This window comes from Bradyrhizobium sp. SZCCHNRI3052 (genome assembly GCF_032484895.1).
Classification (GTDB): domain Bacteria; phylum Pseudomonadota; class Alphaproteobacteria; order Rhizobiales; family Xanthobacteraceae; genus Bradyrhizobium.
In genome coordinates this window covers 114,934-169,347 of sequence record NZ_JAUETW010000016.1, presented here as the reverse complement: position 1 = coordinate 169,347, position 54,414 = coordinate 114,934, and the positions used below count along the sequence as shown (strand labels likewise).

Genomic DNA, 54,414 nt, shown 5'->3' with positions numbered 1-54,414 from the left:
TCGGTCGGCCTTGGCCTGATGACCTGGCTGATGCTCGCATTGGCGCGCTCCTTCGCCGGCAGCTCGGTGGCAGCGGCAGGGTAGGCACGTGCGCGATAGAACCATCTTCATCCTTCAACTGCTGTTCACACTGCTGGTCGCCGCCTTCCTGGCCGTGCCGGCCGGCCTTTCGATCGCCGCGGGCGTGACCGTCAACTACTTCCGCGGCATTCAATCCGGCGTGACGCTGCAGTGGGTGGCCCAGGTCTGGGAGCTCTACGCGGGCACGATCATGGCATCGATCCTGATCGCGCTGGGCACGCTGGCGGTCACGCTCGTGGTCGGTGTTCCCGCTGCCTATGCGCTGTACGTTCGCGGCGGACGGCTGGCGCGGCTGGTCGAGGAAATCATCACCTTGCCGCTCGCGATTCCCGGGCTCGCCATCGCGCTCGCGCTGTTGCTCACCTATGGCGGGGCGGGAAGCTTCCGCCGCTCATGGCTGTTCATCCTCGCCGGCCATGTGATCTTTACGATGCCATTCATGGTGCGGTCCGTCATGGCGGTGTTCTCGACGATCGACGTGAAGTCGCTCGACGAAGGTGCCGCATCGGTCGGAGCCGCGCCATGGCGCCGCTTCATCGACGTCATCGTTCCCAACGCCGCGCCCGGCATCCTGGCGGGCAGCCTCATGGTGGTGACACTATCTCTCGGAGAGTTCAACCTGACCTGGATGTTGCATACGCCGCTGACCAAGACACTGCCGGTCGGCCTCGCCGACAGCTACGCATCGATGCGGCTCGAGGTCGCGTCCGCCTACACGCTGATCTTCTTCGTCATGATCATCCCGCTGCTGGTGGCCATGCAATGGATCGGCGAGAGAGGAAGCCTGAGGTGAGCACGATGACCCGGCATGGAGCCGCCCTCAAGGTGGAGAATTGCGGCAAGACCTTTGCCGACGGGACCTGCGCGCTTGCGCGCGCCACGCTCGACATCGCGCAGAGCGAGACGCTGGTGCTGTTGGGGCCGTCTGGCTGCGGCAAGACCACGCTGCTGCGGATCGTGGCCGGGCTCGAAACACCCGATGCGGGCGGGCGCGTGCTGTTCGGCGGCAAGGATCTGACGAGGCAGCCGATCGAGAAGCGCAATGTCGGCATGGTGTTTCAATCCTACGCGCTGTTCCCCAACATGACCGTCGCGGACAATATCGGCTACGGGCTCAAGATCCGCGGCGTGCCCAAGCCGGAGCGCGCCGCGCGGGTCGCAGAGCTGGTCACGTTGACCAACCTCGCCGGCCTCGAAGATCGGCGAATCGATCAGCTCTCGGGCGGCCAGCGCCAGCGCGTCGCGCTGGCGCGCGCGGTCGCGATACGGCCGAGCGTGCTGCTGCTCGACGAGCCGCTCACCGCGCTCGATGCGGCCTTGCGAGAGCGCCTGCGCGGCGAGCTCAACGGCTTGTTGCGCACGCTCGGCATCACCGCGATCTACGTCACGCATGACCAGGCCGAAGCCATGGAGCTCGGCGACCGCATCGTCGTGATGCGCAAGGGCGCCATCGCCCAGATCGGGACGCCGCGCGAGATCTATTTCTCGCCCGCCGATCGATTCGTCGCGGAGTTCGTCGGCGCGGCCAACATCATCGAGGCGCCGATCGACGGAGCCCAGCTCGTTCTGCCGGGAGGTCGGCAGCCGATCGCCGATCCCGGTCCACGTAACCTGGCGGTGGCGATGGTTCGGCCGGAAACGATCGGGATCGTCGATGCCGCGGCATCGAGTCTGACTGGCGTCGTCGACAGCGTCCGCTTTGTCGGCGACCGGCAGCGGATCATCGTCCGCGACGCCGCCTCAATTGCACTGACCGTGGACGCGCCGAATTCGATCAGGGTCGCTGCGGGAGAGCGGATCGGCCTGCGGATTGCACCGGACTCCATTCGGCTGTTGCCGGAGAAAGGCTGATCTGCTGATGACCAAGAGCCCCGTCGTCATCGCCCAGATATCCGACCTGCACATCAAGGCGCCCGGCCGGCTCGCCTACCGCCGCGTCGATACGGCGCGCGCGTTGACCCGTTGCATCACGGAGCTCAACCGGTTCGAGCCGAAGCTCGATCTGGTGGTGATCTCGGGCGATCTCGTCGATACGCCGTCGTCGGCCGAGTACGATCATCTCAAGGATATTCTCGTCGAGCTTGGAACTCCATTCGTCGCCGTGCCCGGCAATCACGATTCACGCGAGCTGATGCGCGCGGCGTTTCCGGACGCTCTGCATGGTCACCCCACCGGTCCGCTGAACCGGTGCGTGGAGTTGGCCGATCTCGATCTGCTTCTGCTCGATTCCAGCGTGCCCGGCCATCCGCATGGCGAGCTCGATGAAGCGAGTCTGCAATGGCTCGACGCCGCGCTGTCCGGATCCAGCGAAAGGCCGGCCCTGCTGTTTCTGCACCACCCGCCGTTCGCCACTGGCATCTGGCACATGGACCGGCAGAACCTGCGCAACGCCGACGATCTCGCGGCCGTCCTCACGCGCCATCCGCGGGTGCAACTGATCGGGTGCGGTCACGTTCATCGCGCGACGCTGACCCGGTTTGCGGGCATCCCCTGCACGATCTGCCCGGCACCGAACCATGCCGTCGCGCTCGACCTGGCCGAGCTTCGTCCGCCATCCTTCCGGATCGAGCCACCGGCCTTTCACCTTCATGCCTGGTTTCCAGGACCGGGATTTGGAACGGTCGTCACGCATCAGGTGCCGATCGGGGATTTCGACGGGCCGCATCCGTTCTTCAATCAGGACGGCACGCTCATCGACTGAGGGCGCAAGAACGAAGCGAGGCGGCGGGGTCTGGTCTAGCTCTCGACCTCGAACGTCACGCGCTCCGCCGCGAAGCGCGAGCGCTTGCTGACCAGCGGCGTCCCATCGGCATCGATGTCGGTGCTGTCGACCACCAGCACCGGACGGCCCAGCGCGAGGTCGAGCCGTGCGGCGTCGCTCGCGTCGGCGATGGCCGCCGTGATCCTGGTCGCGCCGCGGCGATAGTCGCGAATGCCGTAATGCGCAAGCAGCGCCGTCATCGAGCGGAGCGATGCGAAGATGTGGCCGGCCTCGGGAAATCGCTCGGACGACAGCCAGGACGTGCTGACGCAGATGGGGGTCTTGTCGGCAAGACGCAGTGCCTCGATTCGGACCAGCGGCGCCCCCGTCTTCAGTCGGAGCGCGTGCGCGAGTTCGCGCGTCGCCGACTCTTCGGACGCTGCGATCAACTGTCCGCGCGGCTCGCGCCCGCCGGCGCCCACGATCTCGGAGAACCTGGTTCGCGATCTCAGGGGATATGACAGACGAGGCGCTTCGACATAAGTGCCGCTGCCGCGCTCGGCGCGCACGAGGCCGCGCTCGGCCAAGGTCGCGAGCGCGCGACGCACCGTATGACGGTTGACGCGGTAGGTTTCGGCGATCTCGGTCTCGCCGGGCAGGCGGGTGCCGGCCGCGAAGCGGCCGTCGGCGATGTCGCGCTCGATGCCGTCGGCCACCCGGCGCCACAGTGCCACGCCCGAGTCGGCGCCCTGCATGCTCATCTGCGGTTCTCCGCTGCGCGACCTGAAAATCACGCCCATGTCATCAAACAGTCATGGCGCTTCGTTACGAAGTTGTCTATTAACATAGACAACTTCGCGATAGCAAGTTCGAGGTGAAGATGGAGGGCGAGACCGCGATGCAGGACCGGCGCAGGACGGCGATGCGGGTATTGGCGCATGCCTCGCATGCGGACATCCGCGCCAGGCTCGACGGACTGGCGCTGCCTGAGTATCGCGACCTGCGTCCGGCGGAGAATGGTCTCGTGATGCTGCGGGGCCGGATCGGCGGTGATGGTGCGCCGTTCAATGTCGGCGAAGCGACGGTGTCGCGCGCCGCGGTACGGCTGGAGAGCGGCGAGGTCGGGTTCGGCTATGTGCTCGGACGAGACGCCGGCAAGGCGCGTCTGATGGCGCTGTGTGACGCGATGATCCAGTCGTCGAGCCATGCGCGATCGATCGAGACTCAGGTGGTCGCGCCGCTGCAGGAGCAGATGCGCGCATCGCGGGAGCATCGAGCGGAGGAGGCTGCGGCCACGCGTGTCGATTTCTACACCATGGTGCGAGGAGAGGGCTGATGGGTCTCGCGGCTTCCGATCTGCAACACGGTTTCGCCGACAATGTTCTGTCCGCGCAATCCACCTTCCGTACCGTCATGGAGGCCATGGCGCGTCCGGGCAATGTGCGGCAGGTCGAGGGCGATGTCGGCCGGCCGTCGTCGTTGATGCCTGGTGCTGCCGCGATCGCGTTGACCTTGTTCGATCACGATACGCCGATCTGGCTCGATGCGCCGCTCGCCGGCACGCCCGAGGTCGGCGCCTGGCTCAAGTTTCACACCGGGGCGCCGATCGTCGCCGATGCCGCGCTCGCCTGCTTTGCGGTGGCGGCGGACCCCGAAGCGCTGCCTGATCTGAATTCATTCGCGCTCGGCAGTGCTGAATACCCTGATCGCTCGACGACGCTGATCCTGCAGGTGCCGAGCTTGTCCGAGGGGCCGGCGTTCAAGCTGCGCGGTCCAGGCATCGACGGGGCGACATCGTTCCGTGCAACGGTCGCGCCCGCCGATCTGTTCGAGCGGCTGTCGATCAATGAGAAGCTGTTTCCGCGTGGTGTCGATGTGGTGCTGGTCGATGGCTCGTCCATCGTCGCCATCCCGCGAACGACCCGACTCGTTTCCGCAGGAGAGTGAGGCATGTATGTTGCCGTCAAGGGTGGCGAGCGCGCCATCGAGAACGCGCACCGGCTGCTGGCGCATGAACGCCGGGGTGATCGCGATGTGCCCGAACTTTCGCTGGCGCAGATCTCCGAGCAGTTGGGGCTTGCCGTCGATCGCGTGATGACCGAGGGCTCGCTGTACGACCGCGAGCTCGCGTCGCTCGCAATCAAGCAGGCACGCGGTGATCTGATCGAGGCGATCTTCCTGGTGCGTGCCTTCCGCGCGACCCTGCCGCGCTTCGGTGCAACCGAGCCGGTCGACACCGGTGCGATGCGGGTGCAGCGGCGCGTCTCGTCGACCTTCAAGGACATTCCGGGCGGCCAGGTGCTCGGGCCGACCTTCGACTATACGCATCGGCTGCTCGATCCGCAGTTGGCGGCCGGCGCCGAGCCGGAGCCGCCGGCCCGTGCCGAGGCGCCGAATGCGCCGACGCCGCGTGTCACCGACATTCTCGGCCAGGACGGGCTGATCGAGCCGTCGCCGCAAGCCGATGTTGGCGCGCCGGTCGGCGATCTCACCCGCGATCCTCTGAGCTTTCCCGCGGATCGTGATCTGCGGTTGCAGAATCTCGCACGCGGTGATGAGGGCTTTCTGCTCGCGCTCGGCTACTCGACCCAGCGCGGCTACGGCCGCAACCATCCCTTCGCCGGCGAAATCCGCTTCGGCGAAGTCGAGGTCGAGTTCTTGGCCGAGGAGATCGGCTTTGCGGTGCCGCTCGGATCGATCGAGCTGACCGAATGCCAGATGGTGAACCAGTTCAAGGGGTCGGCCACCGAGCCGCCGTGCTTCACGCGCGGTTACGGTCTCGCCTTCGGGCAGAGCGAGCGCAAGACGATGTCGATGGCGCTGGTCGACCGCGCCTTGCGCGCGCGTGAGCTGGGTGAGGATGTGATTGCGCCGGCGCAGGATGAGGAGTTCGTGATGTCGCACTCCGACAACGTGCAAGCGACCGGGTTCGTCGAGCATCTGAAGCTGCCGCACTATGTCGACTTCCAGTCCGAGCTCGGCCTGCTGCGCAAGCTGCGCCAGGAATTCGCCGAGGCCAATGCCGTTCCCGAATTGAAGGAAGCTGCGGAATGAACGCGCCGACCTACAATTTCGCCTATCTCGACGAGCAGACCAAGCGGATGATCCGTCGCGCCATCCTGAAGGCGATCGCGATTCCCGGCTATCAGGTGCCGTTCGCGAGCCGCGAGATGCCGATGCCCTATGGCTGGGGCACCGGCGGTGTGCAGGTCACCGCCGCCATTCTCGGTCCCGACGACGTGCTCAAGGTCATCGATCAGGGATCGGACGATACGACAAATGCGATCTCGATTCGGAAGTTCTTCGCCAAGACCGCGGGCGTCGCGACCACGACGTCGACGGAAGAGGCGAGCGTGATCCAGACCCGGCATCGCATTCCCGAGGCGCCGCTTCACGAGGGGCAGGTGCTGGTCTATCAGGTGCCGATCCCGGAGCCGCTGCGCTTTCTCGAGCCGCGCGAGACCGAGACCCGCCGCATGCATGCGCTGGCCGAATATGGCCTGATGCACGTCAAGCTCTATGAGGACATCGCACGCTTCGGCCACATCGCGACGTCCTACGCCTATCCGGTCAAGGTCAACGCGCGCTACGTGATGGATCCGTCGCCGACGCCGAAGTTCGACAATCCCAAGATGGACAATTGCCCGGCGCTGCAATTGTTCGGCGCGGGACGCGAGAAGCGAATCTACGCCATTCCGCCCTATACGTCGGTCGTCTCGCTGGACTTCGAGGACCATCCGTTTACGCGCTACAAGTTCGATGCACCCTGCGCGCTGTGCGGCGCGGAGGATTCCTACCTGGACGAGATCGTGACCGACGACAAGGGCAGCCGCATGTTCGTCTGCTCCGACACCGATTACTGCGAGGGCCGCCAGGCGTCCGGACATCGTGGCGAGCAGAGCGCCGCCCCGCACAAGGAGAGCGCCCATGGCTGAGATGATCAGCGCATCCGATCAGCCGCTGCTCGTCGCGGAAGGGCTTGCGAAGAGCTACGGCCGGTTGGCAGCCTGCCGCGACGTCTCCTTCGTGCTCTATCCCGGCGAGGTGCTCGCCATCGTCGGCGAGTCCGGCTCGGGTAAATCGACACTCCTGCAGATGCTGTCGGCGCAACTGGCGCCGACGTTGGGCCGCGTGTCCTATCGGATGCGGGACGGGGTGCTGCGCGATCTTGCCGGCCTTGGCGAGGCGGAGCGCCGTTTTCTGTTCCGCACCGATTGGGGCTATGTCCATCAGGACCCGACGCAAGGCCTGCGCATGGCGGTCTCCGCCGGCGCCAATGTCGGCGAGCGGCTGATGGCGGTCGGCTGGAATCACTACGGTCAGATCAGGCAGACCGCCTCGTCCTGGCTCGCGCGCGTGGAGATCGACGTTGCCCGCATCGACGATGCGCCGCGGACCTATTCCGGCGGCATGCGGCAGCGGCTGCAGATCGCGCGCAATCTGGTGACCGAGCCCAGGCTGGTGTTCATGGACGAGCCGACCGGAGGCCTCGATGTCTCCGTGCAGGCGCGCCTGCTCGATCTGATGCGCAGCCTCGTCAACGAACTCGGCCTCGCCGCCATCGTCGTGACCCACGATCTGGCCGTGGCGCGGTTGCTGTCTCATCGTGTGATGGTCATGAAGGAGGGGCGGGTGATCGAGACCGGCCTCACCGACCAGGTGCTCGACGATCCGCGCGAGCCGTACACACAGCTCCTCGTGTCCTCGATCCTGCCGCCATGATGCAATTGGGCCCAATGCGATGACCGTGATGATCGATGTCGAGAATGCAGAGAAGACCTTCACCATGCATCTGCAGGGCGGCATATCGCTGCCCGTGGTGCGCGGCGTGTCGTTCCAAGTCAAGGCCGGCGAATGCGTCGTGTTGTCGGGACCGTCGGGTGCTGGCAAGTCGTCGATCCTGAAGATGATCTTCGGCAACTACCGTTGCGATGGCGGACGCATCGGCGTCCGGCACCTCGGCGAGATGACCGATCTCGCCGGCGCCGAGCCGCGCCTTGTCCTCCATGCGAGGCGGCAGACCATCGGTTATGTCAGTCAGTTCCTGCGCGCGGTGCCGCGCGTCCCTGCGCTCGATGTCGTTGCCGAGCCGCTGCTCGCGGCCGGCCTGCCGCGCGACGATGCGAGGGTGCGAGCGGGGGGACTGCTGCGGCGGCTGAACATTCCCGAGCGGCTGTGGTCGCTGCCGCCATCGACCTTCTCGGGCGGCGAGCAGCAGCGGGTCAACATCGCACGCGGCTTCATCTCCGATGTCCCGGTGCTGCTGCTCGATGAGCCGACCGCGTCGCTCGATGCGGCGAACCGTGCGGTCGTGGTCGACCTGATTGCGGCGAAGAAGAAGGACGGGGTGGCGATGCTCGCGATCGTGCATGATGACGATATCCGTGCGCAGATTGCGGATCGTACGGTCGACGTCACGACATTCGCTGCGGCGGCATGAGGTACACATTGCAGATGAGCGCGAACATGTCCGATCTCGTGATAGGCAATGCCAGGCTGGTCCTCGCCGACCGGGTCGTCGAGCAGGGCTGGGTGGCGATCGCCGGAGGCCTGATCGCGGAACTGGGCGAGGGGGCGGCGCCGGCCGGCAGCCTGGATGCCGGCGGCGACCTGCTGATGCCCGGGCTGGTCGAACTGCACACCGATCACCTCGAGGCGCATTTCGTGCCCCGCCCCAAGGTCTATTGGGATCCCGTTGCTGCGGTCATTTCCTATGACGGGCAACTTGCGACCGCGGGCATCACGACGGTGCTGGATTCGCTGCGGGTGTGGAGCGAGGAGGGCGCCGAGGGCGTCGACGGCCAGGCCAATGTGCTCGCGGAAGCGATCGCGACGGCGCGCGACGGCGGGCTGCTGCGGTCCGATCACTTCCTGCATCTGCGCTGCGAGGTGCCGATGCCGACCGTGGTCGAGGAGGCGCGGCAACTGGCGGGGCGTCCGGATGTGCGGCTGATGTCGCTGATGGATCATACGCCCGGGCAGCGCCAGTTTCGCGACGAAGGCAAGCTGCGCGACTACTATCGCGGCAAGAGCGGCGGCAAGACCGATGCGGAGCTCGACGTGATGTTCGCACGCCGCTTCGCCTATCAGCAGGCCTATGCGGCGCCGAACATGCGCGACATCGTTGCACTGGCGAAGACCCATGACGTGCCCCTGGCCAGTCACGATGACACGACGGAGGAGAACGTCGCCGATGCAATCAAGGACGGCATCGCAGTCGCGGAGTTTCCAACCACGATGGAAGCCGCGCGGGGCCTTCACCAGGCGGGCATCAGCATTCTGATGGGCGCTCCGAACGTGGTGCGCGGCGGGTCTCACTCCGGCAATATCGCCGCCGTGGACCTGGCGCACGAGGGCCTGCTCGACATTCTGTCGTCGGACTACGTCCCGTCGAGCCTGCTGATGGGCGCGCTGCAATTGCCGCAGCGGGTGCCGTCCATCGGTCTTGCGGCGGCCGTCCGCACCGTCACCAAGGCCCCTGCGGACGCCGTCGGCCTGCATGATCGCGGCGAGATCGCGGTGGGCAAGCGTGCGGACCTGATCCGCGTCCATGTCGCGGGCCAGTTGTCGGTCGTGCGCAGCGTCTGGCGGGAAGGACAGCGGGTGGCATGAGCGAAACCGAGGTTGCATCGGCGAAGACGCCCGCGAAGCTCGGTCCCGGCCGCCTGATCCTGGTGGTCGGGCCGAGCGGCGCGGGCAAGGACACCTTGCTCAATGTGGCGCGCCGCGAATGCGCTGGCGACGACCGGATCGTTTTTCCGCGGCGGATCGTCACGCGCGAGGCCTCGGCTTTCGAGGATAATCTCGAGATGAGCGCGTCCGCTTTTCGTGAGGCGCTCAGCGCCGGTGAGTTCGCGCTGCATTGGGAGGCCCACGGACACGACTACGGCGTGCCGCGCGCGATCAAGAATGACATCCTGGCCGGCCGCATCGTGGTCGTGAACGTCTCGCGAACGATCATTCCCGCCGCGCGGCGGGACTATGCCGACGTCGTCGTCATCGCCATCACTGCGCCGGCGGATGTTCTCGCCGAACGGCTCGGCAAGCGGCACCGCCCGAGTGACGGCGATATCGGTGAGCGTCTTCACCGGGCGGTGAGCGAGGACACCGCGGCGGACGTCACGATCGTCAATGTCGGCGATCCCGAGCCGCACGGTCACAGGCTGGCGAACATCATCAAGCGACCGATCGACGCAGAACCGATCGGATCCGAGGGAGGAAGCGGCCATGTCGATCATCACCACGATTGAGCAGCTCGAGGCGATCTATGGCGAGACGGGGCTGGCATCGACGGCGAAGGTGGCTGATCGCGTGACGCCGCACTACCGGATCATGATCGAGAAGTCGCCTTTCGTGGCGCTGGCGACGTGTGGTCCCGAAGGTCTCGACTGTTCGCCGCGCGGCGATCTTCCCGGCTTCATCCGCATCCATGACGACAAGACGCTGATGATGCCGGATCGCCGCGGCAACAATCGCGTGGATTCCTTGCGCAACGTCGTGCGCGATCCGCGGATCGCACTGCTGTTCCTGATTCCGGGATCGGGCAACACGCTGCGTGTGAACGGGCACGGTCACCTGTCGACCGCTCCCGATCTGTTGGAGTCGTTCCGGATGGAAGGCAAGCTGCCGCGCTCCGTCCTGGTCATGACGGTGGGAGAGATCTACTTCCAATGTGCGCGCGCGATCGTTCGTGCCGATCTCTGGAACCCGGACAAGCGGGTCGACCCGCAGCAACTGCCTACGCCGGGACAGATCCTTGCGGCGATGACGGCCAACGACATCGACGGCGCGGCGTACGATCGCGAGTGGCCCGAGCGTGCGCGGAAATCGATGTGGTGAATTCGGAGCGCGGCTCTTCAAAAAAGGGGAGGCCGCGCTCCTAAAGATCAGGCTGCGACATCGAGCAGGCGTGAGGATCCCCTGACGAGCGCCTTGCGGCCGGCCATTGTGAGTGTTGCCGCGCCATTGTCGATTGAGGCGAGTCCAAATGCAGTGAGCTCGTCGACAATCATGCCGTTCAGCCTGCGGCGTTCACGCGCGGGAATGCGAAGCGCCTTCAGCGTCTCCCATTGGTCCGGCGTGAGTTCGTGTTCGAATTCCGCGTTCATGCTGCCTCGAATGTTGACGTCCGGCGCTCGTCTTAGAAAGTCCGCGTGACGAAGATGCGACCTTCATGCATCCGTACTGATACGGTCCACGTCATTACGCTCGAACCCGCCCGCGATTAATTCAAATTTGAATGATCGCGAATGTGGTGCTGCATTGCAGCTCGCCGTGTTGGTAGCGGTGAACGATCGTCCGTCGTTAACAGATAATTAAGCGATGTGGGCAGCGCACAACGGTAACGCCGCTGTCACATCGGTGTGTCAAACGGCGCCATCGTCCTGCTCGAATCGGCCGGCGCATGTTTGAAGCGAAACACGTTGAATGGCTGACCTGACCGACGTTCCGCCGCTGCGATCGAACCGCAGAATCTGGTTGCGCAGTCTGGGCGGACTGGCCTTGAGCCTCTCGATTGCAGCTGCGGCCGTGTATGTCCTGGCACGCGCCGTCAAGAAGCTCGACCTTGCTCATGTTCTGTCGATCGTCGAGGCCACGGACCTTCATCTGATCGCGATGGCGCTGGCGTTCATCGTCCTCTCCTACGCCAGCCTCACGCTCTACGACCTGTTCGCGTTGCGGACGATCGGCCGCCGGGACATTCCCTATCGCGCCGCCGCGCTCGGCAGCTTCACGAGCTACCCGATCGCGCACGGCATCGGTGCGGTCGCGCTGGTCTCGCCGCTGGTGCGATATCGGATCTACGCGCCGTACCGGCTCGGTGCGATCGACATTGCCAATATCAGCTTCCTGACCGGCCTGACCTTCTGGCTCGGAAATCTCACCGCGCTCGGCCTGAGCTTGATGATCGATCCGGATGCCTTCGGATGGATGGAATATTGGCCGCCGGCGATCAACCGTCTCGTTGCCGCGGCACTGCTTTGCGCCGTTGCCGCCTTCGTCGTGTGGAGCTGGCCCGGGCGGCGAAGTGCGCGCTGGCCCGTTCGACTGCCGTCCGGGCCCGCCGTGCTGCTGCAGATCGTGGTCGGCCTGTTCGAGCTCAGCGCCGCGGCGCTGGCAATGTACGTCCTCATGCCGCCGGAACTCGGCATCGACCTCGCGCGGCTGATGGCGGTCTTCATTGCCGCGACCTTGCTTGGATTTGCCAGCCATGCCCCAGCCGGCATCGGCCTGTTCGACGCAACGATCCTGCTGGGCCTGGGCGGCGTTGACCAGGAGCGCCTGCTGGCGGCGCTGCTGATCTTCCGCGCGCTCTATCACCTGTTGCCGTTTGTGCTCGCCCTGGTCGTGTTCGGCAGCGTCGAGCTGTCGCGCTCCTGCCGGAGGTCGTCGATGGTGTCAGACCGGCGAGTTCAGCTTCAACCCGATCATGCCGGTGATGATCAGCGTGAGGCAGATCAGCCGTGTCGGGTCCGCCGGCTCGCTGTAGAGGATCATGCCGGCGAGGATGCTCCCGGCCGCGCCGATCCCGGTCCATACCGCATAGGCGGTGCCAAACGGCAGTGAGCGCAGCGCGAGCGACATCATCGCGAAGCTGAGCAGAATGGCGATCACGGTGGCGACGCTGGGCCAGAAGCGCGTCAGGCCGTCGGAATGCTTCAGGCCAAGCGCCCAGATGATCTCGAGAGCTCCGGCCGCGAACAGAGCTAGCCAGCCGTTCATGAGGGCCGCGCGCCCAACGGTGTAACATCGCCCACAGATCCGAGGCGGGCCTCGCGAAGCCGCGGATCGCCTGCACCGAGCAGTCCGGCCATTTCGTCATCTCCGCGCCGGTCGAACCTGCCGTCCATCTGCATGGTTTGCGCGACGCGCATATGACAAGCTGGGCGCGCGTCGGGTCTATCTCTCCTCCATCATCGTGAATACGAATCCTGTCAGCGTTGCGCCGACAGCAAAGGACAGCGTCAATACACCGACGAAGATCACGAGCGTCGCGTGCGGATCGACACTGTGGGCGATCAGGGTCGAGATGCCGAACGCATCCAGTTGGGTCAGCCCGAAGGCGAAGCCGAGCCCCATGGCGATGCCCATCAAGGTGTGGCAGGCCAGCTCGATCAGCATGGCCGGATTGACTACTGCGCTGCGTCGTTTGGGCGGCATGGGCTCGGACTCCACGCTATGGCCGATGAACGCTGGAACGGTGAACGTTGTTCCTGTGCCGGCTGGCAAAGCCGATTGCCAAACCGAGCCGACAGCGGCTACGGATGACCGAGGTTCGGTCGCGGAAAAACAAAGCTCGAACGGCCCGCAAGGGGGGCCGGCGCGCGGCCGAGCGGCGCAGCGTCGCGCGATCCGACAGGGAGGATAACCCATGACGAACGCCATTCGTTTCCACAAGACCGGCGGTCCCGAGGTTCTCGCTTGGGAGCAGATCGAGGTCGGCAAGCCCGGCCCCGGCGAGGCGCGTATCCGCCACACGGCGGTCGGGCTCAACTTCATCGACATCTACAATCGTTCCGGGCTCTATCCGGTCCAGCTTCCGAGCGGACTGGGCAGCGAGGGCGCGGGTGTGATCGAGGAACTGGGCGAAGGGGTGACGGACCTGAAGGTGGGCGACCGGGTCGCCTACGGCTCGTCGCCGCTCGGCGCCTATTCAGAGGCGCGGCTGATGCCGGCCGCGCTGCTGTTGAAACTGCCCGACGAGATCGACGACAAGACCGCCGCTGCCATGATGCTCAAGGGCCTGACCGCCCAGTACCTGATCCGGCAGACCTACCGCGTCAAGGCGGGCGAGACCATCCTGCTGCATGCCGCCGCCGGCGGCGTCGGCCTCATCCTCAGCCAGTGGGCCAAGCATCTCGGCGTTCACGTCATCGGCACCGTATCCAGCGATGACAAGGCGCAGCTGGCCAAGGCCCACGGCTGCGAGCACACCATCATCTATACGCGGGAGGACTTCGTCGCGCGCGTCGGCGAGATCACCGGCGGCAAGAAGGTGCCCGTGGTCTATGATTCCGTCGGCAAGGACACGTTCCTGAAATCGCTCGATTGCCTCGCGCCGCTCGGCTACGCCGTGCTGTTCGGCCAGTCCTCCGGCACGGTCGATCCGCTCAATCTCGGGCTGCTCGCCCAGAAGGGCTCGCTGTTCGTGACCCGGCCGACGCTGTTCACCTACGCCGCCAAGCGCGAGAGCCTGGTCGCGATGGCCAACGAGCTGTTCGACGTGGTCAAATCTGGCGCGGTGAAGATCGAGGTCAACCAGACCTATCCGCTCAAGGAGGCGGCCCGGGCTCACGCCGATCTCGCGGCACGCAAGACGACCGGCTCGACGGTCTTTCTGGTCTGATCTGGCGCGTCCTCCGGTCGCGAGATCCCGATAGGGCCGGCGCAGCCGGGTCAAACCCGCTCGTGCTTGCGCAGGTCGCGGAGGTGATCGGACCGGGCGGCCTGCAGGTCGGCGTCCCGCCCATCGATCTCGGGCAGGGCGGCTTCGGACATGATGTCGGCCGTGACGTCGGCAACCGACCGGTCGACGATCTCGTGGATGAAGCTGACGTTCGAATATTCCCCCGACGCGATGCGCGCAACGACGTCGCGCCGGGTCATCTCAGGATCGACCACGGCCTCGCGTCCGCGCCGGCCGTAGTCGATCATCACGACGAAATACTGCATGGAGCGCCGGTTCGCCTTCGGCTGACTGTGATCGCTCCATTATTTCTTTAAATCAGAATTTTGTCAAGACTGATTCGGTCCACCCTCGTCTCACCGACTCCATCCCCAGCCTGCGCGGCCGCGACCACGCCGGTATCAGCGCAGAGATAGTCCAGGCGATGTGACGTGGCGTGCGGAAGCATGTTCCCGCACGCCATGAGGACCGCGTCATCGCCCATCACTGCACGTTGAACGTCGCGCCGGGACATTCGGTGGTCACGCTGATCGGGATCGCCTGCGCCGCCGCCGCGGTCGGCTTCGGCTTCGCAACCACCTTCCAGCGGCCGGGCTTGTTCAGCCAATATCTGTGCCTCGATGTCGCAATGCGGCGCTCGGTATAGGTCGTGCCCTTCCAGATCAAAGGGCCCTTCGGCTTCGGTGCCGCGACCTCATGCCACGGTCCGAACTCGCCGAAGTCCATGAACCACAGATGCCATTCGAGCTTCTGATATTCATGATGGGACGCGACCACCTCGACGATGGGGCGACCGTTCAGCCACGACACCTCGTCCTCGAGTGGCTTGATCTGCTGGCAACGGGTATGCAACGGCTCCTGAACGCGAAGCAGATCGTCTCGCTGGCTTTGCGTGAGCATCGCCGAGGTGACGGGCAGTCCCACGTTCGGATCATCGGCCGGATATGAGCAGATCGGCACCGTCGGCGGCCCCTGGCCCGTCCAGGGATTGTTGCTGCAATAGACGCGCCTCGTCACCGACGAAATGCCGGTGGTCGCCGTTTCCTCCGCCTTTCCGGTTTCCCGGTCCCAGACACCGCTGAACGTCGTCTTTTGATTCGGCGGACAGGCCACGGTCTTGTGGGCCGTCCACCAGTGCGAAACCTCGAATTCATAGTACGAGTAGCGCGGCTCTGGATACAGCACGGCTCTGACGCTGGTCAGCGCGTGGTGCGCTTCGCACGCCGTTCCATAGGTATCCAGCCAGCACACGAGGTGGAAGTTTTCGTTCGGCCAGCATCCCGCACGCGCCGACGACGTAAAGCCGAGTGCGGCGATCACCAAGGTAAAGGCAAGAAGATATCTCCGCATGGCGTTTCCCATGATGGCGTTTCCCCCATGTCCTGCCTGTGCAGCCACAGGTTGAAGATGAGTTTGCTCCGGCGCGGCGCCTGGTCGTTGATCGGGATCAATCCGCTTGCGCGACGTCGTCAACGCCGGCCGGACGTCGGCGATGACGCGATGGCACAGCGGGTCCGCTCGCTGGCGGCCCGTGGATCGTCGGGGCGGGTCACCGCTTGGAGCCGAGATAGCGGAAGACCAGCCTGTCCCACCGCCGCCTCCGAATGCCGACTGCTACGTCCATCGCGATGAGCTGCGGGTCGAGGACTGATCCGGGCGCCGGGCGCGGCTGGTGGCAAGGCGTCACGCCCGTCGGGCGAATCAGGGTCGATGCGCCCGCACGATGGTCCGTTCATGGCCTTCGATCGCCTGCAGACGACGTGTGCGGAAACGCTTGTTTTGGGCGAGGCTTCAACGCATTGCCCCGGTCTGGTCCGCCGGGCCGAAAAATTCTTCTTTCTCTTTTTCAGAATTCATGATTGTCTACGCGCATCCCGCCTCATGGAGAGAGGCGTATCGCGGTCGTCACGACACGTGGAGGCGGGGAGTGATGGGCGAGCCGGTTTGCAGCGTGGTCATTCGCGCCGACGAACAACACCGGCTCGTACGGTCAAGTCGCGTGGTCCTGATACCCCGATGCCGGTATCAAGCCTGCGCCGGCGCTGACAGCGCCGCGTGGGTGACGGTGACCAACAAGCCCGGCGCACCGGGGAGAACGCGAAGCAGCCGTGAAAACCATCGCGCAGGGAGGGCCGGATCGTTCCGGCTGGACCTGTGGTACCTGCCGCCTGCATTTTTTGAGCAGGCGGGCCACGGGCCTCAGTCGAGGTCCGGCCTTCCCTGCACCCTCTCGTTTGAAGAGGGTGAGACCACTGTATCACTCGGACGCCTGGGCGCCGCGAGGCTATGGACGCACATCCCCATATGTCGCTCAGAATTGTCGATCACGACGGCGCCACAGGCGCGGTGCCTACCCTCCCTTGGAGGCGGGATGCAGGGAGAACGCCGCGGCGTTCCCCCTGCATCCGGCGTCGAGTCTTACTTGTTCGCCGCGCGGGCGCGCGACTTGGCGGCCGCCTTGGCGCGGATCCGCGAGATCTGGCCGCGTGGCAGGGTGACGAAGATCTCGCCGATCCAGTCCAGCTTGACCCCCACGATCGGCTTGGCGTTGAAGCTCTTCAGATTGACCACGGACGGCGATTTGCCGCGTTCAATCGTCTTCAGGTAGCGCTCGCCGGACTTGAGGCGTACCACCGCCTCCTCGCCGTAGAAGCTCGACAGCGGGTGCCGCTGCTCGCGGTAGACCACGATCACGTCGCCATTCTCGTATTTCGGCAGCATCGAATCGCCCGTGACCTCGAAGGCGATGGTCTCCTCGGAGATCGGGAAGGGCAGGGCGACCTCGCCGAGGCCCTCGACGGGCACCTGCTCGTAATCCGGCTCGATCACCGAGCCGGCGCCGACCCGCCCCATGATGGGGACGGAATTGAGCTCCAGATATTCCGTGATGAGCGGAATCTCGGCCGCCTTGATCAGGCGCTGGCCGCCGAGGATCTCGGAGACCGCGCCCGGCCGCACGCCCATGGCGCGGGCCAACCCTCCTTTCGTCTTTCCCGGCTTCTCGAGTGCACGCTCGATCATGGCAACGTCCAACATGGCTTTGACCTCTTTTGCGAATCTCGGAAGGGATTATATGTTTCGAATAATCAGAACTCAAGCTTGACTTTTTCTTCGGAATATCGGAAGATTTGGCCGTCGGGTGAGCCGGCGGATCCGGCGGCCCCGACCCAGAAGGAAGAGGCGAGAATGCAATCCACAGATTGGCCAGACCAGCATTCCAAGATGCTGTGCGAGCTTCATGCCCAGGGGCGGTCCTATGCCGAGATCGCGCGCGCCCTCAATGCGCAGTTCGGAACCGCCTATACGCGGAACGCGACGCTTGGCCGCGGCAAGCGGCTCGGGCTGGCCGCGCCGGGCGGGCCGAAAGCCGCGCGATCCGCGCCCCGGTCGATGTCCGCGGCGCCCCGAACCGGACGGCGAGGCGCCGACGCGGCGGTGCGGCCGATGCCGTCCCCGGCGAAGGCTGCCGCGGCCGTCAAGCTGCGTTGCGTCGGCATCAGCCCGCGCCTGCTGTCCCTGGACCAGCTCAAGCGCAACGATTGCCGCTATCCCTATGGCGGCGACCGGGACGACGATCCCATCACCTTTTGTGGCCATCCGCGCCAGCCCGGCTCCTGCTACTGCACGCCGCATTACCATCTCACGCGGCTTCCGCCCGAGGAGGCCGCCGTGCGTCCCGCCGGCCCCTTGATCCTGCGGCTGGTCGCGGCCGCGTAGAGCGCGGCAAACCCGACCCGAACCGACCCCATCCAATTTCCGGAGACGAGACATGGCGCGCCCCAGACGCAGCAAGCCCCATCGCATGTCCAAGACCCACGACCGCAGAGCTCACGACCTGCCGCGAAATGCAGACGTGATTCCCGTGGAGATCGACGATCCGCTGGCGCTCGAGCCCGGTGATAAGATCGTCGCGTTGCGATCGGTCCGCAGCGACCCGCTCGGCCGGCTGCACGCGCATAAGCAGCTGGATGACGCCCAATACCGGGCCGGACGGGCGTTCCAGAATGATTGGGAGCGGGCCGAGCGGGGCCCGCAGGCGATCGATCCCTCGCGCGAGCACGTCGACGGCGCCCGTGGGCGTGAGCCGGTCACCGAAGGCCAGAGGCAGGCGGTGCTGCGGCTCAACCGCGCCGAGCGCGAGCTCGGCGCCGACGGGGCGGCGATCACCCATGACGTCCTGGTGCATGGCCTGACCATGGAGCGGATCGGACACAAGCGGGGGCTCGCCAGCCAGCGCTGGAATGATTATTTCGCCCGGCGCTTCAAGGAGTGCCTGGACCGGCTGGCCGTGGTCTACGGGTTGTCCACCGACAGGATCGCCAGGAAATGCGATGGGGCCGTGCGATCGGGCCGTCGGGGTGAGAGCTAACGGCCGGCACGACCGGCGCTCGTACCGTCGTCGACGGGTACGAGCGCCGGTCGGACAATCGTTTTCCCTCAGGGATGCGGCGTCACGACATAAGTGGTGCTGTAGGGCTCGACGCGCAGCGAGGCATGCGACAGCAAACCGATCTTGGCCGAAGGCGTCATCTGCAGCTCGCCGTTCGGGCCGCGATGAACGTTGTACTGCCAGGCCGCTAGGTCGCCTTTCTGCGCCAGTGCGCGCGCAACGGCGCTGGCATCGCTGCCGCCGATCGTCGCCAACTCGTCGCTATTGAGACCGATGACGATCTCGTCCTTGACGGTCACCACCTTGAACAGCGAGGTCGCGCTGTCACCGGCGCTCGCCATCGAAGCGGTGAGCGCCAGCGTGGCGACGGCGCTGAAGAATGGGCGTGTCAGTCTGGAAGGCATGAGGACTCCTGTTGCCGACGGCATGATGGACGGCGTCGGTGTGCAGCCATTGGTTCCCGACGGGGGGCCGTCGGTTCGAAGAAATCGATGCGGCGGTGGGCTGAACCAGGGGGCGTGACGTCGCGTCTAAGCACGATTGCGGAATGCGTACGTGCCGCCGGACGGCCGGGGTGGTCCCTGAGTTGACACAGGTCAAGCTGCACGCCCGGGCATGTTGTATTTGGGAACGAGTGAAGTGAAGGGTGATGCCATGTTCAGCGGGAAATATCGATCTCCTTCGGCCGGTGGAAAAATCGCGATTGCGGCCGTCGCGGCCATCGCCGTGGTGGCAAGCGCGCCGGCGTCAGCTCATGAGCGGGCGGCGGGTCCGGCCAACAAGCCGGTGGTCGCGACGGCGACAGCCGGCGATTTGACCGATCTCAGCGCTCGTCGGCGCTATCGCCGCGTCTACAGGGGCAATCCAGCCGCCGGCTTGGCCATCATGGGTGCAATGATCGGCACCATCGGCGCAATCGCCGCGCATCAGCACGACGACTATTATTACTATGGGCCCGGCTATTATCCCGGACCCGGCTATTACGGGCCGCCACGGGTGTACTACGCACCGCGGCCATATTATGTTCGTCCGTACTACGGGCCGCCCGGTTACTACTACAGTCCGTACTGACGTGACGCGGCGCTCCGTCCATGTTGTGGTGTCGGCTCAGAAGCCGCCGGCGCTGAAACGGAGCGGCTGCACGACGTCGTGCGCCGCCTTGCTGATCGGGACCGCGTAGTCGACGGTAAGCGGTCCGAACGGTGATGCCCAGGTCATGCCGACGCCGACCGAGGAGCGCAGCACGTTCCTGTTCGCCACCTGGACATTCTGGGTCGGGCCGCGATAGCCGAACACGGTTCCGGCGTCGACGAAGGCCGATGCACGCAGGCCGTATTCCTGCGGCAATCCGGGAATGTTGCCCTGCAGCTCCGCCGTGGTCGCCCAAAACAGGCTGCCGCCGACATTGTCCATCGTCGATCCTGGCGTCAGATCGCGCGGCCCAAAGCCGCCCGGCGCGAAGCCGCGCACCATGGTGGGACCGCCGAAGAAGCTGTTGAGCAGCGGCGCCTGCTGGCCGCCCCATCCGGTGATATAGCCGCCTTGCGCGCGCACCATGCCGGTCAGGTCGCTGTTGATCGACCGATAATAGCGGACGTCGCCCGTGGTCCGTAAGAAGCGAACGTCGCCGCCGAGACCGGCGAGATCCTGCGTCAACTGCGAACGAATGCCGCTGGTCGGCACCTTGTTGTTGTCGAGCGAGCTGTAGGTGACGGTATTGCCGAGCGAGGACACCGTCTGCCGTCCGGCTGCGACCGCCTGGCGAACCGGCAGGGACACCGCCGCCGGCGAGATCCCCGGCGCGAGCACCACCCTTTGGTCGTAGAGCGAATAGCGCCACAGCATGGCAGTCTGCTCGCTGACCGGCATGCCCAGGGTGAGGGCACCGCCATAGGTGTTGCTGCCGAACGATTGGAATGTGCTGACCATGCTCTGTCGCGCGAACAGCTCCATGCCGGGTGTCGTTCGGCCGAGGGCGTAGGGCGAGGTGAGGGACAGGCTGGCGCCTCGCGCGAACTGGCCGTAGGTGAAAGTGGCCTGCGCAGTGTTGCCGGTGCCGAGTACGTTGCGGTCACCGATCTTCATCTCGGCGAGCAATCCGTCCGTGGACGAATAGCCGCCGGAGACGTTGAAGTCCCCGGTGGCCTGATCGACTGCCTCGACATCCAGCACCACGCGATCCCTGGCCGAGCCCGGCCGCGTCGAGATCTTGACGGTCTTGAAGTAGTTGAGGTTGCGCAGGCGACGTTCGGCGCGGTCGATCAGCGTCCTGTTGTAGGCGTCGCCTTCGCTGACGTCGAACTCGCGTCGAATCACGTCGTCATGCGTGCGCGTGTTGCCGTGGATCTCGATGCGCTCGACATAGCTGCGCCGTCCCTGCTCGATCTGGAAGGTGACGTCGGCCTGCCGATCCTGCGCATGCCGATCGATCCTGGGCTCGACCTGCGCAAACGGAAAGCCGAGCTTGCCAAGTTCGGCCGCCAGGACGTCCGAGGTCTTGTCGATCTTGCTCTGGTCGAATGTGTCGCCCTGCTGCGTCAGCAACAATGTGCGCAGGCGGTCGCAGGCCAGCCCCTGCACGTTGCAGGAGACGTCGACTGCGGCGAATTTATAGAGTCCGCCTTCCTCGATCGCAAAGGTGAGGTTGTAGCCGCCATTTGCCGCGTCATAGTCGACGCTCACGTTCGTGACCTCGGCATCGGCGTAGCCGTGGTCACGGTAATATCGCCGCAGCAGCTCGCGGTCCTCGTTGACGCGATCTGCGTCGTAGACGTTGCCGCCGGTCACGAAGCTCAGCACGTTGGTGGCCGAGGTCTTGATCACCGCGTGCAATTGTCGGGCGCCATAGGCGCGGTTGCCCGTGAAGTTGATCGCCCTGACCGGCGTCTTCCTGCCTTCGGTGATGGTGAAGACGAGATCGACGCGGTCGTTGCCGCGATCGATGATCTCCGGGACGACGCGGACGTCGTCGCGTCCCGCACGATGATACGCCTGGATGATGCGGGCGACGTCGCCCTGGACAGTTGCGCGTTGCAGGCCGGCTCGCGGCTTTGATAGCACCGCGCCCGTGAGCTCCGCATCCTTCACCTTCTTGTTACCTTCGAAGGCGACGCGATCGAGCACTTTTGCTTCCGAGACGCGGACCACGGTCCGTCCGTCGGCGCGGCTGATCTTCACGTCGTCGAACAGTCCGCTCGCAACCAGCGCCTTCAAGCCGGCGTCGAGCGCGGCGACGTCGTAGCGCCCGTTGGCGTCAGCGTGAAAATAGGATCGCACGGTGTCGGCATCGACGCGCCGATTGCCCTGTACTGCAAGGGCTTCGCCCGCCACCGCCGGCGGCGCGGACGTCAGCACCGACAGCGTCGCAACGATCAATGCGACGTGTCGCGATCTGCTGTCTCCGCGGTGCCGGCTGTCTCGGGCGGTCAACATGCGCGCGTCTGCCTGCTCGTCATGCCGGGATGCAAAAGCCGGTGGGCGGCCAAATCATGTCGAGGCCGTGGAGACTCGGGGGCCTGCGATCACGCCTGCGAAGGGTGACCGGGAGGGAAACCGAGCGCGGCCGCAGAATCGACGCAGAGTCGATTCAAACGGCGTGCAGCATCGTCCTCATCCGTACGCGCCAGCAGATGCTGATGCGGCGAACGTTTGTCGGGAGCAGACCATGCGCGCGATCGCCTTGGCCCTCATCGCTTGCACTTTCGTTCAATCAGCCCTTGCTGCTGCGGTCGTCCCAGAGATCGACCCACGTGCGTCGCTCGGTGTCGTCCAGAACTGGATCTACAACTATCGCACCAAGCCCGACTACGCCCATGTGCCGGCGGCGGTCCGGGTGCTGTTTCATTCGCAGACGTTCAAGGAGCCGGAGAACGCGGGCATCTATCTCGGCTTCATCGCGGGGGCGATCGGCTCCAATCCCGCCAAGGCCGAACAACTTGTCAACAGCTTCTTTCCCGTGCCTCCCGAGGAGGAGTGGGTGGTCGTGCGTGCCATCGCTTATTCAGGTCTGCCGGACTGGCGCAATCTCATGCGCAGGGTCGCGCCGAAGATGCCGGGCCGCCGCGTGATGATCGACGGCTATCTGAGCGGCGCACAGCCGACCTTGATGGACATCCCCTTGGAGGAAACGAAGCCTGGCGTGATGGACAAGCTGCGTGGCGCATTGACGCAGAATCCGTTCAAGAAGGAGGAGCGCAAGCTCGACACGCGGCTCAGCTACGCGACCCACCAGGATCTGCTCGACATCCTCTGGGGTTATTACTTCGCAACCGGCTCGCGCGTACCGATCCAGCGCATCGTGCAGATGCTGCCGTGGTCGAAGAGCCGCGACACGGTCGACAAGCTGACGATCGGCAGCATGGCGCGCTATACGCTTGCCAGCTATTCGGTGCGCGATGCCAGCCTGCGCGACTATCTCCGGGAGGAGCTGGCGCGGCAGTCGGGACCGGTCAAGGAGCCGCTCAGGGAGGTGGTTGAGGCCGCCGATACGGTGCAGCTCGGCGCCGTCCGCAAGGATGCCGTCGCCGCCGTCGAGGAGCTGAAGACCAGGGGCTCTGACGCCCGGCGCAACATGGATTTCTGGGGACAGCTCGGCGTCGGCGCCCTTGCGCTCGGTTGTGTCTCGGCCGCCGCGCTGGGGCAGGTCGCCGTCGGCATCCCTTGCGTGATCGGCGGCTCGGCCTCCCAGGGCCTGCTCTCGTTCTGGGAGAAGCAGCAATAGGCCCTCGGTGGCGCAGCGGCGGCGTTCGTTGGCGGCCGAGGGAAGGGGAGAGCCGGTGGAGTGGATCGGCGGGGCGTGTAGCCCTCAAAGGTGCTCTTGCTGCCGAAGCGGCCGATCGCGTGCCCGATATGCACACTCAAGAGTTGTTCGGCTTTTCGTTTCCTCTACGAAAAGTAGAAAAAGCAGTCAGCGCGCAGTCACTGCCGGCACGCCTATGAAAAAATCAGGACAGGCTGGCTTTCACTGCAGCCGGATAAACCGGCTCGCGGTGAACCTCCGCGCCAGATTCGTCGACGACGACGATGGATAGCCGGCGGTCGGTGATGCGCGGGTCGTGCCGGAGGCGCCGGGCCAAATCCCGGCTGTGCTCGATCGCCCCTGCACTCGTCGCAAATTCCAGGCCGGTCCGGTCTCTGGTCGGAATGCCATCCTTCATATCGAAATAATAAGTGCGCATGGTCTTCCTGCAGCCGCTGTGTCGCGGGAGTGGGCACGGATCCCGAGCGAGATCCGCAACCCATTCTTCCCCCCAAGCAAACTATAGAAGACCTCTAATGTGGAGGACAAGCTTACCGCTGCCGTAATCCCCCCGCCTCGTTCGGTAAACGACCGTTTCCACTGGTATCGTCAGCCAGAAACTGCCAGAAGGCTCAAATTGTGACGCCGAAATCAACCAACCGGTCAGTTCGGCTTGCTGCAAGAGTTGTTCGCTGGCATACTTTCAACCTCGTCGGGTTCCGCACGGTCGATTTCCAGGCGGGCCATCCTGAGGATCAGGGTCGCAGTCGTCAGACCGAGACTTTCAGCCTCGATTGCTGCAGTATCTACCTTGCGTGCAAGGCCTTCACGTTTGCTAAGGACTGGCATTACTGTTTCCTGCCAAAGGTGCGAGATGAAGAATTCAACATTCATCGCGGAGCTGCACACGAAGCTCGGAGCCCCATCGAGCGAAGCCGTGGAAAGCCTTCGTCTGCTGAAGGCATTCCTGAAGCTGGCTCCGGGCCAGCGCATCGAGGTGATCGAGATGGTTGAGCGGTTGACCGCGGAGTACCTTTCGGAGACCGATCGCCCTCTGTCCTGAGCTCATCCCTCCCGATTACCTGCAATGGTTGCGGGAGGTCGCGTCGCAATCGCATAGATTGCATCGTCCAGCGCTTCCGATTCGTGCAGCGTCCCGGCCGGCAGCAGAATCTTGTCGCCGGCCGTGCAGATGCGCTCGCCGCCTTCCCAACGAAACGTGAGTCGTCCCTGGATCACGACGAGGATTTCGTCGACGGGGTGGGTATGGAAGGCGTGAACCTTGCCGGCCGCATCGTGCTGCAGCTCGATGCAGCCCTGCGTCGGCAACAGCGCTAGGATGTCGGGATCGATCGCGAAGCTGGTCTTCGTTCCAGCGATGATCTGGGTCATGCGGCCTGCTCCTTGTCTGCAATGGACGATGGCTTGGTCTGCGCCAGCTTGTGGAAGGGACAGGCCGGCGGCGGCTGGTTGTCGTCGTAGAGGAAGTACTGTTTGAACTCCCGGCCCTCCGGATTGCCGTAGCGTCCGAGCTGGGGCGAAGGCGCCGTCGTGTCGAACGGGACCAGCCGTTTGCGCACCTCGCCGAAGGCCTTGGCGGCCGCCTCCTCCGTGCCGAGCATCCGTTCGAACACCCAGCGCGGCTGGAAGGTCAGCATGAATGCGCTCGAGCGGCGGCTTTGCCGCATCACATGCGCGGGCGTGCTGCAGACGACGAAGATCGGCTCACCGGCAAACGAAAACTCCCACATCGGATGATCGACGGTCTCGGGAATTTCGGCGGGCCACGGCTGGCTGTCGACGCGCGCCAGCTGATCGAGGATGTGCCAGAACTTCTTGTAGTAAGAGTTGATGGTCTGGACCGGGCGCGGGCGCGTGAACAGCACCAGCGAGGTGTTGGGTCCGTGCGAGCGGCTCTCCGAGACGAACAAGGCGAGCTGCTGGCCGAGCACGTCGATGTCGATGGGGTCGAGAAACAGATAACGAAGCTGATCGTGACGATAGCCCGCGACGCCGAATACGCACGGAAAGGGTCTTGCTTCGCTGCTCATCTGAGCCTCGAATTCCGAAAACAGGACACTTTGCCAGGTGCCGGCCTGATGGCCGGATCGGGCTTCGTCCCTTCTCAAATACAAACGCGACATACTGACCCTCTCTGTTCTTATGCTTAAGTACGAAGTATCAATTTGCGCCTCATCATCAGCGGCCCAAGGAGTCCAGGAAGCGACATCAGAACGAGAATTTCGATCAGGGCTGCGTAGCCGGAATCGCTGGCGGCACTGCGCAGGCTTGATCCGATGTCGGGGTTGAGGCCGCTCGCACTCACCATGGCAAAGGCGATCACCGGCTGAGCCAGTCCGGCAAAAATGCCGGCGGCCGTCGTATTGATCGATGCGCCGACGCCGATGCGCTCCGCCGTGTAGAGATGCTTGGTGCTTTTCAGGATCAGCGGCACGGTGCCCCCGGCCACCAGACCGAGCACGGCGAACACCGCGCCGACATAGAAGAAGCCGAAGCTGTGCGCCAGTGCCGGCAACAGCATCACGACGAGCAGCATGCGCAGCAAGGTGATGGAGATCAGAGCTGCATTGAGCGACTGCATCCGGTCCGCGGCATGGCCGAGAAAGATCGATCCGATGGCGTTGCCGACCATGAAAGCGAGCAGGGGACCGCCGGCCGCCGAAGGCGAGATGCCGAAATAATGCGCGACCATCGGGATGCCCCATACCCCGGCGAGCGTGGTCACGACCGCGAAATGGGCAGCGAAGCTCATGGCGCAGCCCCAGGTCGCGGCCGATCCGAGCGCATGCCAGCTTGTGACCAGGACGCTCTTCAACGTCCGGCTGGTGTAGTTCGCCGGTGCCGATTTCAAGGTCGCGAACGCGCAGGCAAAGTTCGCGACGCCGACGCAGGCGATGAAGAGAAAGCAGGCGCGCCAGCCGAAGCCGCTGACCGCAGCGGCGAGCGGGGTCGTGGCGAGGACGCCGCCGACATAGCCCGACACCTGGGAGATGCCGGACATCAAGCCGAAACGCTGGTCGGAAAAGCTCTGCGCGACGAGCTTCAGCAGCGCCGTGAACACCAGCGCGTCGCCGCAGGCCACGACCACGCGCGCGACGAAGACGTCGAGCAGGCTGGGCGACAGGGCGAAGGCGGCACTGCCGAGCACCGACGCCGTCAAGCTGCACAGCACGACACGCTTCACACCGTAGCGGTCGACCAGAACGCCCGCGGGGATCTGCATCAAGGTGTAGCCCCAGAAGTAGCTGGAAGCGAGCATCGCGACGCCGGAGGCGTCGGTGCCGAAGTCGCGCATGAAGTCGAGGCCCACGGTCTGCGGCGACATCCGCTGCAGGAAGGCGACGGCGTAGGCGAGCGCGACCGTACCCCACGCAACATAGGCGCGATCGAGGAACCGGAGCGGAGAGGACGCGACCGCTTGTTGTCCGAGCGCCGCCATCACACCCTCGCATAGCCGACGGAGAACAGGGCGTCGGCGGAATCCGGGATGATCCGCGACATCGCGGTCTCGACCAGCGAGGCCCTGCCGTGATAGTCTTGCCTGATGTGCTGGATGTGTCCGTAGGCGCCGCGCATGATCATGCGGGGCACCTCGAGCGGCTTGCCCGGATAGATCGTCGCGCACATCTCGACGCAGGCGGCCTGCAACTCGGCATCCGCCGTCTCATCGAGCAGCGACGGCGCGACTCTCTCGCAGATCTTGGCGTTGGCAGCCCACACGATCGGGTTGCGCGTACGCCATCCGTAAAGAATTTCTTCGCCGGGTGTGGCCGACCCGTGATGCTTGAGGATCTGCGACGTAAAGAACCCATACAGGCCACGACCCTGATGTGCGGGTAATACTTCGGTCCCACTGCGATAAATGGCCGGCCGCTGCGCGATGGTCATCACGCGATAGACTGAGAACGCGACCAGTCCGACGTGATCGTAGACCAGAACGAGGCCGTATTTGCCGGTGAATGGCGACGAGGCCGCGGTCCAATGCGGTTCGATTGCTTTCCAGTTAATGGCAATGATCGAATTCATTGCATCCATGATCGGCTGCCGATCAGGCAGCTCGATCTCCGACGCGTCGGAAAAGCTGTAGACGGTGTAGTCGTCCCAGGGCGAGGCGATGGTCCTGTATCGACCGTCCAAATTGCGCGACATCGCGTGAACTCCACCACTGCAAGGTCGAGCTATACAGGCGGTCCTCCGATGGCTTAAAGGACAATATGCCCTCGAATTCTGCCAACTCTCCCCGGCGTGCTGCGGTGCGTCGAGATAGTGCCGAAAGGCGGCTGGCCATCTTTGCCTTTCCCGGAGTGACGTTGCTCGACGTTTCCGGCCCGGCGCAGGTGTTCGCCGAACTCAGCGAGATCGAGCTGCCAGGGCCGGGCTATGCGCTGAGCTACGTGTCCAAGGAGGGCGGACTGGTGCCGACCGATGTCGGCCTGATGATCGACACTGCGCCACTCTCGTCCCTGAAGCCTGAGGAGGTCGATACGCTGCTGATCCCGGGGGGGCCCGGCATCTGGAAGCTGCGGCAGGACGAGATGGTGATGCAGTGGATCGGCCAGGTGCTCCCCGGTGCCCGGCGCATCGCATCCGTCTGCCTGGGCGCCTTTGCGCTGGCCTGGGTCGGCGCGCTGGAGGGCAGGCGGGCCGCGACACATTGGCGCTACTGCCCCCGTCTGCAGGACAGTTTTCCGAATGTGAAGGTCGAGCCCGACGCGATCTTTGTGCAGGATGGCCGGGTCTGGTCATCCGCAGGCGTGAGCGCCGGCATCGATCTCGCGCTGGCGATGATCGAGGAGGATTTCGGCCATACGATCGCGCTCGACGTGGCGCGCCGGCTCGTCGTCTTTCTGAAACGTCCTGGTGGCCAGAGTCAGTTTTCGACCGTCCTGGCGGCGCAGGCGTCCGACGTCGAGGGTCGGTTCAGTGCGCTGCATGCCTGGATCATCGAGAACATCGCCAGCGACTTGCGGGTCGAGGCGCTGGCCGCGCGAGCCGGCATGACGCCGCGCACCTTTGCGCGCACCTATGTCAGCCGCACCGGCATGACCCCGGCACAGGGAGTCGAGGCGCTCAGGGTCGAGACGGCGCGCCTCCTACTCGAAAGCCGGCAGATCGAAAACGTGGTCGAAATCGCCAAACGGGCGGGCTTTGGCGACGACGAGCGCATGCGGCGGGCGTTCCTGCGGCATCTCGGTGTGTCGCCGTCGGAGTATCGGCGCCGCTTCTCGGGCTGAGCGTCGCTTGCCGCAACCGGGGCTGACAAGACTCGCCGGACTCGGCGCCCTTTCCTTTGCTTTCGGGTCAATCCCGCCGCTCGCGTTGAGGCCGGTGCGGCCATGCCTTATGCGAGCGCTCAAAGCCTTCCGTAAAAGGCCACGTGTATAATGCTGAAAATTTGATGCAGATCCGCCTCCGCCGAGGGGAAAGGCCAATGACCAACATCGTTCCCTTTCGCACGAGGACACTCTCTCCTGAGGCCGCCTTTGCGAGCGCTGAGCAGAAGGCGGTGGTTGTGGTGGCCGGTGCTGGCCACATGGACACCGTGCGAGTCGGTGCATTCAGCGTCAGGGAGGATGCAAGAAAAACTGTCCTCCTCCTCGATCTTGCCCTGCAGCATGCGCGAGAGCTCTCGGGCCTGTTGCGGACGAGCGCGCGCGACGGATCTATGATCGTCACCTCGCTTCGATCGAATACGCTTTGCAGATTGCGCGTCAACGTATAGCCGCATTCTGACAGCCGCTGGCGGCTTTCCTCCGCATCCATTTGTACGGCGACGCAGGGAGTCGGATGTGGTAGTTGGATCTGTCGTGGAGGAAGCAACGATGACCCAAACCAAACTGGAAGTGCCCGCTGAACTGCGGGACCTGGCCGAAAAGACCATCTCGCAGGCTGAAAAAGCATTCGAGATGTTCTTCGACGCAGCCGGCAAGTCGATCGGCACAGTTCCCGGGCCTGCCGCCGACATTTCCAAGCAGGCGCTCACTCTTACCGAGCAGAACATCAAGACGGCCTTCGAGCACGCTCGAAAGCTCGTTCACGCCACCGAGCTCGAGGAGGCGATGCGGATCCAGTCCGAGTTCCTGCGCAGCCAGTTCACCAACGCCGGTGAACACATGAAGACGATCACGGCGAGCATCATGTCGGCCGCGAGCAAGGCGACCGAGCCCAAGAGCTGAAGCGCGAGCCTCGCCGTCGCAGGAGCGACGGTCTGCATGGACGGAACTCGGCGGCAGTGCTGCCGCCGAATGGATGCGAGCGGACGAGACGGGCGAAAGAGCCCAGCCCTATTTTCGCAGGCTGCCGATATAGGCGGCGATGTCGGCTGCCTCCAGCCGGTTGAGCGGGAAGCTTGGCATCTTCGGATGCGGGTCGAGCAGGAAAAACGCGACCTTCTCCGGCGTGAAATCCGTTCTCTGAGCAATCTGGGCGAAGGAGGGAACGTCCGCGCTGGCCTGCTTCTGCGTCCCCTCGATGAGGTGGCACGAGGCGCACCAGCGACGGGCCAGATCTCCGCCGTGATCCGGATCGGCGGCCCAGGCCGGTGTCGACGCCGCAGCCGCGATCGCGATCGCCATAACTCTCATCACCGAGGCGTGCATCAAGGAACTCCTGATCTTTGTCTGTTGGGTGGTGGCATACCTCGCCGGAGTGACGGCGGGTGGCTCACGAAGGAATGTTTCGCCCCGGAGAGGAGCGTCTTGGCGGCTCCGTCTCGCAGGCACGCGCGGCACGTCGATGAATCTCGACGTCAATTACAGCATGATTTGGGAAAGTGGGACAGGTCGATCCGGCTGACGATTGCCTTCAGGAGCGCGGTCGCGCGGCGCAGCCAAGACATATCGGCCGGGCGAGACACGTCGGTCGAGGCGGTGATCGTCAACTCTTCCGCAACGTAGGACATGTCGAGCCCTCCCTGTCGCTCAGCATCTTTCCGCTCAGCCTGTTGACGAGATGCGTACCGCCACATGCTGGGCATGCGGCCGCCTCATAGGCATCGAACTGGTCGGCAAGAACCGGTGCGGCCAAGTCGATCTGAACGTTCGATCCCGTCTGGGAGCAGCGAAAAACGAGAGTTTCCATCATCTGAACATGACAAATGCCGGCATCGATGCCTTGATCTGTCTCAACAGACGATGAGGCGACCGGCGCGTGCCGGACTGCCGGAGGACAGAATGTCAGGTCAGGCTATGCGATGCGGCCTTCGCCCTGCCGATCCGTTCGGCAACGTTTACCGTGGACACGGAACCCGTCTGGGCCGCACGGAGGGCCGCATCGATCTTCGACTTCACGCGCCGCGCTGCGAGCGCAGCGAGTCTGGTCTGGGTGCGTCCGGTCTTGATCTGATCGCCAAACTCGTACCGCCATTCCCAAATGTCCGGTTCAGCAGTCGCCACGACGGTATATTGAACACCTCGGTGGATCACGGAACCCCCCCTGTCAACACTTCCACTCAAAGTCAATGTCTAACCAATCTACAATCAATCCGGGCAAATACGGGACTGGAACAATTGCCAGCTCCGCGATGGTTAGAGGGTTAACACCACCATGCCGACAATGTTCCGCAGGTGCCCGGCTTCCGTGCACACTTTTCCGGTGCGGATATCGGCCGTGCACAATCGGCGGAAATCGCGGGGCAGCCTGAAGACGCAGACGGGGGCTGCGTTCAAGGGCCCGAAATCTGCCAGAAGGGCGGACGACGCGTGTGGCGGATTCGAGTTCCGATCGATGGCCGGCAGGAGATATCAAGGCACGACATGCCGGAGTCGATGTTAGTCCGCCATCCCGAGACGAGGTCCATCTTGCTTGCCGATGATCAAGAGCTGGCGAAGACAGATAGCGTGGCAGCCGGCAACGGCAACCGAGGTCGTGACCTCCGGGTCGACGCGTTCCGGGGGCTCGCCCTTTGGTTCATCTTCATCGATCATGTTCCGGACAATTCGCTGGCGTGGCTGACGCTGCGCAACTACGGCTTCAGCGACACCTCCGAGGTGTTCGTCTTCGTCTCCGGCTACACCTGCATGCTCGCCTATGGCGGAGCGCTGCCGAAGCAGGGCTGGGCGACCACGGTGGTGCGGGCGCTGCGGCGCGCCTGGGAGATCTATGCGGCGTTCCTGGTGCTGCTGCTCGCCTATGCGGCGCTGGTCTGGGTGATCGGCGGCGGCACGCGCTTCGTCGACGAGACCAACACCGGCTTCTTCTTTCGCGAGCCCGGGCCCACGCTGGTGCATGTGGCGCTGCTGCAATTCGCGCCCGTCAACACCGACATCCTGCTGACGTTCGCAATCCTGCACATCTGCTTTCCCGTCATCCTGTGGCTGATGATCACCAGCGCGACGTTGACGCTGGTGCTTTCATTCCTGCTCTACATGATGGTTCAGCTGTTCAGCTGGCAGGTGCCGGCGTGGCCGAGCGGCGAACTGTATTTCAATCCGTTCGCCTGGCAGTTCCTGTTCGTGATCGGCGCCTGGTACGGCTGTGCCGGCACCACGCGTCTGCGTCCGCTCCTCGACTCGCGAGCGCTGTTGATCGTGGCGATCACCTATCTCGCGTTCAGCCTGTTGATGGCACTCAGCTGGGAGTTCAAGAGTCTCGAGAACCTGATCCCGTCGGCCATCAGCGGCCTGATCTATCCGATCTACAAGAGCCACCTGGCGCCGGTGCGGCTCTTGCACTTCCTGGCGCTTGCCTTCGTGGTGTCGCGGCTGGCGCCGCGGGACTGGACGGGGCCGATTCGTCCGCTGATGACGGCCATGATCAGGTGCGGCGAGAACTCGCTCCCGATCTATTGCCAGGGTGTGCTGCTGGCCTTCCTCGGCCAGGTCATTCTGACCGACGTGGCGAGCGGGTTGGCGATGCAGCTGCTGATCAGTGTCGCCGGGATCGCGATCATGACCATCGCGGCCACGCTGCTGACATGGGAATCACAGCTCGACCGGCGCGGGCCGCGGCTGTTCTGACCACCGTTCCTCAACGCCGGCGTGCGACGGTGACCCCGAGCAGGAAGGCGACGAACAGGCTCGCGAGCGGCGCCTCGCGGGTGATCGCGCTGATGGTCGACAGGGCGGTCCCCGGCCGCCGCGCGGCCCTTGCCGCTTCGCTCAGTCGGTCGACGGCCGCTCCCAGCGTGCCCACCACCTCGCCGAGTGTGTGTGACATGTCCGTCGCGGTGTCGAGCGCGCGTTCGGCAACGCCCGGCTGTGGAGGTGTTTCGAACGTTTCGCTGTTCACTGTCGTTGCCTTCTTGCCGCGGCTCGTCGGATTGGCACCCCCGTGCCGACGCGATTCGGCCGAGGGCGAATGTAATGCTCCTGAAAATGCCGGCTGATGCGATTGGTTCCCATGGACCGAGACGTCGCTGGCGAAGCATGCGGTGCAAAATCGCGCTACGCTGGGCGACCGGCCGTCGATGAAAGGATTCCGTCTTGGCTTCTCCAGACCTTACAGCGCCACATCGCATCGCCGTCCTTGGTGCGCCGATCGATCTCGGCGCGTCGGTCCGCGGTACGCTGATGGGGCCTGCTGCGCTGCGCACCGCAGGTCTCGTCACCGTGCTGGAAAGCCTCGGGCTCGACGTCACCGACTACGGTGATGTCGGCATCGCCGACATCACGGAGCAGGTTGACGAGCCGCCGATGAAGGCCAAGCACTATCGCCAGATCCAGCGCTGGTCGCGGGTGCTGGCGCGTCGCAGTCAAGAGCTGGCGCAGACCGGCGCCATCCCGGTGTTCCTCGGCGGCGACCATTCGCTGTCGATGGGGTCTGTGAACGGGATCGCGCGCCATTGCCGCGAGATCGGGCGGGAGCTGTTCGTGCTCTGGCTCGACGCACATGCCGACTACAACACGCCTGAAACCACCATCACGGCGAACATGCACGGCATGTCCGCCGCGTTCTTGTGCGGCGAGCCGGGTCTCGATGGTCTGCTCGGCGACGAGGCACGCATGTCCATCACCCCAGATCAGTTGGAGCTGTTCGGCATCCGCTCGATCGACAGAGCGGAAAAGGAACTGCTGCGTCTCCGGCGTATCAGCATCGCCGACATGCGCGCCATCGACGAATTCGGCGTCGGCGTGCTGATGCGCCGGATCCTCGACAAGGTTCGTGCGCGGAACGGCGTCCTGCATGTGAGCTTCGATGTCGACTTCCTCGATCCCGAGGTCGCCCCCGGCGTCGGCACGACCGTACCGGGCGGCGCGACCTATCGCGAGGCGCATCTCATCATGGAGATGCTGCACGATTCCGGCCTGGTCCGTTCGGTCGACATCGTCGAGCTCAACCCGTTCCTCGACGAGCGCGGCAAGACCGCGCGCGTCGCCGTCGAACTGGTCGCCAGCCTGTTCGGTCAGCAGATCACGGACCGGCCGACGCCGAGCAATGCGATCGTTCCGGATCAATAGAGCGGATGCCTCCTCACTCGACCTCGGTGAGCCCGAGGCATCCGCGATCTCGGGCTCAGTAGCGGGCGTCGTACATCTTCGACTCGACGAAGCCGAGCAGATCGTTCGGCGCGGGCCCTGTGGCGAGCCCGTTCTGATAGGCAACGCCGGCCACCGCGGCGCCGATATAGGCAGACACCTCGCGGATGCGCGGCAGCGCCGGGTAAAGGCTGCCCTGCTCGAGATCGGCGCCGGTGACGCAGTTCGCCAGGGTATGCGCGGCGGCCATGAACATCTCGTCGGTCACCAGCCGCGCGCCGCTGGCGATGGCACCCAGGCCGACGCCGGGAAAGATGTAGGAGTTGTTGCCCTGGCGCGGCACGAAGGTCTTGCCGTCGAGCTTGACCGGATCGTAGGGGCTGCCGCAGGCGAACAGCGCGCGGCCCTGGGTATAGCGATAGGCCGACTCCGCGGAGCATTCCGCCTTCGAGGTCGGGTTGGAGAGCGCGAAGATGATGGGTCGCTCGTTCAGTTCGGCCATGGCCTGCAGCACTTCTGGCGTGAAGGCGCCGCCGACGGCCGCCACGCCGATGATCGCGGTCGGCTTCAGCGTCCTGATCGCGGTCAGGAAGTCTGCGATCGGCGCCTGGTCGTGCGCATAGCGCAGCTTGTGGCCGTGCAGGTTCTCTCGCCCCTTGATGACGAGGCCGCGCGAGTCCGTCAGCCAGTTGCGCCGCAGCGCCTCTGCTTCGGACAGGCCCTCGGCCATCATGGCGGAGACGACGAGATCCGCGATGCCGGTGGCCGCCTCGCCGGCCCCGAGGAACAGCACCGTCTGGTCGCGGAGCTTGCCGCCGGTGATGCGCAGCGCCGAAAACAGGCCGGCAAGCGCCACCGCCGCCGTGCCCTGGATGTCGTCGTTGAAGACGCAGGCGTCGTCGCGATATTTGTGCAGCAGCTTGAATGCGGCGTGGTTGGCGAAGTCCTCGAACTGGATCAGCACGCCCGGGAAGGCGGCGCGGGCCGCGGTCATGAACTCGTCGACGAACGTGTCGTAGGCTTCGCCCGTAAGGCGCTTCTGGCGCAGCCCAATGTAGTAGGGGTCGGCCAGAAGCTCTTCGTTGTTGGTGCCGACATCGAGCATGACGGGCAGGCACTCTTCCGGATGGATGCCGGCGCAGGCCGAGTACAGCGACAGCTTGCCGACCGGAATGCCCATGCCGTTGGCGCCGAGATCGCCGAGGCCCAGTATGCGCTCGCCGTCGGTGACGACGATGAGCTTGGCGCGATACGGCCAGTTGGCGAGGATCTCCGCGATCCGGCCGCGGTCGTTGGCCGAGATGAACAGGCCGCGCGGACGCTGGAAGATCAGGCCGAATTTCTGGCAGGCGAGGCCGACGGTCGGCGTGTAGATCAGCGGCTGGATCTCGTCGATGTTGTCGCAGACCACCCGGAAGAACAGCGCTTCGTTGCGGTCATGCAGTGCGTTCAGTGCCACGTACTTCTCGAGGTCGCTGGACAGGCTGCGAAGATTGACCAGGATCCGCTCGGCCTGGGCCTGCATCGACATGACCCCGGCGGGCAGGAAGCCGCGCAGGCCGAGCGCATCGCGCTCCTGCTCGGTAAAGCCGGTGCCCTTGTTGAGCAGCGGATCGCGCAGCAGCGCGAGTCCGCGCGGAGAATAGGGGGGTAGCGTCGATGCGCTCATGCGTTGCGGCTGGGTCAAGGCAGTCTCCGAGGTCCTTTGTTCGAGCACCGCCATACCGGAGCGCGCCCGGCGTTGATCGGCATCAATCGCGGCGGGATGGCGGGAACGGGACTGTTAACACAGTTTACGTTCCGCATTGCACCAATGACGTTGTGCAACTGCGTTGCAGCCCACGCAAAGGAAAATGCGATGGCCGCTAGGCGCGGCCCGTGACGAATGACCAAAGCAGCGCCAGCACGGCGATGGCCATGATACCTGTCCCCATCCACCCCAGGGCGATCAGCCAGGTCCGTCCGCGGAAGCGGCCCATCAGCCTGGGATTGGACACGATCACCATCATCATCGCCATGATCGGCACAGCGGCGATGCCGTTGAGCACGGCGCTCCACACCAGCATATGGATCGGGTCGATGCCGGTGAAGCCGAGCCCGAAGCCGATGATCGTGGCGGCAGCGATGATGCTGTAGAAGCCGACCGCCTCGTCCGGCTTGGCCTCCAGGGTCGCGTGCCAGCCGAAGATCTCGGCGACGGCGTATGCCGCCGAGCCCGCCAGCACCGGGATCGCCAGCATGCCGGTCCCGATGATGCCGAGCGCGAACAACAGGAAGGTGAAGTCGCCCGCGAGCGGGCGTAGGGCTTCGGCCGCCTGCGTCGCCGAGTCGATCCTGGTGATGCCATGCGCGTGCAGCACCGTGGCGGTCGTCACGATGATGAAGAACGCGATCGCGTTCGAGAAGATCATGCCGATCGTGGTGTCGATCCTGATCCGTCGGAGGTCGGGGTGGTCCTTCTTCGACAGCTCGCGCAAGGGACGGTCGACCTTGCCCTGGTTCATCTCCTCGACCTCCTGCGAGGCCTGCCAGAAGAACAGGTAGGGGCTGATGGTGGTGCCGAGCACAGCCACCACCGTCAGCAGATAGTTGGCCTCCGTCGAGAAGCTGGGCCAAACCGCCGCGAGCAGCGCCGTGCTCCAGGGCACTTTGACCATCAAGGCGGTCGCGACGTAGGCGAACAGGCTGAGGGTCAGCACCTTGATGAAGGGTGCGTAGCGGCGGTAGGGCAGGAATACCTGGAGCAGCGTCGAGCCGGCGGCGAAGATCAGCGCGTGCTCATGATTGAGACCGCCGATCACCAGCGACAGCGACTCCGCCATCGCCGCAATGTCGGCTGCGATGTTGAAGGTGTTGGCGCCGACCAGGAGCGCGACGAGGCCGAAGACGATGCCGCGTGGCGCAAGCGCGGTGATGTTGGCCGCCAGCCCTTTGCCGGTGACACGGCCAATGCGCGCGCTCACCAGCTGGATCGCGATCATGAAAGGCGCTGTCAGAAAGACCGTCCACAACAGCCCGTAGCCGAACTGCGCGCCGGCCTGGGAGTACGTCGCTATTCCCGACGGATCGTCGTCGGCGGCACCGGTCACGAGACCTGGACCCAACAGCCGGAATACGCTCCAGAGCGACCGTTTCGGCTTGTTCGGTTCAGATGCAATGGTCGTGGCCATGGCAGCGCTCCCCCGGCGGTGTATGTCTCTCGAAGTCGCACGACCCCTTTTTGTTCCCGGCTCCGGAACCGGAGGAGATTACCAGCGTTCCAGATCACGTCGGATTTCGACCAGGGGGAGCGCGTGCCGGACCAGCGGCAAACAGGGCATGATCAGGAGCTCGGCATGGCCGAGCGCGAGAGGCTTTTTTCCGGAGGCAGTGAGCTGGCCGGACTGATGTTGCGGTTCGATTGGGAGAGCACCTCGATCGGACCGCCGGCGCGTTGGCCGCAGAGCCTGAAGACGGCCGTCAGGATCATGTTAACATCCCAACAGCCGATCTGGATCGGTTGGGGCAGGGAGCTGATCTATCTCTACAACGATGCTTACAAGACCATCATCGGCGGCAAACATCCGTGGGCTCTCGGCCGACCGATCTCTGCAGTCTGGCACGAGATCTGGGAGGACATCGGTCCGTTGCTGGCCAAGGCCGGCGGCGGTGATCAGGGCACCTATGTCGAGGCGCAACTCCTGATCATGGAGCGCAACGGCTTTCCCGAGGAGACGTACTACACATTTTCCTACAGTCCCATTCCGGACGACGATGGATCACCCGGAGGAATCTTCTGCGCGAACACCGATGACACTCAGCGCGTGATCAGCGAGCGCCAGCTCTCGTTGCTACGCGAACTGGCAAATGCCGGGGCCGGGGCCCGCAGCATCGATCAGGCCTGCGCAAGCTGCGCGGACGCCTTGGCGCGGGAGTCGCGCGACCTGCCGTTCGCAATGATCTACATGACCGACCCGGACGGCGAGGCGGCGCGACTGGAGGCCCTGACCGGCATCGACCGCGATCATCCTGCCGTTCAGCCGAGGCTGAGAATTCAGCCGGAAGAAACGTGGCCTCTGGCTGAAGCGCTGAAGCTGCAGGATGCGGTGCTGGTTCGTGACCTTCCGCGGCGGTTCGGCCTCAGCTTTCCGACCGGCGGATGGCGTCAGCCGCCACAGCACGCCGTTGTGCTTCCGCTGCCCGCGTCGGGGGAAGCCGGACGGGGCGGATTCCTCATCGCAGGTCTCAATCCGTTCCGTCTCTACGACGAGAGCTATGCCCGCTTCCTGAACCTCGTCGCGGGGCAGATTGCAGCGGCCGTCAGCAATGGCGGGGCCTATCAGGCAGAGCGGCGTCGGGCGGAAGCGCTGGCCGAAATCGACCGCGCCAAGACGACGTTCTTTTCCAACATCAGCCACGAGTTTCGCACGCCGCTGACGCTGATGTTGAGCCCGCTGGAAGACCTGCTCGGCCGCGACGAGGCCCAACTCACCTCCGACGCGCGATCCGTCCTCAGCCTGATCCACCGCAACGGCATTCGCCTGTTGAAGCTCGTGAACACTCTGCTCGACTTTTCGCGCATCGAGGCCGGCCGCATGACCGCGCACTTCGAGCCGATCGATCTTGCGGTTTTCACGGCCGAGCTCGTGTCCAACTTCCGCTCGGCGACGGATCCTGCCGGCCTGCGTCTCACCATCGACCCCACGCCCCTGTCCGAGCCGGTGTATGTCGACCGCGACATGTGGGAGAAGATCGTTCTCAATCTGGTGTCGAATGCGTTCAAGTTCACCTTCGAAGGTGAAATCGCGGTGTCGATCGGCTTGTCCACTGACGGCAATCATGCCGAGCTCAGGGTTCGCGACACCGGCACCGGCATCCCGCCCAGTGAACTGCCGCACCTGTTCGAACGGTTCCGTCGCATCGAAGGCGCGCGCGGCCGATCCTTCGAGGGCAGCGGCATCGGTCTCGCTCTCGTGCAGGAGCTGGTGAGGCTTCATGGAGGGGAGATCGCTGTAGACAGCGAGCTCGGCCGCGGCTCGGTTTTCACCGTGCGAATTCCGCTAGGCTCGGCGCATCTGCCAGCGGGCCAGATCGGACCTTCCCGTGTCCTGGCCGTTACCAACGTCCGTGCCGAAGCCTACATCGAGGAGGCGCTCGGGTGGTTGAACGGCGGTGTGCCGTTCGAGCTTCCTCACCCGTCATCATCCGACGACCTGGGAGTTCGCTCCGCGACGGCATCGGCCCGTGATCGCGTGGTGCTCGCGGACGACAATCCTGATATGCGCGACTACGTCCGCCGTCTGCTCGGCGAGGATTATGACGTGGAGGCGGTCAGCGATGGCATGGCGGCCCTGGAGGCCGTCCGACAGCGCCGCCCCGATCTCGTGCTGACCGACGTCATGATGCCGGGGCTCGACGGCTTCGGCCTGCTGAAAGCGCTGCGTAGCGATGCGCAGCTTCGCGACATTCCTGTGGTCATGCTGTCGGCGCGCGCCGGAGAGGAGGCCAAGGTCGAGGGGCTTGATGCCGGGGCGAGCGACTATCTCACCAAGCCGTTCAGCGCGCGCGAGCTGCTGGCGCGGGTGCGCGCCAATATCGATCTGTCGCGGGTGCGGCACGAGGCCGAGATCACGCTGCGTGAGCTGAACGAGCGTCTGGAGACGCAGGTCTCCGAGCGTACCGCGGAGCTGCAGGCCAAGGAGGCGCGGCTGCGGACGATCTTCGAGGCGAGCTACACGTTCCAAGCGCTGCTCTCGTCCGATGGGACGCTTCTGGACGCCAATGCGACCTCGCTCGAAGCGATCGCTGCGCCGCTGCACGAGGTCGCAGGGCTGCCATTCTGGGAGACGCCGTGGTTTGCGGGTACGCCCGGCATGCCCGAGGTGATCAGATCCCTGGTCGACGCCGTCGCTCGCGGCGACGGGGCGCGCCAGGAGCTGCAGCTCGAACTGCCGGTCGGCGGCTCGCGCTGGTTCGACTTCCAGATGCGGCCGGTGCGGGACGAGACCGGACAGGTGGCCGCCATCGTGCCCGAGGCGGTCGAGCTGACCGAACGGCGCAAGGCGGAGGAAGCATTCCGCCAGGCCCAGAAGATGGAGGCGATCGGCCAGCTCACCGGCGGCGTCGCGCACGACTTTAACAATCTGCTGACCGTGATCCGGTCGTCGGCCGACCTGTTGCGCCGGCGCCAGCTGTCCCCGGAGCGCATGCGGCGCTACGTGGATGCGATCTCGGACACGGCGGATCGCGCCGCCAAGCTCACCGGACAGTTGCTCGCCTTCGCGCGGCGGACGCCGATGGAGCGCCGCGTCTTCGATGCCGCGGGGCATATCGAGCGGATCGAAGAGATGCTGCAGACCGTCCTCGGAGCGCCGGCCGTGATCGAACTCGACCTCGCATTGCGGCCGCTTCCGGTCGACGTCGACATCAATCAGTTCGAGACGGCGCTCGTGAACCTCGTCGCCAATGCGCGTGATGCGATGGAGGGGCAGGGCGTCCTGACCATTCGCGGCGAGATCGTCCGAGAGGACGGTCGGTCCGGGCAGTCGTCGTTCGTCTCCATTGCCGTCAGCGACACCGGATCCGGCATTCCTCCAGATCAGATCGACCGGATCTTCGAGCCGTTTTTCACCACCAAAGGGGTTGGGCGCGGCACCGGCCTCGGCCTGTCTCAGGTCTACGGCTTCGTTCATCAGTCCGGCGGACGGGTGCTGGTCGACAGTGAGCTCGGCAAGGGCACGAAGCTGACATTGTTGCTCCCGCTGACGCACAAGCCGCTGGGACCGCGCGAGCGGAGCGAGCAGGGTCCCGAACAGCTCGCCGCGCGCTGGAATGTGCTGGTCGTCGAGGACAATCCGGAAATCGGCGAGTTCTCCACGCAGTTGCTCGAGGATCTCGGCTACCGAACGGTGCTCGCGCGCAGCGGAACGGATGCGCTGCGGATGATCGACGAGGATCCCGAGAGCTTCGATCTCGTGCTCAGCGACGTCGTGATGCCCGGCATGGACGGGGTGACGCTCGGCCAGGAAATCCGCCGGCGGCTGCCGATGATCCCGATCGTGCTCAACAGCGGCTACAGCCATGTCCTCGCCGACGGCGACCGCCACGGTTTCAGCCTGATCCAGAAGCCTTACTCGGTCGACGAGCTGTCGCGCGTGCTGCGGCAGGTCATGGCCGCGCGAGCCGCAGGCGCGAAGCCGGCGTCGTCGGCATGAGAACCGCGGCAGCTTTCCCCTGACCATGGTGGGCCTCGCGCGATCCGCACTTGAAGGATCGCGCCGGACCGGCGTATTTTCGGTCTCCGGGGGAAGTCTCATGGCAGACGAGAAATGGCGGCTGCGTGGCGGTCGGGCGCAGCGGCGGATATTCGCTCTTGTCTCGGGCGCGGCGCTGGTGACGAGCGGCGGCGCCCTTGCCAAGGACGATGAGGCGGACGCGCCGGCGCCGGGCCTTGCCAACGTCTACATCGATTTCCGCACGAACTACGCCTATGTGCCCGGCGGAGCATTGTCGACGGGCCTTGGCGACACCTCCCTGTTCGGAACTCTGTCGCAGCTCGCGACCTTGCGCAAGCTGCTCGACCGTCCAGCCTTGCCAGGACGGCCGCAACTGTCGGCTCCGACCAACCAGGGCCTTGGCGTCGACGTTCCGCTCACGGTCGATCTCGGCGACGCGTTGTCGCTCTACGCGGGCTTCACCGGCAGCACGTCGTACAACGGCCTGTCCGGCTGGTCCGACGTGGCGGTCACGAGCTGGTTCCTCGGCTTCCAGGCCGATGTCTATCAGCAGAACGGCGGCGCGCTTCCGACGCTCACCTTGCAGTCGACGCTGACCCGGTCGGTGCCGGACGCGCCGTTGGCGACGACCTCGTTCAACACCGTCATCGAAGCCAAATACGCGCTCGATCCGGATGAGATGAAAGGCTGGCTCGCCGGCGTTCAATATACCCATGTCGAGGTCGACTCAGTGCTAGCGCATGTCGGCAGCACGACGGCGGGCTATGTCGGCAGCTTCTATCAGTGGGAGAACAACTGGAAGGTCTCCGCGCGCGTCGGCCTCCAGTCGTTCGGCGGTGCGCAGCTGCTTGCTGTCACGCCGATCGCGCCCTACACGCAGCCGCTGGTCAGGCTGGATCTCGACCGCATGGACGATGACGACAACCGGCTGTTCGGCATCACCGCGCAGATCGCCTGGGCGCCGAAGCCGGTCTACCAGCTGACGGTGAGAACGCCGCTCTACGCGATCAAGAACTGACGGGTTGATCGAAGCTTCGCGCCGGCTCGTGTCAGCGCATGCTCACGAACTTGCCCCAGAGGGCGGCCAGCAACGCGCCCGTCATCATGTAGTGCGGCTTGTCGCAGAACAGGCTGCCATATTGACAGACATCGGCGCCGACCGCTCCGAGCTGGTGCTGGCTCGCCACATAGAACAGGGCGGACAAGCCGGCGAGCACGACCGCAACGACATACATCGGAAGATCTCCTCCGCCGGCCGCGCCCGACGGGCTGAAGTTGCGTTGCCGGCCGGCGCAACTATCTGCGCTTGACACGTCGGGCAAATCAGGCGCATTTTGCCATCGTCGAAGAAATCATAGAGCCCGCGCCGCGAACTCGGCAGCGGGCTTTTTGTTCGCTCGGACCGGATTTGGAGCGGCGGTTATCGAAATCGCAAGGCCTGACTGCTGCATTTCGATCAAATTTGACACGTCGGGCAAATCACCGGCATAGTGTTATTATCGAATTTTCCGAAAATTTGATGCCGGGTTGTCCGCGGGCATTTGACGTGAGCAGCGCAGGCCGGCATCGGCTGTCGACCATGATCGCCGGCAATTCATCGCCGCGCCGGCGCGAAGACAACTTCGAACATCCGGTTACTCGCTGGCCCGCGCGAACGGGCCGGCGCGTGGGCGTGGCGACCGTCGCTCCGCCCGCAGCGGTCCCTTGCTTGAGCCGAGGGATAGGGTTCGCGCCTGAAACGATCGCGCGTTCGGCTGCGATCTGCCGCACTTTTCCTTCGCCCAGGAGAGAGAGGAAGATGACCGCCTATCTCATCGCGCTCGCCCTGATCGGCCTGGTGATGATCGCAGCCGCCGATGCGATCTCGTGACGATCACCAACCTCGCATTCACCATCCATGATACCGGACTTGACCATGTCGAAGACGATCACCGAGCTGAGAGCCGATTTCCAGCACCTGCGGCGCTGGCGCAAGAGCGTGGAGCAGGCTCAGAGCTATACGTTCAAGGCCGTCATCACGGTCATCGCGACCGGTCTGATCGGTGCGATCTGGCTCGGCATCAAAGTCGTGCTCGGAAGGTGATGCCGTGCCAGCCAGGATCTCACGGCGAGGCCGCCGCTTCCGCATCAGGGAGGTCGACGCTTGCGAGCCTGACGTCCTCGACACCTTGAAGGAGCTCCATGCGCGCGCATTCCTCGATTGCGCGCCTCTGCCCGATTTCGAGAGCGGACAATGGTGGATATCGACCGAGCTCGGACGGCCCGTCGCCTTTGCCGGAATGGTGCCGTCATCCCTCGGCAAAGGCATAGCCTATCTTTCGAGGGTTGGTGTTCTCCAAGAGCGCTGTGGTTACGGCCTGCAGCGGCGGCTGATGCGTGCGATCGAACTGCGCGCGCGTCGCTCGGGCCTGGATTGCATCGTTTCGGACACGACCTGCAACATCGTCTCCGCGAACAATTTCATTCGGTGCGGATATGTGTTGTTCCAACCGGGCCGGCCCTGGGCCTGGGGGAACTCGCTCTATTGGCGCAAGATGATCGGCCGGTGAGCTGTCGACCGACGCCTTATGCGGATTGCATTGCGCTGCAGCAGAATTGAGCCGGTCCGACAGCTCTGACCCGGGCCTTTTTTTGCGGCTGTCGTTGAGCTAACCATGCGTTGTCGGACGTTGGAGACAAGCCGCGCCCGGCAGTTAACGGAAGATCGCTTCAGACGATCAAAGCAGCGGGAAGGACTCTGGGATGCCGGCCGAGGTCACCCTGCCAGAGCGTGCGCCACGGCCGCCTGACGCGCCAACCGCGCTGGCGGGTCTGCTGGTGATCGACTTCACGCGCGTTGTCGCAGGGCCGGCGTGCACACAGACGCTGGCCGATTTCGGCGCCGAGGTGATCAAGATCGAGCAGCCGCTCACGGGAGACGATACCCGCGCATACGAGCACGCCGAGCTCGGCGGAGAGAGCGCGGCGTTCCTCAGCCTCAATCGGAACAAGCGCGGCATGGTGTTGGATCTCACGATACCGCAGGCCAGAGACGTCGCTCGTGCGCTGATCGCCAAGGCCGACATCGTCGTGGAGAATTTCTCGTCGTCCGTCATGGAGAGGTTCGGGCTGGACTATCAAACGCTGTCCAGCACCAATCCCGGGCTGATCTATTGCTCGATCTCGGCCTACGGACGCTCAGGTCCATTCGCGTGGCGATCAGGGTTCGATCCAATCACCCAGGCGGAAAGCGGGTTCATGTCCCTCAACGGTTTCGCCGACGGTCCGCCGGTGCGGACCGGTCCTCCGATCGTTGATCTGGCCACCGGCATGTCCGCCTGCAATGCCATCCTGCTGGCACTTGCCGCCCGGCAGCGGCTCGGTCGCGGGCAGCACGTCGAAGTGGCGCTGTTCGACATCGCCTTGGCGATGACGGGCTTCTCCGGAATGGCGTATTTGATGAGCGGCGTGAACCCCACGCGAACGGGCAATTCGCCGAACGACTCTCCGACGGTCGGCGTCTTTGAAGCGTCAGATGGCCCGCTCTACATCGCATGTGCCAACGATCGACTCTACCGCCGGTTGGCAACGGAGGTACTTGGTCGTCCGGATCTCCTGAGCGATCCTCGCTTTGCCACGCGAAGAGCGAGATGGGTCAACCGTGCGCAACTGCGCGGCCTCATCGCCGACATCCTTGCCGCGGAACGGATGGATGTCTGGATATCTCGGATGAACCAGGCTGGAGTTCCGGTTGGACACGTTCGAACGGTCGAGCAGGCGTTCAACGCGGCCGAGGTCCGGATGCGCGACCGCACCTGTCGTATTCCGCACCCGACGGCAGGCTCGATACCCAACGTCGAGCCGGCAATCACCATGAAGCTCACACCGACCGTCGAGCCCACGGCGGCGCCGCGGCTGGGAGAGCATACGGCCGCAATTCTGCGCGACAGGCTTCGGTACACCGAGCAGGAGATCGAAGCCCTGCGTCAGGTAGGGGCGTTCGGACGCAACGATCCGGGAGCCTAAGGCATCGTCACTGGTGCCGGACACGGAAGAAGAGCGGCAGCGTCCTCAGCAGCCATCAGCCGGCTTTGGCCATCTCATCGTCTTCCGGTGAGTTCAGATACATGCCCGACATGGTGTCGACCCAGCACAGATGATCATGCACCTTCTTGACGCCAGAGATGTTCTCGGTGGCAACGATCGCCGCCTGCCGCGACCGCTCTTCGGTAATGACGCCGCTCAGATGAACGATACCGTCCTTGACGATGACGGACAATCCGAACGGGCACCAGTCGTTCTTCTCGAGGGCGTCGATCACGCGGTTGCGGATGTGATCGTCGTCGGCCGTTGGATCTGGAACCTGCCGCCCGAGCGCGGCAACCGCTTGCAGCAGGTTCGCCCGTGACACGATGCCGATCACCCGGTCTCCCTTGACCACGGGCAACCGCTTCACGTGGTTCTTTTCCATCAGTTCCACGATCTCAGCCAGCGCGGCGTCTTCGGTGATCGTCAAGGGAGACTTGGTCATCACCTCTGACACTTTGCGACCATGCTCGTGGACGAAGTCGGCGGCCGACTTTCCGGGCCCGAGAATGAATCGCAGCCAGCGGCCGCGCTTTCGCCCAGTGCCGATCTCCGTTCGGCGAATGAAATCGCCTTCCGAGACGACGCCCACCAGCTTCCCGCCGGGGTCGACCACTGGAAGGCCGCTGACGTGCCGTTGAAGCATGATATTTGCCGCATCCACGATGGAAGTGTCAGGGGTGACAGTGATGACGGGACGGGTCATGATCTGATGGGCGCGCATGGCGAACTCCAATGTCAAAAGCTAAGAAAAAGTAACCCGCTGCGACGGTCTTGAATTGACGCAGGTCAAAGGAGATGCCGCCGCCGTCATTGACGCAGCTCAAGGTCTTGGCATTGAATTGCAGCTATAAGGCAATCTGATCCAGCGCGAGGAGAGGTGCCTATGTCCGAGTTCTCCGGGACCAAGATCCTGGCCGACGAAACGGCCGAACTGTCCGAACGTGTCGCTCTCTCCAACAAGCACGCACTTGAGCTGCTAGTTGGTTCGCAGCAGATCGTCATGGAGGAGGTTCTGTTTGCCAGCAACGAAGTGCTGGATCGCGCGCGCACGGAGACGCATCTGCTGGCCGAGTTCGTGTCGAAGCTGGCTGGCGTGCATTCCGTGACGGGAATCCAGGCGATGGTTCAGGAATGTGGACGGCATCAGATTGATTTCGTCAGGCGGGATTGCGATCGACTCTTCAAGCACGGGCAACGCCTGATTGATGCCAGCGTGAATCTTATGGGGCAACGGTGGCGAAACTGAAGAGTGCGGGTGTGTCGCGTCTCGAGGCGCGGGAGCGTGAGAGAACAACCGACAACGACCGGAGCAAGGCCGTTGTCTCCGTAGAGACCTCTTTGAAGCCGGCGGGGGGGCTCGCTGCATCGAACGCAAGGTCGCTCTGTCAGGAAGCCGACGCGGGCTCCGGGGCATTTCGGCGCGAGGACCACGAGCTGGACAAGGCGTTCAGCGCGATGCTGGCTCGACTCACCGCGGGGATATCGCCGGCTGCTCTGTCGATGGCGTATCTGGATTGGGTTTGCCATCTGGCGGCTGCGCCTCAGCGTCAAATCGAGATCGTCCGAGACGCCTGGAACGGCGCGAAGCTGGTTGCCGAACGGTCATTGCATTTTGCGGATCCCAATCGCGGTCCTTGGGATCTGATCAGGCCGCAGGCCAACGATCATCGCTTTTCCAAGCCGCAATGGACGGCCCAACCGTTCAACTTGTTCGCCCAGGCGTTCCTGCTCGGAGAAGATTGGTGGCACAAGGCGACCACCGGCATTCGTGGTGTCGACCCCGCCAACGAAGCCGTCGTTGACTTTTCAATTCGTCAACTGCTCGACATTTTAGCGCCATCGAACTTTGCAGCGACCAACCCGGAAGTTCTGGAAAGGACGTTTCAAAGCGGTGGCGAGAACCTGATCTTCGGCTGGCAGAACTGGCTCGCCGATATCATGCAGGTGATGCAGCCGGGAAAGATATCGAGCAATGGTGAGTTCGTCGTCGGCAAGACTGTCGCGACCGCACCGGGCAAGGTTGTGCTTCGCAATCAGTTGATTGAGCTGATTCAATACATGCCGACGACCGAGAAGGTGCGACCAGAGCCGGTCCTGATCGTACCGGCTTGGATCATGAAGTATTACATCCTGGATCTGTCGCCGCACAATTCGCTGGTCCGATACCTGACCGACCAGGGCTTTACGGTTTTCATGATCTCCTGGCGAAACCCCGGAGCGGAAGACCGGGATCTTGCGTTTGACGACTACCGCTCGCTGGGCGTCATGGCTGCCCTGGACATGATCGGAACGATCATTCCGAATACGCCGGTCCATGCCGCAGGCTATTGTCTCGGGGGAACGCTTCTTTCGATCACGGCGGCAGCCATGGCACGGGATGGCGACCAGCGTCTGAAGACAATCACGCTGTTTGCGGCCCAGACCGATTTCACGGAAGCGGGAGAGCTGACGCTCTTCATCAATGAAAGCCAGGTCGCCTTTCTCGAAGACATGATGTGGGAGCGTGGATATCTCGATACCACCCAGATGGCGGGCGCATTTCAATTGCTGCGCTCCAACGATCTGATCTGGTCTCGTGTCTCGCGCGACTATCTTCTCGGCGAGCGCGCAAACCCGAGCGACTTGATGGCATGGAACGCAGATGCGACGCGGCTGCCGTATCGGATGCACTCCGAATATCTGCGCAAGCTCTTCCTGAACAACGATCTCGCCGAGGGGCGGTATCGGGTCGAGGGGAAGCCTGTTTCGCTCTCCGATATCCACACGCCGATGTTCGTCGTCGGGACGCTGCGTGATCACGTTGCGCCTTGGAAATCGACGTACAAGGTCCATTACGAGGTTGATGCTGACGTCACTTTCGTGCTCGCGAGCGGCGGCCACAATGCCGGCATCGTGTCGCCGCCGGGCGAGCAGGGGCGCTCCCATCAGATGCGGACCAAGGCTGCCGACGCTCCTTATCTCGGGCCGGACGAGTGGCAGAGCAGCTCTCCAAAGCTGGAGGGATCGTGGTGGCCGGCCTGGACAGCATGGCTCGGACAGCAGTCGGGAGCGCCGGGCGCGCCGCCGCAACTCGGGACAGATCGTTCGAATGATCTCGGAGACGCGCCGGGCGACTACGTGCACACGTGATCGCCGCATGTTGCGGCCAAGGAGCACCATCCCGTCGGGCTTAGGCGCTGGCCCGGAGCAATGAAAGGCTTCGGTCCAATGTCGTCTCAGCCGTGCCTGACGCATCGACCTGGAGCCAATCGAGACCGCCGATATCGTAGTGTTCCTGATCCTCGGCAACCCCGACCGTTGCATCGGACGCATCGGCGACTCGATGGTGAATCCGCTCCTGCCGGCTGCGCAAATCTGCAACGAGGAAGAGGCCGGCAAAGGGCACCTTCAGCCGTTTCGCGAGATCATGGATATCCTGCCGTTCATCCGAACGTGCAAACACGGCGTCGACGATCACCGTGAAACCTTGTGAGAGCACGCGGCTGGCCCGCGTCGTCAACTCTCGATAGACTCGTGCACTCGATTCCGGTGTATAGGCCTCAGCTGGGAGGCGTTCGGTTTCCTTCACGCCAGACAGTTGCTTGCGCAGCACATCGCTGCGCAACACGATTGCTCCCGGTGGAGGAACCAAGAGAGGAGCGAGAGCCCGGGCGAGCGCAGATTTCCCCGTTCCCGACAGGCCTCCGACCGCGATCATCCTCGGCTCCGCCGGCCGAATCAGGCTGCGCGCAAGTTGAAAGTAGCTCTCTGCGGTCTCGATCGTTGTGGAGCGATCTGCGTCCGAGTGTTCAGCATCAAGGCGGTCGAACCTTGCGACAAAGACTTGTGCACGGATGGCGGCCCGGATCGCCATGAACAGAGGCAGAGCAGCCAATCCTCCGGTCTGGTCGGGCGCCGCGGTCGAGAGGTAGCGGTTCAAGAGGTGGCTTGCAGCGACCGGCTGCGCGAAGTGCAAGAGGTCCATCAGTGGAAAGGCGAGGTCGTACAGGACGTCGATCGTGGCTATTCGGTCGTCGAACTCGATGGCGTCGAACAGCACCGGCTTGTCGTCAATGAGGACAATGTTGGCCAGATGGAGGTCGCCATGGCAGCGTTTCACGTGCCCGTCCTTTGCACGTTGCTCGAGCAGGGGGCGGAGCCGCGCGAAGGCCGAGTGGCAAAGGACGCGGAGTTCTTCGACCTCCGTTTCGCCAAATCGCGAGACTGTCCGAAAGCTGGCGACGAATGCGTCGATCCAGATTGGAATGGAGTCCGTCCACAGATTGGAGGAGCTCCGAACGGCGACTGCATGCGACGCCGCGATCGTCTCTGCCAGACGCTCGCCCAATCCGACGTCCAACTGCTGGCGGCGAGAAAGATGATCAAGCGTCTGGCTGTCATCGAAGCGACGCATCTCGACGGCATATTCGACCGGAGTGCCGGATCCACCGACATCGAATGACCCGTCTGGCGCCTTGGTGATGGCGACGACACGCAGATAGATGTCCGGAGCAAACGGGTGATTGATCTCCATTTCCTTTACGCACGCGGCCTTGCGCCGATCGAGCGTCGAATAGTCCAGAAATGGCAGCCGAACGGCGCGCTTGATCTTCAGAGCGCGGTCGCCGATCAGAAACACGGAAGCCGCGTGCGTGTCGATCCGGCGGACACCTGGATGTCGGGCGGTATTGCCCAGGAAGGAGAAGACCAGTTCCTGATCGGATGGTGATGCCATGGGCGGTCTTGCCACGTTCAATTCAAAAGTCCGGGATGAGCACCGCCGCGCCGACGACGTCACCCCGCCTCAGGCGGGCCAGAACGTCATTTGCGTCGGATAGCGGATAGGGCGTCGTATGGGTCCGTATTTGAGCCTGCTGCGCGACTCGCAGGAAATCGAGACCGTCTTGCCGCGTCAGGTTGGCGACGGACACCACCTGGCGTTCTCCCCAGAGGAGGGAATACGGGAACGTCGGAATGTCGCTCATATGGATACCTGCGCAGACCACCCGGCCGCCCTTCCGAACAGCCCGCAGAGCGGCCGGAACAAGCTCGCCAGCCGGCGCGTAGATGATGGCCGCGTCCAGAGCAACATCGGGACGCTGGCCCGCCGCTCCGGCCCATGTGGCGCCAAGTTGGCGCGCGAAATCCTGCGCAGCCTGGTCGTGCTCGCGGGTGAACGCGTAGATCTGGCGCCCCTGCCAGCGGGCGACCTGGGCAACGATGTGACCGGCCGCGCCGAATCCGTAGATGCCGAGCTTCTCGGCCTTCCCTGCCATGACCAGGGATCGCCAGCCGATCAGGCCGGCGCACAACAGCGGTGCGGTGGCGATGTCATCCTCCAGGCCTCCGAGCGGGAACGCATAATTTGCGTCGACGACGGTGTGGGTCGCATAGCCGCCATCGCGCGTATAGCCGGTAAACGTCGGCTGGTCGCAGAGATTTTCCATACCACGTGCGCAGAACGTGCAGTGGCCGCATGTATGCCCCAGCCATGGAATTCCGACCCGCTCGCCGAGCCTGTGCGTCGTCACACCAGGACCAATCTGATCGACATGACCGACGATCTCGTGTCCGGGGATGATCGGATACCGGATGTCGGGAAGCTCACCGTCGAACACATGCAGGTCAGTGCGACACACACCGCATGCCCTGACCTTGACGCGGATCTCACCGGGACCAGGATCGGGGTCCGCGAGTGTCTCGGGCTGCAGAGGCGCTCCGGGCTTTCGCAGAACCATCGCTCGCATCGGAGAGCCTCTCGGACGAATTTGCAGGGTAATAAGATAATCAGCCCGGCAATCGTTTGATGCTCGTCAAGGACTTGGTTCGAATACTGCGGCCTACCGAGCAGAGCCGGCAGGTACGGTCGGGGAACGGAGCGGTATTGCATCACTATGCTGGGATGATAAGTCGCGCTAGACCCGCTGCGGATTGAAACTAAGATCAATCTCCGGGATTCACCCGCCTTTCACCAACTGATGTTGGACGTGCAAATGTCGACCTACCGATTGCGGAACCTGCTTTTGCCTCGCTCCATCGCTCTGATCGGAGGGAGTCCGCGACCGAACTCGGTAGGGAAGGCCATTCTCGACAATATCGTCAAGGCGCGGTTCGAGGGCAAGCTTGGCCTGGTCAATTCCCGCTATCGGGAAATATCCAACATCGCAGCCGTTGGCAGTCTCGCCGAATTGGCGTTTGTGCCGGAACTTGTGGTGATCACGACGCCACCCCCTTCGATCCCGGATCTCATTCATCGCGCAGGCGCGTTAGGGACGGCAGGGGCTCTGATCATTACCTCGGGTCTCGGGCACGGAGAGGGGTCCCTCGCCGATCAGGCAGAGAAGGCAGCGCAGAAATACGGCATGCGTCTCATTGGGCCGAACTGTCTCGGCATCATGATGCCGACCATCAAGCTCAATGCGAGCTTTTCGGCGCACATGCCGGTTGCAGGCAGCCTGGCGCTCATTTCACAGTCCGGCGCTATCGCGGCGGGGATGGTAGATTGGGCTGCTCAGCGCGGTGTTGGGTTTTCTGGAATCGTCTCGATCGGCGATCAGTTGGACGTCGATCTCGCAGATCTTCTGGACCACTTCGCGCTGGACGGTGGGACCCGCGCGATCCTGCTCTACATCGAAGCCGTCAAGGACGCTCGAAAGTTCATGTCCGCGGCGCGAGCGGCGGCGAGGGTCAAGCCGGTTGTGGTCGTGAAATCGGGCCGCGGTGCCGTCGGTGCGCAAGCTGCCGCGACACATACGGGCGCGCTGGCGGGAGCGGATGCCGTCTACGATGCGGCTTTTCGCCGGGCCGGCGTTCTGCGGGTCTCCGATCTGCGCGAGTTGTTCGACTGCGCCGAAACGCTGGGGCGGGTGGAGTCGCCCATGGGCAAGAGGCTCGCCATTCTCACGAACGGCGGCGGGATCGGCGTGCTCGCGGTGGATCGACTGGTCGAGCTCGGAGGCGTGCCTGCCGCACTCTCGCCGGTCGTCCACGACAAACTCGACGCCATCCTGCCGCCGACCTGGTCCGGATCCAACCCGGTCGACATCGTCGGCGATGCCGATGCTGCACGCTACACGCTCGCGCTCGAGGCGCTGCTCGCCGATCGAGCCAACGATGCAATTCTCGTCATGAACGTTCAGACCGCGATTGCATCCGCGAGCGCCATTGCCACGGCTGTCACCGAGTTCGTCAGTACCTATCGAAAGCAGCACCGGCGCTGGGCAAAGCCGGTTCTGGCGGCATGGGTCGGTGCGGAGCAGTCGGTCATCGAGACCTTGAGCGGGGCAGGAATTCCGAACTACCCAACGGAGGATGATGCCGTTCGCGGCTTCATGCATCTCGTTCGTCATCGGGAGGTGGTCGAATCGCTTGCCGCTGTGCCGCCGGCCATGCCGAGCTCTTTTGCGCCCGACGTCGAGGCAGCCCGCAGAATTGTAGCGACAGCCCTCGCCGACGGGCGGACCTGGCTCGATCCGGTCGAGATCAGTCGCCTGCTGGAGGCCTATGATATTGCGATGGTGCCGACGTTCGCTGCGTCCTCGGTCGACGAGGCGGTCGGATATGCGGAGCAGTTGTTCGCTCAAGGCACAACTGTCGTGCTCAAGATCTTGTCGAGAGATATCATTCACAAATCCGACGTCGGCGGTGTCGTGCTCAATCTCACTACGGCCGAGGCCGTGCGTAACGCCGCGAACGAGATCATGGCCCGCGCGAAGGCCGTTCGGCCCGACGCACGGATTTCCGGCGTGATCGTGCAAGCCATGATCGTCCGCGCCAAGGCGAGGGAGCTGATCATGGGCATTGCCGACGATCCGACCTTTGGAACCGTGATCGTGTTCGGCAGGGGCGGTACCGCCGTCGAGATCATCAACGACAAGGCGCTCGGTCTGCCTCCGCTCGATCTCCATCTGGCGCGAAACCTCATCGAGCGGACGCGCGTCTCACGATTGCTGCGCGCCTATCGTGATGTCCCAGCGGTCAAGCCCGATGCAGTCGCACTGGTGCTGGTCAAGCTTGCGCAGCTTGCAGCAGACGTTCCGGAGATTCGCGAACTCGATATCAATCCGCTGCTCGCCGACGAGAGCGGCGTCATGGCCGTCGATGCGCGCGTCGCCGTCGGCAGGGTTCCGCCGAAATTCAAAGGCTCTGGTCCGTCGAATTTCGCCGTTCGGCCCTATCCGAGCCAATGGGAACGGCATCTCCAGGTCAAGGACGGCTGGCGGATCCTTGCGCGGCCGATCCGACCCGAGGATGAGCCAACCATTCATGAGTTCCTCAAGCATGTCACTGCGGAAGACCTGCGTCTTCGATTCTTTGCTCCAATGAAGGAGTTCACGCACGAGTTCATCGCGCGCCTGACGCAGCTCGACTATGCGCGCGCGATGGCTTTTGTGGCTCTCGATGAAGCGACAAACGAACTGGTCGGCGTCGTGAGGATTCACTCCGACTCGGTCTACGAGAGCGGGGAATACGCGATCCTGTTGCGGTCGGATCTCAAGGGACGCGGACTCGGCTGGGCATTGATGCAGCTGATCATCGAATACGCCAAGTCGGAGGGCCTGAAGATGATCTCCGGCGACGTCCTGCAGGAGAATGTCGTCATGCTGGAGATGTGTAGGAATCTCGGTTTCGAGGTCAAAACCGATCCAACCGAGCGCGATCTTTGCAATGTCAAACTCAGGCTCTAAGCTCAGATCTTCGGTGTCCTCTCACCCGGTCCATCGGTTCAGGTCGGATGGTGGTCGTCATTGGACGGCGGACTCGCCGCCTCGCCTTCGGAAGCGCCATGCGAGCGGAGAGTTCTGATGATCATCGTCGCAATGGGAACGATGAGCAGCGGAATGAGGCTGTTGAGCGGATGGTTGACCACGCTCGAGATTCGGGACTGCAAAGCTCGTGCTTCCAATTGCAGCGAGTCCATCGCCGAGGAGTGAATCTCGTTGGCTAGTTCGAGTTCCCGGCCGGACGGTGCACGGGATGCGATGATCAGCAGGATCGCCGCAATCGCGATATTGCAGGCTCCGAGTGCCGCGGCTGCCACGACCGCGGAGGTGACCTGGACCAATGCAAGATAAGCCGCCAGCTCGAACATCAGGAGGCCAAAGACGGCGATCAGCGCCGCAAAGGCCCGGAGGCCAAGCCCGACGAGCAAGTGCCGAAGCCTGATGTCGGCAATGACCCGGTCCGTCCGCCAGAGAAGGCGTAAATGTTTAACGACATTTTCGGTATCCACTTAAGTTCTCCGCAGCAGGAGGCCAACGGCAAGCCCGAGGGCGAAGGCCGAAGCCGTCGCCACGATCGGACGATCCCTGATCATTCGTTCCACCTGAACGTCTGTCTCGCTTAGACGCATGTCTAGCGCCTCGATCGCTGCAGCGAGCATTCCGGCGGCTGGTTGCGC

59 protein-coding genes (1 of these 59 only partly in view) are annotated in these 54,414 nt (G+C 64.1%); 33 read left to right on the top strand and 26 right to left on the bottom strand.

The window, feature by feature from the left end; genetic code table 11:
* The 4 genes in view from QW887_RS31160 to QW887_RS31145 are tightly spaced (at most 7 nt apart) and all read left to right on the top strand, a layout consistent with a single transcriptional unit that may run on beyond the window.
* Nucleotides 1-84, top strand: the end of a protein-coding gene (locus tag QW887_RS31160) for an ABC transporter permease (RefSeq protein ID WP_315713039.1). Its footprint begins 732 nt before the window's first position; only the last 84 of its 816 coding nucleotides appear in the window; its start codon lies off the left edge, out of view; it ends in the stop codon at nt 82-84.
* A 4-nt stretch (nt 85-88) separates the two neighbouring features.
* Complete coding sequence (locus tag QW887_RS31155; RefSeq protein ID WP_315713037.1) at nt 89-874, top strand: ABC transporter permease; 786 nt, start codon at nt 89-91, stop codon at nt 872-874.
* Nucleotides 875-879: 5 nt separating this feature from the next.
* Nucleotides 880-1,932, top strand: a complete 1,053-nt coding sequence (locus tag QW887_RS31150) for an ABC transporter ATP-binding protein (RefSeq protein WP_315713035.1) — start codon at nt 880-882, stop codon at nt 1,930-1,932.
* A gap of 7 nt (nt 1,933-1,939) precedes the next feature.
* Nucleotides 1,940-2,782, top strand: a complete 843-nt coding sequence (locus QW887_RS31145; RefSeq protein WP_315713033.1) for a phosphodiesterase — start codon at nt 1,940-1,942, stop codon at nt 2,780-2,782.
* 35 nt (nt 2,783-2,817) lie between these two features.
* Here QW887_RS31145 and phnF read toward each other — a convergent pair whose 3' ends face one another.
* Nucleotides 2,818-3,543 carry a phosphonate metabolism transcriptional regulator PhnF gene (gene phnF, locus QW887_RS31140; protein ID WP_315752880.1) on the bottom strand — a complete coding sequence of 242 codons (726 nt, stop codon included), beginning with the start codon at nt 3,541-3,543 and terminating at the stop codon, nt 2,818-2,820.
* A gap of 119 nt (nt 3,544-3,662) precedes the next feature.
* Here phnF and phnG point away from each other — a divergent pair, with 119 nt between their 5' ends.
* Genes phnG through QW887_RS31095 form a run of 9 tightly spaced genes read left to right on the top strand, consistent with a single transcriptional unit; the run spans nt 3,663 to nt 10,621 of the window.
* A complete protein-coding gene (phnG, locus tag QW887_RS31135; RefSeq protein ID WP_315713029.1) occupies nt 3,663-4,118 on the top strand; it encodes a phosphonate C-P lyase system protein PhnG in 456 nt (151 codons plus the stop codon).
* Nucleotides 4,118-4,729 (top strand): phosphonate C-P lyase system protein PhnH, encoded by a 612-nt coding sequence (gene phnH, locus QW887_RS31130; protein WP_315713027.1) that lies wholly within the window; start codon nt 4,118-4,120, stop codon nt 4,727-4,729. The genes phnG and phnH overlap by 1 nt, the downstream gene beginning before the upstream one ends.
* Nucleotides 4,730-4,732: 3 nt before the next feature.
* Nucleotides 4,733-5,836: a carbon-phosphorus lyase complex subunit PhnI gene (locus QW887_RS31125; RefSeq protein ID WP_316195823.1), complete on the top strand. Its 1,104-nt coding sequence runs from the start codon at nt 4,733-4,735 to the stop codon at nt 5,834-5,836.
* Nucleotides 5,833-6,717: an alpha-D-ribose 1-methylphosphonate 5-phosphate C-P-lyase PhnJ gene (locus QW887_RS31120; protein ID WP_316195822.1), complete on the top strand. Its 885-nt coding sequence runs from the start codon at nt 5,833-5,835 to the stop codon at nt 6,715-6,717. Before QW887_RS31125 ends, QW887_RS31120 begins: the two co-directional genes overlap by 4 nt.
* On the top strand, nt 6,710-7,504 hold the full coding sequence (phnK, locus tag QW887_RS31115; RefSeq protein WP_315825148.1) for a phosphonate C-P lyase system protein PhnK: 795 nt from the start codon (nt 6,710-6,712) through the stop codon (nt 7,502-7,504). The genes QW887_RS31120 and phnK overlap by 8 nt, the downstream gene beginning before the upstream one ends.
* 19 nt (nt 7,505-7,523) lie before the next feature.
* Nucleotides 7,524-8,222: a phosphonate C-P lyase system protein PhnL gene (phnL, locus tag QW887_RS31110; protein WP_315810526.1), complete on the top strand. Its 699-nt coding sequence runs from the start codon at nt 7,524-7,526 to the stop codon at nt 8,220-8,222.
* A gap of 14 nt (nt 8,223-8,236) precedes the next feature.
* Entirely contained in the window at nt 8,237-9,394 is a 1,158-nt protein-coding gene (locus QW887_RS31105; RefSeq protein WP_316195820.1) for an alpha-D-ribose 1-methylphosphonate 5-triphosphate diphosphatase, read from the top strand.
* On the top strand, nt 9,391-10,032 hold the full coding sequence (gene phnN / locus QW887_RS31100) for a phosphonate metabolism protein/1,5-bisphosphokinase (PRPP-forming) PhnN (protein WP_316195818.1): 642 nt from the start codon (nt 9,391-9,393) through the stop codon (nt 10,030-10,032). The genes QW887_RS31105 and phnN overlap by 4 nt, the downstream gene beginning before the upstream one ends.
* Nucleotides 10,010-10,621 (top strand): pyridoxamine 5'-phosphate oxidase family protein, encoded by a 612-nt coding sequence (locus QW887_RS31095; protein ID WP_315752888.1) that lies wholly within the window; start codon nt 10,010-10,012, stop codon nt 10,619-10,621. The genes phnN and QW887_RS31095 overlap by 23 nt, the downstream gene beginning before the upstream one ends.
* Before the next feature lie 47 nt (nt 10,622-10,668).
* Here the strand turns inward: QW887_RS31095 and QW887_RS31090 are convergent, their stop codons facing one another.
* From QW887_RS31090 to QW887_RS31080, 3 genes are all read right to left on the bottom strand, one after another.
* Entirely contained in the window at nt 10,669-10,890 is a 222-nt protein-coding gene (locus tag QW887_RS31090) for a hypothetical protein (RefSeq protein ID WP_315752889.1), read from the bottom strand.
* Between the two features lie 1,291 nt (nt 10,891-12,181).
* Nucleotides 12,182-12,505, bottom strand: a complete 324-nt coding sequence (locus QW887_RS31085; protein WP_315713012.1) for a multidrug efflux SMR transporter — start codon at nt 12,503-12,505, stop codon at nt 12,182-12,184.
* A 177-nt stretch (nt 12,506-12,682) separates the two neighbouring features.
* The gene (locus QW887_RS31080) at nt 12,683-12,943 is read right to left on the bottom strand and encodes a hypothetical protein (RefSeq protein WP_315825146.1); all 261 of its coding nucleotides are present in this window, start codon (nt 12,941-12,943) and stop codon (nt 12,683-12,685) included.
* Between the two features lie 211 nt (nt 12,944-13,154).
* Here QW887_RS31080 and QW887_RS31075 point away from each other — a divergent pair, with 211 nt between their 5' ends.
* Complete coding sequence (locus QW887_RS31075; RefSeq protein ID WP_315752890.1) at nt 13,155-14,129, top strand: quinone oxidoreductase; 975 nt, start codon at nt 13,155-13,157, stop codon at nt 14,127-14,129.
* A gap of 50 nt (nt 14,130-14,179) precedes the next feature.
* Here the strand turns inward: QW887_RS31075 and QW887_RS31070 are convergent, their stop codons facing one another.
* The 3 genes from QW887_RS31070 to QW887_RS31060 all read right to left on the bottom strand — a co-directional run bounded on the left by QW887_RS31070 (nt 14,180) and on the right by QW887_RS31060 (nt 17,225).
* Nucleotides 14,180-14,455: a hypothetical protein gene (locus QW887_RS31070; RefSeq protein ID WP_315713008.1), complete on the bottom strand. Its 276-nt coding sequence runs from the start codon at nt 14,453-14,455 to the stop codon at nt 14,180-14,182.
* Nucleotides 14,456-14,672: 217 nt separating this feature from the next.
* Nucleotides 14,673-15,662: a hypothetical protein gene (locus QW887_RS31065; protein WP_316166108.1), complete on the bottom strand. Its 990-nt coding sequence runs from the start codon at nt 15,660-15,662 to the stop codon at nt 14,673-14,675.
* 945 nt (nt 15,663-16,607) lie between these two features.
* Nucleotides 16,608-17,225: a helix-turn-helix transcriptional regulator gene (locus QW887_RS31060; protein ID WP_315713004.1), complete on the bottom strand. Its 618-nt coding sequence runs from the start codon at nt 17,223-17,225 to the stop codon at nt 16,608-16,610.
* Between the two features lie 150 nt (nt 17,226-17,375).
* Between QW887_RS31060 and QW887_RS31055 the strand changes: the two genes are divergently transcribed.
* Together QW887_RS31055 and QW887_RS31050 are read left to right on the top strand one after the other, a co-directional pair.
* Nucleotides 17,376-17,906, top strand: a complete 531-nt coding sequence (locus QW887_RS31055; RefSeq protein ID WP_316195815.1) for a GcrA family cell cycle regulator — start codon at nt 17,376-17,378, stop codon at nt 17,904-17,906.
* Nucleotides 17,907-17,958: 52 nt separating this feature from the next.
* A complete protein-coding gene (locus QW887_RS31050) occupies nt 17,959-18,558 on the top strand; it encodes a DUF6456 domain-containing protein (RefSeq protein ID WP_316195814.1) in 600 nt (199 codons plus the stop codon).
* A 68-nt stretch (nt 18,559-18,626) separates the two neighbouring features.
* Here the strand turns inward: QW887_RS31050 and QW887_RS31045 are convergent, their stop codons facing one another.
* Complete coding sequence (locus tag QW887_RS31045; protein WP_316195812.1) at nt 18,627-18,983, bottom strand: hypothetical protein; 357 nt, start codon at nt 18,981-18,983, stop codon at nt 18,627-18,629.
* A gap of 250 nt (nt 18,984-19,233) precedes the next feature.
* Here QW887_RS31045 and QW887_RS31040 point away from each other — a divergent pair, with 250 nt between their 5' ends.
* Complete coding sequence (locus QW887_RS31040; protein ID WP_316166112.1) at nt 19,234-19,650, top strand: hypothetical protein; 417 nt, start codon at nt 19,234-19,236, stop codon at nt 19,648-19,650.
* Between the two features lie 36 nt (nt 19,651-19,686).
* Here QW887_RS31040 and bamA read toward each other — a convergent pair whose 3' ends face one another.
* Nucleotides 19,687-22,011 carry an outer membrane protein assembly factor BamA gene (gene bamA / locus QW887_RS31035; RefSeq protein WP_316195810.1) on the bottom strand — a complete coding sequence of 775 codons (2,325 nt, stop codon included), beginning with the start codon at nt 22,009-22,011 and terminating at the stop codon, nt 19,687-19,689.
* Between the two features lie 232 nt (nt 22,012-22,243).
* Here bamA and QW887_RS31030 point away from each other — a divergent pair, with 232 nt between their 5' ends.
* Entirely contained in the window at nt 22,244-23,299 is a 1,056-nt protein-coding gene (locus QW887_RS31030; RefSeq protein ID WP_315825140.1) for a hypothetical protein, read from the top strand.
* Between the two features lie 223 nt (nt 23,300-23,522).
* On the opposite strand, the gene QW887_RS31025 is transcribed toward QW887_RS31030, so the two are convergent.
* Together QW887_RS31025 and QW887_RS31020 are read right to left on the bottom strand one after the other, a co-directional pair.
* The gene (locus tag QW887_RS31025) at nt 23,523-23,756 is read right to left on the bottom strand and encodes a DUF6894 family protein (protein ID WP_315712992.1); all 234 of its coding nucleotides are present in this window, start codon (nt 23,754-23,756) and stop codon (nt 23,523-23,525) included.
* 224 nt (nt 23,757-23,980) lie between these two features.
* Entirely contained in the window at nt 23,981-24,211 is a 231-nt protein-coding gene (locus QW887_RS31020; RefSeq protein ID WP_315712990.1) for a hypothetical protein, read from the bottom strand.
* Between QW887_RS31020 and QW887_RS31015 the strand changes: the two genes are divergently transcribed.
* Complete coding sequence (locus QW887_RS31015) at nt 24,192-24,380, top strand: hypothetical protein (protein ID WP_316166114.1); 189 nt, start codon at nt 24,192-24,194, stop codon at nt 24,378-24,380. The two genes, QW887_RS31020 and QW887_RS31015, sit on opposite strands and share 20 nt — an antisense overlap.
* 2 nt (nt 24,381-24,382) lie before the next feature.
* Here QW887_RS31015 and QW887_RS31010 read toward each other — a convergent pair whose 3' ends face one another.
* The 4 genes from QW887_RS31010 to QW887_RS30995 form a co-directional block, all read right to left on the bottom strand.
* Complete coding sequence (locus tag QW887_RS31010; RefSeq protein ID WP_316166115.1) at nt 24,383-24,709, bottom strand: cupin domain-containing protein; 327 nt, start codon at nt 24,707-24,709, stop codon at nt 24,383-24,385.
* Nucleotides 24,706-25,368: a YqcI/YcgG family protein gene (locus tag QW887_RS31005; RefSeq protein ID WP_409977957.1), complete on the bottom strand. Its 663-nt coding sequence runs from the start codon at nt 25,366-25,368 to the stop codon at nt 24,706-24,708. Before QW887_RS31005 ends, QW887_RS31010 begins: the two co-directional genes overlap by 4 nt.
* Before the next feature lie 116 nt (nt 25,369-25,484).
* Nucleotides 25,485-26,777, bottom strand: coding sequence for an MFS transporter (locus QW887_RS31000; RefSeq protein ID WP_315712982.1), 1,293 nt, complete (start codon nt 26,775-26,777; stop codon nt 25,485-25,487).
* Nucleotides 26,777-27,487, bottom strand: coding sequence for a hypothetical protein (locus QW887_RS30995; protein WP_315825136.1), 711 nt, complete (start codon nt 27,485-27,487; stop codon nt 26,777-26,779). The genes QW887_RS31000 and QW887_RS30995 overlap by 1 nt, the downstream gene beginning before the upstream one ends.
* Nucleotides 27,488-27,552: 65 nt before the next feature.
* Here QW887_RS30995 and QW887_RS30990 point away from each other — a divergent pair, with 65 nt between their 5' ends.
* From QW887_RS30990 to QW887_RS30980, 3 genes are all read left to right on the top strand, one after another.
* Nucleotides 27,553-28,572, top strand: coding sequence for a GlxA family transcriptional regulator (locus QW887_RS30990; protein ID WP_315753489.1), 1,020 nt, complete (start codon nt 27,553-27,555; stop codon nt 28,570-28,572).
* A gap of 197 nt (nt 28,573-28,769) precedes the next feature.
* On the top strand, nt 28,770-29,060 hold the full coding sequence (locus QW887_RS30985; RefSeq protein WP_316195807.1) for a hypothetical protein: 291 nt from the start codon (nt 28,770-28,772) through the stop codon (nt 29,058-29,060).
* Nucleotides 29,061-29,160: 100 nt separating this feature from the next.
* The gene (locus QW887_RS30980; protein ID WP_316195834.1) at nt 29,161-29,514 is read left to right on the top strand and encodes a phasin; all 354 of its coding nucleotides are present in this window, start codon (nt 29,161-29,163) and stop codon (nt 29,512-29,514) included.
* A gap of 108 nt (nt 29,515-29,622) precedes the next feature.
* Here QW887_RS30980 and QW887_RS30975 read toward each other — a convergent pair whose 3' ends face one another.
* The 3 genes from QW887_RS30975 to QW887_RS30965 form a co-directional block, all read right to left on the bottom strand.
* Complete coding sequence (locus QW887_RS30975) at nt 29,623-29,937, bottom strand: c-type cytochrome (RefSeq protein WP_315712974.1); 315 nt, start codon at nt 29,935-29,937, stop codon at nt 29,623-29,625.
* Nucleotides 29,938-30,086: 149 nt separating this feature from the next.
* The gene (locus tag QW887_RS30970) at nt 30,087-30,239 is read right to left on the bottom strand and encodes a hypothetical protein (RefSeq protein WP_315712972.1); all 153 of its coding nucleotides are present in this window, start codon (nt 30,237-30,239) and stop codon (nt 30,087-30,089) included.
* A gap of 274 nt (nt 30,240-30,513) precedes the next feature.
* Nucleotides 30,514-30,762 carry a hypothetical protein gene (locus QW887_RS30965; RefSeq protein ID WP_315825135.1) on the bottom strand — a complete coding sequence of 83 codons (249 nt, stop codon included), beginning with the start codon at nt 30,760-30,762 and terminating at the stop codon, nt 30,514-30,516.
* 342 nt (nt 30,763-31,104) lie between these two features.
* Here QW887_RS30965 and QW887_RS30960 point away from each other — a divergent pair, with 342 nt between their 5' ends.
* Nucleotides 31,105-32,295: an OpgC domain-containing protein gene (locus tag QW887_RS30960; RefSeq protein WP_410052634.1), complete on the top strand. Its 1,191-nt coding sequence runs from the start codon at nt 31,105-31,107 to the stop codon at nt 32,293-32,295.
* A gap of 10 nt (nt 32,296-32,305) precedes the next feature.
* On the opposite strand, the gene QW887_RS30955 is transcribed toward QW887_RS30960, so the two are convergent.
* Nucleotides 32,306-32,566 (bottom strand): hypothetical protein, encoded by a 261-nt coding sequence (locus QW887_RS30955; RefSeq protein ID WP_315712969.1) that lies wholly within the window; start codon nt 32,564-32,566, stop codon nt 32,306-32,308.
* A gap of 194 nt (nt 32,567-32,760) precedes the next feature.
* On the opposite strand from QW887_RS30955, the gene rocF reads away from it, so the two are divergent.
* On the top strand, nt 32,761-33,735 hold the full coding sequence (rocF, locus tag QW887_RS30950) for an arginase (protein ID WP_316174107.1): 975 nt from the start codon (nt 32,761-32,763) through the stop codon (nt 33,733-33,735).
* A gap of 55 nt (nt 33,736-33,790) precedes the next feature.
* On the opposite strand, the gene QW887_RS30945 is transcribed toward rocF, so the two are convergent.
* The gene (locus QW887_RS30945) at nt 33,791-35,422 is read right to left on the bottom strand and encodes an NAD-dependent malic enzyme (RefSeq protein WP_315713635.1); all 1,632 of its coding nucleotides are present in this window, start codon (nt 35,420-35,422) and stop codon (nt 33,791-33,793) included.
* A 196-nt stretch (nt 35,423-35,618) separates the two neighbouring features.
* Nucleotides 35,619-36,923, bottom strand: a complete 1,305-nt coding sequence (locus tag QW887_RS30940) for a divalent metal cation transporter (RefSeq protein WP_316174106.1) — start codon at nt 36,921-36,923, stop codon at nt 35,619-35,621.
* 165 nt (nt 36,924-37,088) lie between these two features.
* On the opposite strand from QW887_RS30940, the gene QW887_RS30935 reads away from it, so the two are divergent.
* Together QW887_RS30935 and QW887_RS30930 are read left to right on the top strand one after the other, a co-directional pair.
* Entirely contained in the window at nt 37,089-40,946 is a 3,858-nt protein-coding gene (locus tag QW887_RS30935) for an ATP-binding protein (RefSeq protein ID WP_316195802.1), read from the top strand.
* 100 nt (nt 40,947-41,046) lie between these two features.
* On the top strand, nt 41,047-41,985 hold the full coding sequence (locus QW887_RS30930; RefSeq protein ID WP_316187635.1) for a hypothetical protein: 939 nt from the start codon (nt 41,047-41,049) through the stop codon (nt 41,983-41,985).
* 31 nt (nt 41,986-42,016) lie between these two features.
* Here QW887_RS30930 and QW887_RS30925 read toward each other — a convergent pair whose 3' ends face one another.
* A complete protein-coding gene (locus QW887_RS30925) occupies nt 42,017-42,202 on the bottom strand; it encodes a hypothetical protein (protein WP_315753501.1) in 186 nt (61 codons plus the stop codon).
* Nucleotides 42,203-42,273: 71 nt separating this feature from the next.
* Between QW887_RS30925 and QW887_RS30920 the strand changes: the two genes are divergently transcribed.
* The 4 genes from QW887_RS30920 (at nt 42,274) to QW887_RS30905 (ending at nt 44,972) form a co-directional block, all read left to right on the top strand.
* The gene (locus tag QW887_RS30920; RefSeq protein WP_316186991.1) at nt 42,274-42,837 is read left to right on the top strand and encodes a hypothetical protein; all 564 of its coding nucleotides are present in this window, start codon (nt 42,274-42,276) and stop codon (nt 42,835-42,837) included.
* A gap of 45 nt (nt 42,838-42,882) precedes the next feature.
* Nucleotides 42,883-43,050 (top strand): hypothetical protein, encoded by a 168-nt coding sequence (locus QW887_RS30915; RefSeq protein WP_315753630.1) that lies wholly within the window; start codon nt 42,883-42,885, stop codon nt 43,048-43,050.
* A gap of 4 nt (nt 43,051-43,054) precedes the next feature.
* Nucleotides 43,055-43,516, top strand: coding sequence for a GNAT family N-acetyltransferase (locus QW887_RS30910; RefSeq protein WP_316195800.1), 462 nt, complete (start codon nt 43,055-43,057; stop codon nt 43,514-43,516).
* A gap of 193 nt (nt 43,517-43,709) precedes the next feature.
* Entirely contained in the window at nt 43,710-44,972 is a 1,263-nt protein-coding gene (locus QW887_RS30905; RefSeq protein WP_315712958.1) for a CoA transferase, read from the top strand.
* Nucleotides 44,973-45,027: 55 nt separating this feature from the next.
* Here the strand turns inward: QW887_RS30905 and QW887_RS30900 are convergent, their stop codons facing one another.
* On the bottom strand, nt 45,028-45,756 hold the full coding sequence (locus QW887_RS30900; RefSeq protein WP_315753506.1) for a CBS domain-containing protein: 729 nt from the start codon (nt 45,754-45,756) through the stop codon (nt 45,028-45,030).
* Nucleotides 45,757-45,918: 162 nt separating this feature from the next.
* Here QW887_RS30900 and QW887_RS30895 point away from each other — a divergent pair, with 162 nt between their 5' ends.
* Entirely contained in the window at nt 45,919-46,281 is a 363-nt protein-coding gene (locus tag QW887_RS30895; protein ID WP_315712955.1) for a hypothetical protein, read from the top strand.
* Between the two features lie 209 nt (nt 46,282-46,490).
* On the top strand, nt 46,491-48,164 hold the full coding sequence (locus QW887_RS30890) for a PHA/PHB synthase family protein (RefSeq protein ID WP_409977959.1): 1,674 nt from the start codon (nt 46,491-46,493) through the stop codon (nt 48,162-48,164).
* A gap of 40 nt (nt 48,165-48,204) precedes the next feature.
* Here QW887_RS30890 and QW887_RS30885 read toward each other — a convergent pair whose 3' ends face one another.
* Together QW887_RS30885 and QW887_RS30880 are read right to left on the bottom strand one after the other, a co-directional pair.
* Nucleotides 48,205-49,749, bottom strand: coding sequence for an AAA family ATPase (locus QW887_RS30885; RefSeq protein ID WP_315712951.1), 1,545 nt, complete (start codon nt 49,747-49,749; stop codon nt 48,205-48,207).
* A 22-nt stretch (nt 49,750-49,771) separates the two neighbouring features.
* Nucleotides 49,772-50,761 (bottom strand): zinc-dependent alcohol dehydrogenase family protein, encoded by a 990-nt coding sequence (locus QW887_RS30880; RefSeq protein WP_315712949.1) that lies wholly within the window; start codon nt 50,759-50,761, stop codon nt 49,772-49,774.
* 246 nt (nt 50,762-51,007) lie between these two features.
* Between QW887_RS30880 and QW887_RS30875 the strand changes: the two genes are divergently transcribed.
* The gene (locus QW887_RS30875) at nt 51,008-53,701 is read left to right on the top strand and encodes a bifunctional acetate--CoA ligase family protein/GNAT family N-acetyltransferase (RefSeq protein ID WP_315712948.1); all 2,694 of its coding nucleotides are present in this window, start codon (nt 51,008-51,010) and stop codon (nt 53,699-53,701) included.
* A gap of 38 nt (nt 53,702-53,739) precedes the next feature.
* Here QW887_RS30875 and QW887_RS30870 read toward each other — a convergent pair whose 3' ends face one another.
* Nucleotides 53,740-54,246, bottom strand: a complete 507-nt coding sequence (locus QW887_RS30870; protein WP_315712946.1) for a phage holin family protein — start codon at nt 54,244-54,246, stop codon at nt 53,740-53,742.
* Nucleotides 54,247-54,414 lie beyond the last annotated feature (168 nt).

Excerpts from the sequence above, each read along its gene's own strand:
- QW887_RS31150 (WP_315713035.1), top strand. The coding sequence starts at position 880 with ATGACCCGGCATGGAGCCGCCCTCAAGGTGGAGAATTGCGGCAAGACC.
- QW887_RS31145 (WP_315713033.1), top strand. The coding sequence starts at position 1,940 with ATGACCAAGAGCCCCGTCGTCATCGCCCAGATATCCGACCTGCACATC.
- phnF (WP_315752880.1), bottom strand. The coding sequence starts at position 3,543 with ATGAGCATGCAGGGCGCCGACTCGGGCGTGGCACTGTGGCGCCGGGTG.
- phnG (WP_315713029.1), top strand. The coding sequence starts at position 3,663 with ATGGAGGGCGAGACCGCGATGCAGGACCGGCGCAGGACGGCGATGCGG.
- phnH (WP_315713027.1), top strand. The coding sequence starts at position 4,118 with ATGGGTCTCGCGGCTTCCGATCTGCAACACGGTTTCGCCGACAATGTT.
- QW887_RS31125 (WP_316195823.1), top strand. The coding sequence starts at position 4,733 with ATGTATGTTGCCGTCAAGGGTGGCGAGCGCGCCATCGAGAACGCGCAC.
- QW887_RS31120 (WP_316195822.1), top strand. The coding sequence starts at position 5,833 with ATGAACGCGCCGACCTACAATTTCGCCTATCTCGACGAGCAGACCAAG.
- phnK (WP_315825148.1), top strand. The coding sequence starts at position 6,710 with ATGGCTGAGATGATCAGCGCATCCGATCAGCCGCTGCTCGTCGCGGAA.
- phnL (WP_315810526.1), top strand. The coding sequence starts at position 7,524 with ATGACCGTGATGATCGATGTCGAGAATGCAGAGAAGACCTTCACCATG.
- QW887_RS31105 (WP_316195820.1), top strand. The coding sequence starts at position 8,237 with ATGAGCGCGAACATGTCCGATCTCGTGATAGGCAATGCCAGGCTGGTC.
- phnN (WP_316195818.1), top strand. The coding sequence starts at position 9,391 with ATGAGCGAAACCGAGGTTGCATCGGCGAAGACGCCCGCGAAGCTCGGT.
- QW887_RS31095 (WP_315752888.1), top strand. The coding sequence starts at position 10,010 with ATGTCGATCATCACCACGATTGAGCAGCTCGAGGCGATCTATGGCGAG.
- QW887_RS31090 (WP_315752889.1), bottom strand. The coding sequence starts at position 10,890 with ATGAACGCGGAATTCGAACACGAACTCACGCCGGACCAATGGGAGACG.
- QW887_RS31085 (WP_315713012.1), bottom strand. The coding sequence starts at position 12,505 with ATGAACGGCTGGCTAGCTCTGTTCGCGGCCGGAGCTCTCGAGATCATC.
- QW887_RS31080 (WP_315825146.1), bottom strand. The coding sequence starts at position 12,943 with ATGCCGCCCAAACGACGCAGCGCAGTAGTCAATCCGGCCATGCTGATC.
- QW887_RS31075 (WP_315752890.1), top strand. The coding sequence starts at position 13,155 with ATGACGAACGCCATTCGTTTCCACAAGACCGGCGGTCCCGAGGTTCTC.
- QW887_RS31070 (WP_315713008.1), bottom strand. The coding sequence starts at position 14,455 with ATGCAGTATTTCGTCGTGATGATCGACTACGGCCGGCGCGGACGCGAG.
- QW887_RS31060 (WP_315713004.1), bottom strand. The coding sequence starts at position 17,225 with ATGTTGGACGTTGCCATGATCGAGCGTGCACTCGAGAAGCCGGGAAAG.
- QW887_RS31055 (WP_316195815.1), top strand. The coding sequence starts at position 17,376 with ATGCAATCCACAGATTGGCCAGACCAGCATTCCAAGATGCTGTGCGAG.
- QW887_RS31050 (WP_316195814.1), top strand. The coding sequence starts at position 17,959 with ATGGCGCGCCCCAGACGCAGCAAGCCCCATCGCATGTCCAAGACCCAC.
- QW887_RS31045 (WP_316195812.1), bottom strand. The coding sequence starts at position 18,983 with ATGCCTTCCAGACTGACACGCCCATTCTTCAGCGCCGTCGCCACGCTG.
- QW887_RS31040 (WP_316166112.1), top strand. The coding sequence starts at position 19,234 with ATGTTCAGCGGGAAATATCGATCTCCTTCGGCCGGTGGAAAAATCGCG.
- bamA (WP_316195810.1), bottom strand. The coding sequence starts at position 22,011 with ATGTTGACCGCCCGAGACAGCCGGCACCGCGGAGACAGCAGATCGCGA.
- QW887_RS31030 (WP_315825140.1), top strand. The coding sequence starts at position 22,244 with ATGCGCGCGATCGCCTTGGCCCTCATCGCTTGCACTTTCGTTCAATCA.
- QW887_RS31025 (WP_315712992.1), bottom strand. The coding sequence starts at position 23,756 with ATGCGCACTTATTATTTCGATATGAAGGATGGCATTCCGACCAGAGAC.
- QW887_RS31015 (WP_316166114.1), top strand. The coding sequence starts at position 24,192 with ATGAAGAATTCAACATTCATCGCGGAGCTGCACACGAAGCTCGGAGCC.
- QW887_RS31020 (WP_315712990.1), bottom strand. The coding sequence starts at position 24,211 with ATGAATGTTGAATTCTTCATCTCGCACCTTTGGCAGGAAACAGTAATG.
- QW887_RS31010 (WP_316166115.1), bottom strand. The coding sequence starts at position 24,709 with ATGACCCAGATCATCGCTGGAACGAAGACCAGCTTCGCGATCGATCCC.
- QW887_RS31005 (WP_409977957.1), bottom strand. The coding sequence starts at position 25,368 with ATGAGCAGCGAAGCAAGACCCTTTCCGTGCGTATTCGGCGTCGCGGGC.
- QW887_RS31000 (WP_315712982.1), bottom strand. The coding sequence starts at position 26,777 with ATGGCGGCGCTCGGACAACAAGCGGTCGCGTCCTCTCCGCTCCGGTTC.
- QW887_RS30995 (WP_315825136.1), bottom strand. The coding sequence starts at position 27,487 with ATGTCGCGCAATTTGGACGGTCGATACAGGACCATCGCCTCGCCCTGG.
- QW887_RS30990 (WP_315753489.1), top strand. The coding sequence starts at position 27,553 with ATGCCCTCGAATTCTGCCAACTCTCCCCGGCGTGCTGCGGTGCGTCGA.
- QW887_RS30985 (WP_316195807.1), top strand. The coding sequence starts at position 28,770 with ATGACCAACATCGTTCCCTTTCGCACGAGGACACTCTCTCCTGAGGCC.
- QW887_RS30980 (WP_316195834.1), top strand. The coding sequence starts at position 29,161 with ATGACCCAAACCAAACTGGAAGTGCCCGCTGAACTGCGGGACCTGGCC.
- QW887_RS30975 (WP_315712974.1), bottom strand. The coding sequence starts at position 29,937 with ATGCACGCCTCGGTGATGAGAGTTATGGCGATCGCGATCGCGGCTGCG.
- QW887_RS30970 (WP_315712972.1), bottom strand. The coding sequence starts at position 30,239 with ATGTCCTACGTTGCGGAAGAGTTGACGATCACCGCCTCGACCGACGTG.
- QW887_RS30960 (WP_410052634.1), top strand. The coding sequence starts at position 31,105 with ATGTTAGTCCGCCATCCCGAGACGAGGTCCATCTTGCTTGCCGATGAT.
- QW887_RS30945 (WP_315713635.1), bottom strand. The coding sequence starts at position 35,422 with ATGAGCGCATCGACGCTACCCCCCTATTCTCCGCGCGGACTCGCGCTG.
- QW887_RS30940 (WP_316174106.1), bottom strand. The coding sequence starts at position 36,923 with ATGGCCACGACCATTGCATCTGAACCGAACAAGCCGAAACGGTCGCTC.
- QW887_RS30935 (WP_316195802.1), top strand. The coding sequence starts at position 37,089 with ATGGCCGAGCGCGAGAGGCTTTTTTCCGGAGGCAGTGAGCTGGCCGGA.
- QW887_RS30930 (WP_316187635.1), top strand. The coding sequence starts at position 41,047 with ATGGCAGACGAGAAATGGCGGCTGCGTGGCGGTCGGGCGCAGCGGCGG.
- QW887_RS30925 (WP_315753501.1), bottom strand. The coding sequence starts at position 42,202 with ATGTATGTCGTTGCGGTCGTGCTCGCCGGCTTGTCCGCCCTGTTCTAT.
- QW887_RS30915 (WP_315753630.1), top strand. The coding sequence starts at position 42,883 with ATGTCGAAGACGATCACCGAGCTGAGAGCCGATTTCCAGCACCTGCGG.
- QW887_RS30905 (WP_315712958.1), top strand. The coding sequence starts at position 43,710 with ATGCCGGCCGAGGTCACCCTGCCAGAGCGTGCGCCACGGCCGCCTGAC.
- QW887_RS30900 (WP_315753506.1), bottom strand. The coding sequence starts at position 45,756 with ATGCGCGCCCATCAGATCATGACCCGTCCCGTCATCACTGTCACCCCT.
- QW887_RS30895 (WP_315712955.1), top strand. The coding sequence starts at position 45,919 with ATGTCCGAGTTCTCCGGGACCAAGATCCTGGCCGACGAAACGGCCGAA.
- QW887_RS30890 (WP_409977959.1), top strand. The coding sequence starts at position 46,491 with ATGCTGGCTCGACTCACCGCGGGGATATCGCCGGCTGCTCTGTCGATG.
- QW887_RS30885 (WP_315712951.1), bottom strand. The coding sequence starts at position 49,749 with ATGGCATCACCATCCGATCAGGAACTGGTCTTCTCCTTCCTGGGCAAT.
- QW887_RS30880 (WP_315712949.1), bottom strand. The coding sequence starts at position 50,761 with ATGCGAGCGATGGTTCTGCGAAAGCCCGGAGCGCCTCTGCAGCCCGAG.
- QW887_RS30875 (WP_315712948.1), top strand. The coding sequence starts at position 51,008 with ATGTCGACCTACCGATTGCGGAACCTGCTTTTGCCTCGCTCCATCGCT.